Raw genomic sequence first — 45,670 nt, forward strand, 5'->3', positions numbered from 1 at the left:
AACTAAATTGACTACTTAATCTCAAATTCATATAAAATTTCTTTGGTGCTATTGTTCTAAGTTGACGACATTGAGCGGACGGTCTTTGCATTAAGATTTCAACAATCACTCCTGCTTGTCTACCTTTCATTACTATAGTGAAAATATAATCTAACACTTCTTTACTTAGTTTCTTATCTGTTGAATGTAAAAAAGCACTAAACTCATCAAATATCACTATAACTGGAGGTAGACCAAAGTCTGTATAGTCTTTCCCAAATGCTGACCTATCATTAAAGTAAGTCTTATATCTATCTTCCATTATTTCTACTACTTGTCTTAGCATTTTGGCTATTTGGTTAGCTTCAGTGGCAACTCTATCTTCTAAATTTTCCAAAAACCTCAATAAGCTAAGATCTGCTTTTTTAGGGTCTATAATATATAATTCTGCTTGTGGTGTTAGACTTAAATAACTTACAATTTTTCCTAAAATGAAGAATGATTTACCCGAGCCTGTGCCCCCTACTATTAAACTATGTGGAGTTTTAGATAGCCTATAAGAAATGCTTCGACTAATCTGAATAAAATCTAATTTTTTATATTTATTATTAAGACTTTCTGACAAATCAATTCTTTTATCTCTATGCTTTAAAAATACATACTCGAAATAGTCTACTGTAGAATTAGTGGCATCTATTTCTAAGGATAATGTGCTTTCAAGATTTTCGCCTAATGTAGGTGCAATTTTAGTAAATCTATCTCCTAACTTATCAACTCTAACATATACCTTAGTTTCATCTTCTTTATAGTATAATTTAATGGCTCTTACTATCCTTTTTTCTATTTCTATTTTTCCATTTCTTTCTATCCTCAACGACTCTTCATCATAAAGCTTGTTCGTATGAATCAAATATCTTAGATTATTCTCTATATTACTTTCTTTTTCTTTATTGCTACGTACAAAGTTCTTATAATGAACAAACGTTTTAAATATTAGAAAAAGGTATGCGAATAGTAATAGAATTTGCAATATAGAACTAAAATAAAATAAATCACTAAACAACATAGTTAAATAAGTTTCAAACAATACAGTTATAATTAAAAGGTATACTCTTATAGGAATACCCCATAGCTTTAATTTTTTATGTGGTGGATAAATAACTTCCTTCCACTCTTCTTTTTCTCTGTTTCTATTAAATAATCTAAACATAAACATTCTTAACAACCCCTTTTTCCCAATAATATGTGGTATTGTCTAACTGAAAATATTTTGATTTGATATTGCCTGTTTTTATTTGATTTATATACTCTACTGTTTTTTCTTTTAGAAACATAAAAAAAGTATCATTATTTGTCGACGTAATGTTCTTTATAAAATCAAATGTTCTTGGAGCTTTTTCATATAGAATCTTATTCGTATCATTATTTGCAAAATACAAGGCAAAACATTCTGCGAAATATTCCCACCTAGAATTCAAATAATAATTTAGATAAGCAGTATTAGTATTTTTAAATGTGTATGAATTAAATAACTTACTGGCTTCTGCCTTATATATATCATCAAACTCCTTAATTCCTGAATATGCGTAACCCATTAAATTTAACTCATAATCATAGTCAAATGCATGTCCAATTTCATGCATAGTATTAATCTCATTTCTATATTTACAAAATACATTAGTGTTATCACTATCAACATAATTAACTAAAATAAGCTTATCTAATCCTCTGAATTCAGCAACAAAACCTTCAGCTGGCTCCCACGGTATATAATCTATCTTTATATTGTTCTCAATTAATTTATTTAATACCTTAGAAGGGAGCTTTTTAACTGTTTTTATACTGTTTAAAACACCAGCTTTATCTGAATAAACATTATCTACAAATAAATTACTTATGATCCTATCCGTCTTATACTCCTTATATAGTTCAAATCCAATACTAAAGCAGTTTATAGCAAATACTGTAATCATAATATATATATAGTATCTATAATTAATCTTTTTCTTCTTCCCCCTCTCAAATTCTTCACTGAACTGTGTCTTAAAAGGTTCTATTGCATTTTCCATATGTATCAACTCCATTTTAAATTTAATTATTTTAGTATTAGACATACACAATTCAAATACTGGATTAATGATGAATATTTTATTAATCTGATATAAAAGGGAGAAATACATCCCTTCTCTATCTAGTTTTTGGAATAATAGAATGATTTTAGATAAAATCTATAACTAGTATCACTCTGCAATAATTCATATAGTAACTTATCATTATCCCTACGTTTCAAATGCTTAGAAACTAATAAATTCCCTATTACCTTTTTTAATGTGGGCTCTGAAATGTTTTCAAAAGGTAATTCTTGTTTTAAGCTAATAAGTTGCTCATTAGCTATTGCAAACTCCTCTGACTGTTCAATTCTTCTAAGCGTTTGTATCCTTTTGCAAAAATCATAAGTTAAATTTTTTAAATAAATGTCTTCTCTTTGTAAAATATCTCTTATATTTTCCATCTTTTTAAATCTCCTTTATAATTCAATAATTTGTTATAAATATAACCGCTGATTCTTAATTTTCATAATAAAGCTAACTATCTCTTTTGGTGAAGCTCTCAATGAATCTGTCATCTTATTACCCCCTAAAACTATTTTATATCCACTAAAACCTCAATTATACCTCTATTTTTTCTTAAAATTCATTTAAATGAGGTTTTATTACACCTTATCATAGATTGGAATTTTATTCAATAGGCTATTCCCATATTTATTAAAAATATTGCTATAAATATTATTATTGTGGTATTCTTAATTAATAATAAGTGTAAATAGGAGGAGAAATAAGTATGGAAGAAGAAACTAGGCAAGAAAAATTTCGAAGAATAGCGGAAAGGCGTATGTCAAGAATTTTTAGTAATATGAATTTAATTGCTAATTTATCATCAAAAAAAAACTATATGTATAGTAATCAAGAGATTACTGAACTTTTTGAAGCTTATATGAAAAAAGGGGCAGAGATTCGAAAATATTTTGACTCACCAATTACTTTAAAAAATAATACAATCTCAAATTTCAAATTTTCAGAAGATAATAAAGAAAAGAGTGTCAAAGAAGATAAATTTAGAAGGGTAGCAGAAAATCGCATGTCTCGAGTTTTTTCTGATATGACTTTAATAGCTAATTTATCGAATAAAAAACACTATACCTACAGTGTTCAAGAAGTAGATGAACTTTTCCAAGCTTATGAAGAAAAAGGTCTAGAGATTCGAGCTTTTTTTGAACCACTGAAAGAAAAGTTTACTTTTTCAAAATAAGATTTTAATGTAAATGAGTTAAATTTTAGAAAGGAAATAGTTATAATGGATTCTACAATTGCATTTGCTTACCAACCTTCAATATCATTATTAACAATTGATACAATGGAGTTTGATTGGATAACTGATACTAAAGAAACTACTAAGATTTTTGAACAACTTTCTAAAGTTAATGATTTCGAATACTATTATATCAATCAGATACTAATAATACCTGACCCAATACCCTCACCTAGATTAAACTGGTCTAAAAAAGTTATAATAAATAATTTAGAGATAGACTGTAATGGAAGGTTCCTAGCATTTTTTCATTACAATAATAATGGGAATACTATTTTTGCTAACTCTTTAACGTTTCCCGAATATATATTTTTAAAAGATAATATTGATATTATTTAATGTCTCTTACTTACTTATTTTAGGGGGGCTTTAGCGGGGGGAACTATATAAAAATAAGCCTATTTTACAGTTTATTAATCACAATAAATACTGTAAAATAGGCTTTCTCATTTCATATTATCTATATTCTTTATTCAAACTCTATAGTAGCTGGTGGTTTTCCTGTGCAATCATAGAATACACGGTTAACGCCTTTTACTTCGTTTATTATTCTTGTAGTTACTTTTCCTAGTAGTTCCCATGGAAGATCAGCTGATTCTGCTGTCATGAAGTCACTAGTTGTTACTGCACGTAGTGCTACTGCATAGTCATAAGTTCTTTCGTCTCCCATAACTCCAACAGAGCGCATGTTAGTTAAAGCTGCGAAGTATTGATTTATTGATTTGTCTACTCCTGCTTTTACTATTTCTTCTCTGTATATATAGTCTGCTTCTTGAACTATTCTTACTTTTTCAGCAGTTACTTCTCCTATTATACGGATACCAAGTCCTGGTCCTGGGAAAGGTTGTCTGTATACTAGTTTTTCAGGAATGTTTAGTTCTAGTCCTGCTTTACGTACTTCATCTTTAAATAATGCTCTTAGTGGTTCGATTATTTCTTTAAAATCAACATAGTCAGGAAGTCCTCCAACGTTGTGGTGAGATTTTATAACAGCTGAATCTCCAAGTCCACTTTCTATAACGTCTGGATATATTGTACCTTGAACTAGGTAATCAACGGTTCCTATCTTTTTAGCTTCTTCTTCAAATACTCTTATGAATTCTTCGCCAATGATTTTTCTCTTTTGCTCTGGTTCTTCTACTCCTTTTAATTTTTCGTAGAATCTTTCTTGAGCATTTACACGGATAAAGTTTAAGTCATATTGTCCTTCTGGTCCAAATATTGCTTCAACTTCATCACCTTCATCTTTACGAAGTAAACCATGGTCAACGAATACGCAAGTTAGTTGTTTTCCTACTGCTTTTGATAGTAAAACTGCTGCAACAGATGAATCAACTCCACCTGATAAAGCACATAATACTTTACCATCTCCAACTTTTTCATGGATTTCTGTTATTGTTCTTTCAACAAAGGAATCCATTGTCCAATCTCCAGAACAGTTACAAACATTGTATACGAAGTTTGATAACATTTTAGTTCCTTCTTGTGTATGCATAACTTCTGGGTGGAATTGAACTGCATATAGATTTTTTTCTGCATTTTCCATAGCAGCTACTGGACAAACTGGAGTGTTTCCTACTATTTTAAAATTCTCTGGTGCATTTTCTATGTAGTCAGTGTGGCTCATCCAGCAGATTGTTGATGGTGATACCCCTTCAAATAGCTTAGATTCAACATTAACACTTACTTCTGTCTTTCCATATTCACTTACTGGAGCAGTTGCAACTTTTCCTCCAAGAACATGAGCCATAAGTTGTGATCCATAACATATACCAAGAACAGGAATTCCTAATTCAAATATAGCTTTATCACATAAAGGAGAATCTTCACCATATACACTGTTAGGTCCACCAGTGAAAATAATTCCCTTTGGATTCATTTCTCTTATTTCATCTACACTTAATTTGTATGGATGAACTTCACAATACACATTACATTCTCTAACTCTTCTTGCTATTAATTGATTATATTGACCACCAAAATCAAGTACTAAAACTAACTCTTTATTCATTATTTCTCCTCCAAGGTTTACTTATTGACTAACGCTGTAGTTAGGTGCTTCTTTAGTTATATTAACATCATGTGGATGACTTTCTTTAAGTCCTGCTGAAGTTTGAACAACAAATGTTGCTGTTTCATATAATTTATCAAGAGTGCTTGCTCCTAAATATCCCATACCAGATCTAATTCCACCTATAAGTTGGTAAATAGTTTCTGATAAATATCCTTTATAAGCAACTCTTCCTTCAACACCTTCTGGAACTAGTTTTTTATTTCCTTCTTGGAAATATCTATCCTTTGATCCTTTATTCATAGCTGCTAAAGATCCCATACCTCTATATACTTTATAATTTCTGCCTTGATATATTTCAATTTCTCCTGGTGCTTCATCACAACCAGCAAGTAAAGATCCCATCATAGCTGCTGATGCTCCTGCTGCTAATGCTTTAACTATATCTCCTGAGTATTTTATTCCTCCATCTGCAATTACAGGAACTCCATACTTTCTACCCTCTTCTGCACAATCCATAACTGCTGTTAACTGAGGAACTCCTACCCCTGCAACAACTCTAGTTGTACATATAGATCCAGGTCCTATACCAACCTTAACACAATCTGCTCCAGCTTCTATTAAATCTCTAGTAGCTTCTGCTGTAGCAACATTCCCTGCTATTATTTGAAGTTCTGGATATTTACTCTTTATAGTTTTTACAGCATTTAAAACTCCAAAGGAATGTCCATGAGCTGTATCTAAAGTTATTACATCAACATTAGCTTTAACTAAAGCCTCAACTCTCTCTTCCATGTCTCCAGTTACTCCAACAGCTGCTCCACAAAGAAGTCTTCCTGCAGAATCTTTAGCTGCATTAGGGAATGCTTTTACCTTTTCTATATCTTTAATAGTAATAAGTCCTTTTAAATATCCTTCACTATCTACTAAAGGAAGCTTTTCAATTTTATGTTTCTTTAATATTTCTTTAGCTTCTTCTAATGTAGTACCTTCTGATGCAGTTATAAGATTTTCCTTAGTCATAACATCATCTATTTTTCTATCAAAATTTGTTTCAAATACTACATCTCTATTTGTAATTATTCCTATAAGTTTTCCATCTGCTGAAGTTATAGGAACCCCTGATATTCTATATTGAGCCATTAAATCTAGAGCCTCTTGTACACTGTGATTAGCTGATAAGAATATAGGGTCTTTTATAACACCATTTTCTTGTCTCTTTACTCTATCAACTTCTCTTGCTTGTTCCTCTATAGTCATGTTCTTATGTATAATTCCTATGCCGCCTTCTCTTGCAATAGCTATAGCCATTTTTGATTCAGTTACGGTATCCATACCAGCACTCAATAGTGGTAAATTAAGTTTTATTTTTTTAGTAAGATTCGTTGCTAAAGTTACTTCCTTTGGTAATATTTCAGACTTGTTTGGTACTAAAAGAACATCATCAAATGTGTACGCTGTTTTAAGTATTCTTGCCATGAAAGACTCCTCCTCAAAATTTAAATTTTAAAAATAACCCAATGTTTTTCTTGCATTTTTCATTTCTCTTGCAAGTTATCTTGCATTTTAGAAATAAAAAAAGCATATTAACTCAAGTGAAGTTAATATGCTCAAAATAAGCCCTTCCATGGACTCTATAATAAATACACATTAATTCACTCATAGTCAGAAATTTAAGGTTTCTGGTAGATACTCCTAGCCATATCCTAGGTATATACGAGTAATCTGTTTTGAAATTATACTTATTATAGAATATAGTTATTAGCTTGTCAATAAAGAATGATTTCTTGCAAATAATATTATCCTAGGTGTATTGCCTTCATTTTATATATTGATAGCTAAAAGTGTAATGCTACTAATTAACTATTTTCATACTTAGGGTTACCTATTATTTTATAGTCATTAGATCCACCAGTATTTATTGGTGGATTAAAAATCATAGGTGAGTTACCTAATCCAATTTTAGTGTCACCTACCATTCTAATACTCTTACTTATAACTGCACCATTTATATATACGCTTCCAGATAAGTTTACTGCTGCATTCGGAGCATATATAATTTTTGATGCAGCCGTTGATCCTGAAATATTTACAAAATTACCGCCTGTAGCTACATCTCCTGTAATACTACCCGCATTAGCTAATGTTAAGCTGGCACTTCCCAAATATAAAGATCCATTTATTACTGTTTCATTATCTATTGATAGTTCACTAGGGTTATTGCAAAAAATAACCAAATTATCTTTTTTAGCAGTATTTTGCCAACTCCAATTTACGAATCCTTTAACTCTTATAATATTATCTATATAAAGATAGACTTTTCCAGATCCATTTATAACTATATTTCCTTGAGACATTTCAAAATTGCTTATCCTAATAACGGTATCTGTTCCATTTGTATTTATCTGCAAGGTTCTATTACTTGCTATACTAATAGAATCATAATATCCACTACCATTTAAAGAGAAATATGGGTTTGTCTCTCCTCCAGATAAGGATACATTTGATTTTTTTACTAAGGTTGATTGATCTGGAAATTTAGGTAATATCAATGGAGCAAAATTCATTTCTTTAGTATTCTTAACTATCATAGGTTTACTTTTATTCATGGCCCAATTAAGTATATTTGAACTACCACTTTTGGGTATTATGACGTTTCCTTGTATGTTAGAATTCCCAGTAGCTGTAATAGCTCCTGCATTTAAAGAACTTGTTTCAGCATCTCCATAAATAGCGCAACTTCCCTCTAGGTAAATTTTTTCTTTTGCATATGCAGCTGTCTTTATCTCAATACTACCACCGCTATTACCATCTCCTCCTGATGCTTTAGATGCTAATACCCAAACAGTCTTACTCTTCCCATTTATAGTTGCCTTGCTTATGATTTTATAATTACTTCCATCAGGTTCTACCTTAACATCATAAGTGCATCCGTTTGTAGGCGGAACAGATATAACTCCAGTGGTTTTATTTTTGTTAAACCAAGCTATACCATATTCTAAGCCTGATTCTGCCGAAAAAAGAACATCTTCTGACTTCTTTTCTTGAGCATTAGCTTTAGTAGTTTTTGAGATAGTTGTTAAAGTAACGCTAGAAAAAATCATAGCTACTGCTAACACCATTAGAACTATTATTAATGAAGCCCCCTTTTTCTTTTTTCTATGTTTCATCTATCCCAATCCCCCTTATATCATTCTTCTAGTTACTACTGTTTCAAAACTTGTTTCTATATCTTTACGATTGCTTTTTATATAAACTTTATAAGACTTAGTTCCTAAAGTACTTAATTGTACATCTACAACGTAATTAGCTAAAGTAGCCATTTTAGTTGATGTACTTCCTGAAACTTTATATTTAACTATTTTAGTTGCTTCTTTTGTATAAATATATTTTTCACTTGATGTATTAGTTATCTCCGTAAGTACTATAATAGAACTACCTAATCCATAATTCCCAGGTATTAAACTAGTTGTTTTTACATCGGAAGCTAACTTCATATCCTCTTCAAGTATAGAAGAAAAGTTCCTTGCTTCATCTAAAACTATACTTTCTTGTTCCTGTCTATTAAGTGTACTGTAGGCTTTATTAAAAAGAGTGTATGTTAACATTAATGTTATTGCTAAAATTGCTATAACCGCTATCATTTCTATTAAAGTGAATCCTTTTTTTCTTCCTTTATTCATAGCATCACCCTGCTAAATATATAGTTCTAGATATTTCACTAGTACTTATTTTATTTAAATTCCAAGATGTTATATCAAATTGTAAAATTCCTAAGGTTGAATCTTTCATTGTTACCTTCACTTTAATAGCATATTTTTTAGTACCACTTAATGTACTTACATCAAAACTATCTGCTTTAATTACAGAAGTTTTAGCTGGAATAAAGTCACTCGTAAAAATGCTTTGTAGCTCAGTTATATTATCAAAAGTTAAAATATACATGTTCCCAGACGTATTAACTTTGTATCCTGCACTTTTATCAGAGTTCACTAATTCCACAAAAGCCTTAGATACACTGTTTGAATCTAAATCCTTTTCGTTTCTTACATTTGTTTTAATTGCCAGTAGCATTAATGAAGCTATTACTGAAAATATAAGTACTAGCATAGCCATTGATGCAATCATCTCTATTAGAGTAAATCCTTTTTTCCTTTTCATCTAAATCACCTCAATCTTAGTGATTTTAATTAAACATATTGTCTTTTCCATAACTTCCACTATTAAAATCATAATTTTCTTCCATGTCTCCTGGCGCATAGTAGAAAGTTAAATCTATAGTTGAACTTTCTTTTGTTGACGTAATGGAATTAATTTCACATATTCTTGATCCATTTTCTAAATCATTAACTAGATTTAATATATTTGAAAAGTCACCTTTTAATGATAGTGTAACCTTCTGTGTACTTAATCCCCCTTTGTTGGAGGTTGAAGGAGTACTAGCATCCTTAGAAGTATCTCCCTGTTGATACACTTGTCCTTTCTCCATTGCTATACTTTGGAGTGTAACTGTGTTTTTATTTGCCAAGTCATTTAAATCCTTAGAAAGTTCTGGATATTTATCAATCTTAGGTAATGCTCTGGCAGATTCATTATATTTATCTTTTAATTCATTATACTCTTTTTCTTTTATAATTATTTTATTTTCTATATTTTCATAGTTTAAAGTTTTATTTCTTAAAGCTTCAACTTCGGTTTCTAGAGGTGCAAGTTTATCCATGGTCGGAATTATTAAATAATTATAATAAACAAAAAAGACTGACATTATAGCTACTATTAATAGTAGTATTTTTTCTTTATGACTTAACTTATTTAAACCTAAATCTATCTTTTTCATTAGCTTTGCCCTCCTTGAACAAGGATTTCTAAAGTAAAGCTACTTGATGCTTCCCCTTTAGTTATGCTTGCAATGTGAGAATCTTTAAATCTTGCATCTTCTCTAACATTAGCCCAAAACTCAGATATTTTATCATAATTACTACTAGCACCGCTTATAGATATATTGCTGCCTGTAATAGAAAAGCTACTTACTGTAACTTCTCCAGGTATAAGCTTTTGAATATCACGAATTAAGTCATCTGTCTTTTTATCCTTTTGCTCATTTAACACTTTTACCTTTTCTATGTGACTGTTGTATAGACTTATATCATTTTCAAGTGTGTTTAACTTATCAACATTCTCTTGATTGCTGTTAATCTTATTTATTAACTTATCTTTTGAGGAATTCAAATACATTTCTTTTCCTTTTAAATATCCGATTCCGCCTAAGAATACTACTAATGTAAAAATTATTGAAGCAACATAAACAGCTTTTTTCTTTCCTCGTAAATCATTTAACTTTAAGTTATAAGGTAGTAGATTAAGTTCCTTTTCACTATTATTTAGCATTAATCCATAGGAGTAAAAATAGTCACTTAAAGTTATACTTCTTGGAACTTTAACATTATACCTTAAGGTTTTAAAATCATCTATCTCTACTATTTCTGTATTAAAAATCTTTGAGAATTCTTCTTTAACCCCTTTTACTTTTGCTCCACTTCCTATTAGATATATTCTGTCTAAGTTCTTTTTTACTTTTCCAACAGAATAAAACTGAATTATGGAATTAAAATAGGAACTTATTGTGTTTATTATTCTTCTTACACTTGTGCTTTCTTCGTTAATATCTTCTTCAGTTAAATCTATTTTATATAAATACTCATTATAAGCTTCTATGCTGTCTATCTGATCTAAATTATTCCCTAATATCCCCATGTTTTGATACTTTTCTATTTCAAGCTTTCCAGAACTAGCTATATGAAAAGATGCTGTATCACTATTTAGTGTTATTAAACCTATAACATCCTCTTTATCCTTAAATACCTTAGAACTCCTTAGCATCCTTGCACCTATTGTTGCATAAGTGTCCAAGGCTACTAACTCTAAATTTAATCTTTCTGCAATCTCAACATAGGCATCTATTTTATTCATTTCTACGGCTGCTATTATTACATCTGCATTCTTTGCTTTACCTTCACCTAACTCCTGTAGAATCTCATAGTCATAATAATATTCGTCTACTCTATCATTAAGATATTGTCTAAGCTCCCAAGATACAGCTTCTCTCATAGGCTCTTCTCCTAAAAGGGGAAGTATGGTGTGCCTAGTTATTACATCCTGCCCTTTTACTGTAAAGGAAACATCTTTTACTCTTATTTTATCTTTCACTAAATAATCTTTAATTACCTTAGATAATAGCTCTGTATTTTCTATTCTATCTTGCAAATATGAACCTTTAGGTGTTTCTAGTATAGTTGCCTTTTTTATCTTTGTTTTAGTTCCAACAACTATAGCTATTCTGTCTCTAGAAATATCAATGGATATTTTGTCTTTTTCAAACATTCTTTCACCTCAAACCTTAAATAAACATTTTTAAGTACCAGTTTAATATTTCATTTCCATACATCAAGGTTATATATCCTGCTAAAGCTATATAAGGACCAAATGCCATATAATGTCCTCCTATAGACTTATATTTAATTAATAATAGCAGACCTCCTACTATCCCACCTAATACTATAGATATAAATAACATCAATAATGCATTAGGCCATCCTAAAAATAGTCCTATTATAAATACCAATTCCACATCTCCCCACCCCATAGCTTTAGTTGTTATAGCTATTAAAGCAAGAATTCCAGCTGCTATTACAGCTCCAAATATATAATTAAATGGTGATACTCCACCTGAATATTTTTCAACTCCAATATACAAAACCCCAAGCCCAACTCCAACATAAATAGTGTTGTCATAGATATCCTGAGTTTTATAATCAATTATTCCAATGACTAAAATCAATGATATAAATAAACATATCAATATAAACTTAACACCAAACCCAAACTTAAATAATAAACTTAAATATAAAAGTCCATTTACTAACTCAACTAATGGGTATTGGATAGAAATCTTCTCTCCACAATACCTACACTTTCCTTTTAAAAACAAAAAACTAAATACTGGAAATAAATCCTTCCATCCTAATTTATTATTACAATTACTGCAATGAGATGGAGGATATGCTATTGACTCCCCTTTAGGTATTCTATAAATACATACGTTTAAAAAACTTCCTATAATAATTCCATATAAAAAAACAAAAATACTTATAACTGTATTCATTTTACTTCTCCATTTTTATGGTATGGTAATACCTCCCGATATGGGAGGTATTGATTAAACTTTATTACTCTGTTTCTCCTGTAGTAGATGTTTTACCATCACTTAATGTAGTTACTCCATTACTTACAGATGTAACGGTTACATCACCATTTGTTATATCTTCACAAGTATCAATTGAAAAATCCTCTACTAGACTTACATCCCTTGGTTCAAGGTCTACATCCTTAGTAGTATCTGCTTGAACTTCACTTGCAGTATCAGTTTTATCTATTGAATTAGTATCATTTTTCGCATTATATGCTTCTACTGCCATTACTACATTTCTCGCTTGACCTACTACTTTAGTAATTCTAGCTTCATTAATATACTTAGAAACTCTTGGCACCAACACAGCTGCTAATATTCCTATAATCGCAATAACAGCTATAAGTTCGATTAGTGTAAAACCTTTTTTCTTTTTGTTTAATTTTTTCATCATCATTAAAATCCCTCCGTGTTATATAATTTATTTGTTAACGTTGAATATTATTGATTCCCTCCATCATACTTGTTAATGGTAGAATCATTGATAATACTATAATTAAAACAATTGCTGATAGTATTACTATCATCATTGGTTCTATAGATGAAACTAATCTGTTAGTGGCGTTTTCCACCTCCCCATCATAGAACTTGGAGGTTCTTTCTAAAACCTCTTCCAAGGTTCCAGTTTCTTCTCCCAAGTTTATCATCTGAGTGAGCATAAGAGGAAAAAGTTGCATATCCTCTAGGGTTTTGCCTATGGCATTTCCCTTTTTGATATCCTCTTTTGCAAGGTTTAATTTATTTTTTATATGAAGATTTCCTACAACCTTAGCCGATATTTCTAATGACTGGATTACCCCAAGCCCTGAAGATATAAGTATGGATAAGGTTTTTGCAAATCTTGCTGACACTATTTGTTTGTTTATTTCTCCAAAAACAGGTATCTTTAATCTATTAAAGTCCCTTTTTTCTATATAGGCTTCATCTCTATCTAACATGAATTTTTTAATGATATATATGGCTCCTGCTACTAGTAGCACTAATATCCAACTTCTAGTTAAGAATTTAGATAGACCCATAACAATTTTAGTTAAGGTCGGTATATCTCCACCTATATCTACTAAGTTCTCTACAAAACTTGGAACAACAAATATAAGTAAAAATGCAACTATAAGGATAGCAAAAGCTCCTACAAATTTAGGATAACTTAAAGCACTTTTAACTTTTTGCTCCTGTTTATAGAGACTATCATAATACTCTGCTAAGTCTTCTATGATTTTATCTAATTTTCCTGAAGCTTCTCCAGCTTCAATTAAGTTAATCATCATTTCTGGTATATCTTTTTCATACTTTAGACAATCTGATAAACTTCTTCCTCTTTGTATCTGTTCTTTAGACCTTATTAGAACCTCTCTCATTTTCTTATTGCTTGATTGCTCTATACATATTTCTAAACATCTTATAATAGGGGTTCCAGAACCTAATACAAAGGCAAATTGTCTACAAAATATTGATAAATCCTTTGTGGTTATCTTATTAAAAAGTTCTATATTTAAAGCACTTCTATCTACAAATTCTTCAACAGATATGGGATAATATTCTCTTCCTCTTAAGCTTTGAATAACATCCTCCCTGCTTATAGCCTCCATAGAACCTTTTATCTTATTTCCTTGTAAGTTTCTAGCCTCATAATTATAAATAGCCATTTACATCACCTTTTTTTCTATTCCTTTAAGAAGGTAACTCTAAGAAGTTCCTCGACTGTGGTAATCTTATTTAAAACATGCTCTGTGCAAGCCATTTTAAGAGTTTTCATTCCATTTTTTATAGCTATATCTCTAAGCTCATCTGTATTTTTTTTATTATTAACAGCTTCTCTTAACTCTCTTTTAATTTCCATAATTTCATATATACCTATTCTTCCTTTATAACCTATGTTCTGGCATAAAGGGCATCCTTTTGCTCGTACAAGAGAAAGCTTTTCATTTTTATCAACTTCCAACATCTCTTTTTCATATTGACTTGCCTCATATTCTTCAAAACAATGTGGACAAACTTTTCTAACTAGCCTTTGAGCTATTATTCCTGTGATAGATGTGGATATAAGGTATGGCTCAATGTTCATGTCCTCTAATCTAGCTATAGTTGATGGAGCATCGTTAGTATGGATTGTGCTTAATACTATATGTCCTGTTATCGCTGCTCTTATAGCTATTTCAGCGGTTTCATTATCTCTTATCTCTCCTACCATTACGATGTCAGGATCTTGTCTTAATATACTTCTAAGACCTGAAGCAAAGGTTAAACCTGCTTTTGTATTTACATTAACCTGACTTATTCCTTCCATTACATATTCCACTGGATCTTCAACTGTTATTATGTTTTTATCTAAAGTATTTAACTCATTTAATAAAGTGTAAAGTGTAGTGGATTTACCACTACCAGTTGGACCTGTTGCTAGTATTATTCCATATGGTTTATCCATAATACTTGACAATAATTTCATATTGTAACTTGAAAGGCCAAGTTCTTCTTTTTTTACTAGGAATGAACTTCTTGATAGTATTCTTATAACTACCTTCTCTCCATGAATTGTTGGTAGTACAGATACTCTTAAGTCCACTTCCTTATTATCTATCTTAGTTATTATTCTTCCATCTTGAGGAATTCTCTTTTCAGCTATATTAAGATTAGCTACTATTTTTATTCTTGTTATAAGAGATCCTTGAGTTTCTTTAGGTATATCAAGAACCTTTTGAAGATTTCCATCTACTCTGCATCTTACTCTAACCCCATTTTCTAAGGGTTCTATGTGAATATCAGAAGCTTTCATTCTTACTGCATTTTCAATTATGGTATCCACAAGCTTTACAGCTGGAGCATCTTTAACCTCATCAAAATCTACATTAACTTCTTCCTTTTTTTCTCTAGCTTCTCTATCAGCTAAATTTTTAGCTGTTCTTTCTGCTACTTGTCTTGAATAGTATCTTTTTATAGCTTCATTAATTGACTCTGAAGAATCCATAACTAATTCGGTATCTAAACCTGTAGCTATCTTTACATCTTCTATTGCTAATATATTAAATGGATCGCTAGTTACTAAGGTGATTTTATTTCCTCTTATCTTTATAGGAATAATTGTATGTTTTTTCGCTAAAGCCTCTGAAATCCTATAAACTGCATTTTCTTCAATAGGTGTAAAATCAAGGTGTATTCTTGGTATAGCCATTTGCATTTCTAATATAGTAAGAATATCATCCTCTGTTACTAGCCTTTTTTCTACTAATATCTGTCCTAATCTCTTGCCAGTAGTTGCCTGAAGTTTCAACGCCATAGCTAAATCTGCTTCATTAAGCTTTCCGCTATCTATAAGCAAATCTCCAAGCCTTTTTTTCTTTTCGCTCATTTAATCACCTACATATCTTATTACGATAATTTCATTATACAGTATATGTAAAACATTCAAAAGAAATATTTAGTGACTTTGCCAAAAAAAATATGGTATTTTTCTTCTTTATTCGACAATTTTCTTATTATTTCTTTTTTTATATTTTTAACGAATAATCTCACTCAACAACCCATTAAAGCTATCAATAATTATTGTACCCATAATAAAATATTTAGTTGCATTAATTTTAAACACAAAAAAAGAGACAGCTTTCGCTATCTCTTAATATCTCTATCTTAGTACATTCCGTCCATTCCCATTCCTGGTGCACCTGGCATTGGAGGATTTTTTTCTGGAATATCAACTACTGCTGCTTCTGTAGTTAAGAATGTTGATGCTACAGATGCTGCATTTTGAAGAGCACTTCTAGTAACCTTAGTTGGATCAACTATTCCATCTTTTATCATGTTTACGTATTGTTTAGATAAAACGTTGTATCCTACTCCAGCTTCACTGTTTTTAACTTTTTCTATTATAACAGAACCTTCAAGTCCAGCGTTTACAGCTATTTGTCTCATTGGCTCTTCTAAAGCTCTTACTATTATATTTATACCTACTTGTTCGTCAACTTCTTCTGATGTTAAAGTAGCTACTTTATTTATTACATTAACATAAGCAGTTCCGCCGCCTGGTACTATACCTTCTTCAACAGCTGCTTTAGTTGCTGCAAGAGCATCTTCTATTCTTAATTTTCTTTCTTTTAATTCTGCTTCTGAAGCTGCACCAACTTTAACTACAGCTACTCCACCAGCTAATTTAGCTAATCTTTCTTGAAGCTTTTCTTTGTCGAAATCTGAAGTAGTTTCTTCTATTTGAAGTTTTATTTGAGCTACTCTTGATTTAATTTCTTCTTTGCTTCCTCTTCCATTAACTATAACAGTGTTTTCTTTTGTTACTTTAATGCTTTCTGCTTGACCTAACATGTCTAAAGTAGTTTCTTTTAAATCTCTTCCAAGTTCATCAGAAACAACTTCTCCACCAGTTAGGATAGCTATATCTTGAAGCATGTCTTTTCTTCTATCTCCAAATCCAGGAGCTTTAACAGCTACACATGTAAATGTTCCTCTTAGTTTGTTTAAAACTAGAGTTGTCATAGCTTCTCCTTCTATGTCTTCAGCTATTATTAATAGCTTTCTTCCAGCTTGAACGATTTGCTCTAATATAGGAAGTATATCTTGTATGTTTGAGATCTTTTTATCTGTAATTAATATATATGGATTATCAAGATTTGCTTCCATCTTATCTGTGTCAGTTACCATGTAAGCTGAAACATATCCTCTATCAAATTGCATACCTTCAACTACATCTAATTCAGTTCCCATGGATTTAGATTCTTCAACAGTTATAACACCTTCGTTTCCAACCTTCTCCATAGCATCTGCTATTAATTGTCCTATAGTTTCATCAGCAGCTGAAACAGCAGCAACTCTTGCTATATCTTCTCTACCATTAACTGGTTTAGAGATTAATTGAATTTGTTCAACAGCTTTATCTACAGCTACTTTAATTCCATTTCTTATTTGCATTGGATTAGCACCAGCTGTAACATTTTTAAGTCCTTCTCTTATTATAGCTTGAGCTAAAAGTGTAGCAGTTGTTGTTCCATCTCCAGCTACGTCATTAGTTTTAGTTGCAACTTCTTTAACTAATTGAGCTCCCATGTTTTCATAAGCATCTTCTAGTTCTATTTCTCTAGCTATTGTAACACCATCGTTTGTTATTAAAGGTGTTCCGAATTTTTTATCTAAAACTACGTTTCTTCCTTTTGGTCCTAATGTAACTTTTACTGTATCAGCTAGCTTATCAACACCAGCTTGCATAGCTCTTCTTGCTTCTTCACCAAATACAATTGTCTTAGCCATTTATACATCCCTCCTATTATTCAACTACTGCTAAAATATCGTCTTGTTTTAATATTGTGTACTCTTCTCCATCAAGCTTAACTTCTGTGCCTGCATATTTAGAGTAAAGTACCTTATCTCCAATTTTAACTTCCATAGGAATTCTGCTACCATCAACAACTGCTCCAGGTCCTATTGCAACTACCTCAGCTTCTTGTGGTCTTTCTTTAGCAGCTCCAGTTAAAAGAATACCGCTTTTAGTTGTTTCTTCTGCTTCTAATCTTTTGATTACTACTCTGTCTCCAAGTGGTTTAATACTCATTTACAACCCCTCCTTAAATTTATAAAAATAATACTCTGCAAATTGTTAGCACTCATTTAAGTAGAGTGCTAATACTAATATTATAATAAATAATAAGCCTCATAAATTCAAATTAATTTATTCATTTTAAATCCCATTAAATCCTTATCTTCTTTAATTATCTTCCATTAATTAAGTTTTTCTTTAAAATGCTATTTTTTTCTATATATTTGTTGTGCATAACTATTTTAAAAAATTATGATACAATATCTTAAAAGCTTATTATAATTATTTACATGGGAAAACCATTTATTATTATTGACTAAAAGGAGAAACTTATTAATGAAAAAACTAAATTTTTCTACTATTTATAAGATATTTACAGAAATATGCCTATACTTTGTCTATTTTATCTTTTCTCTTACAGCAGCTTTTAAAATATTGATTAACTTTACACCTTTTTACGGATTTTTAATCGATATATTCAAAGTTACAGAAATAGTTAAAATCAGTAAAGAAAACATCTATTCTGATTTCACTAAGCTTATGGAGTACCTAAGAAGCTTTACTCCTATGAAGTTCCCCCTAGAATACTTTAAATATTCTCCATCTGGTGAATTTCATTTTATGGAGGTTAGACTTCTATTTTTAAAAATGGACATCTTGTTTTGGATTTCCGTAGTTCTTTTATTAATAATTCTCTTTATAAATAGAAAAAGTTTAAAATCTATTTTTAATAACTATAAAAAATTCCTTATTTGTGCCTCAGGGCTATTGATAGCTTTCTCTATACCAGTAGTTTCTAACTTTAGCTGGGCTTTTGAGAAGTTTCATAAGATAGTTTTTAGTAATGATGATTGGCTTTTTGATCCTAAAACAGATCCAATAATCAACGCTTTACCAGAAGGTGTTTTTTTCAGCTACCTAATAAGTATATTACTACTGTTCCTAATTATATTATTAATTCCTATAATTATTAAAAAGATTTTTCCTAAACTTAATAATAAAAGATAAATATAAAATAGCTGTGGACTAATTTTTTTAGCACCACAGCCTTTTAAATATCTAATCTATAAATTTTAAATACTCTTCGTAACCTTCTTCTTTCATTTTTTCTTTAGGAATAAACTTTAAAGATGCTGAGTTAATACAATATCTAAGTCCACCCTTTTCTTCTGGTCCATCGTTAAATACATGACCTAAATGTGAATCCCCTTCTTTACTTCTAACTTCCACTCTATGCATGCCATGAGTAAAATCTGCTTTTTCTTTAATTGTCTCTTTCTCTATAGGTTTTGAAAAAGCTGGCCATCCACAGCCTGAATTATATTTATCAGTTGAAGAAAATAAAGGTTCTCCTGTAACGATATCTACATAAATTCCTTCCTTAAACAAATCATCATATTCATTACTAAAAGGTCTTTCAGTAGCATTTTCCTGAGTAACTGCATACTGTATATCCGTTAACTTACTTTTTAACTCTTCCTTTGAAGGTTTAACATACTTCTTCATACTGCCCCTCCTTAGATTCAATAATTTTTTCAACTTTTTCTAGCACCTTAGAATTTTGAGCTAATCCTAGCCCCATCCAAAATAATGGTGCAACATTTATAACACTTATATTAAAAAAGCTTTGAATTAAATATCCAATAAAAGTTATGCTTATTATAAAGTTTATCTTACTTTTCCACATATTTTTTATATTATTCTTAAGGGATAAAAATATAAACACTAAATACACAATCAAGGCAGGTATCCCCATGGTAGCTGCTATTTGAAGAAATTCATTATGCGCCTTGTCTATTATAGCTCCATAAACATCTATATAATCTTGTCCATCTTCTGGGAAATATTTTTCAATACTATATCTAAAGGTGTCAGTTCCACTTCCAATCAAAGGATTCTTTTCTATAGTTTTTAGTGCAACCTTCCATATATACACTCTAGCTGATCCTAATGCTTCATTTGTTATTTTTCCATTCCTAAGAAGATCTCCGCTAGCAGATTTAGTATCATATATTAATTGATCGCTACGACTGCTTATTTTTTCTCCAGAGGTATAATCTAATATACCAAAAATGCTAATAAAAGCAATCATAAGTATAAGAGCTCTAGTTAAATACTTTTTATTAAAGTTAATTATTATATAAACTACCCCTAATAATGAATAAGCTATAAAGGCTATCCACCCGCTCCTTGTTAAGGTACATAATAAAGAAGCAAATAAAACCGCAGCTACCCCTATATACATTTTTTTACCCTTCAATATATATAAGACTATAGTGCAAGGTAAAAATAAGCTTATATAAGCTGACAAGAAATTTCTATGACCTTGAGTCCCTATAGAATTAAAAAGCATTCTAGCATGATAACTATCTTTAGGTATAGGATCTATGTTATAGAATTGAAAAATAGAATATATTGATATAATTACTGCCGGTATTAAAATAGCACGAATTACTTTTTTATCAATCTCTAAATAATTTTTCCCACAGTAATAAGTTAATCCATAAAATAATAGCATTATCACCCCTTCATACCTAATCTCCGTACCAAATATTGATACCATAGGTTTAATTGAAAAGATAGTACTCAATAAAGCTATCCCTAAATATATAATCAAAACTTTATCATTTTTATCTAATCTGATATTTTTTCTATCTTTTAATAAGATAAATATTAAAAGAAAATACATAATATATAGAAATACAGTCTTCGGTAAATAATAGCTGTCATCAGAGAATGGATGCATTATTAGAGGCATAACTCCAGCTATAATAGTTAATATTAATGTTATTTCTTTTTTGAACATATTATCCCGCCTTAATCGTCAATTGAGGAAATTATCTTTTTCCCTGTTATTATACTTATTACAATAACTATTACACTTATAATAGCTATTATAGCAAGTAATTTCCAATTATCAAAGGATAACTTATGTCCAAAAAAACTGGATACAAAAAGAGCTGGTATTCTAGCTATAGATGAATATATAATAAAATCTTTATACTTTATCTCTGAAACTCCACAGATATAGCCTAATATATCTTTAGGTATTCCTGGAATTAAATATGTAAAAAAAACTATTTTCTTAAGTTTTTTATCCTTCATAGGATGTTCTTTAAACTTTTCAAGCTTATGTATTATCCAAGTATCTTTTTCAGACACAAGTTTATTTACAAATGGTTTACCTAGTTTTCGTGATATAAAAAAGACAATAGATGTACCTAAACAAATCCCCAAAAAAGACAATAAAAATCCTCTTATAGGACCAAATATAAATCCTGCACTTATCTGCATTATATCTCCAGGTATAAAGAATATAACAATCTGAACTATCTGCAGTGCAATATAGATTATAAAGCTATAGTTTCCATATCCTAATATAATTCCTTTAATACTTTCAATATCTTTAAATACCAAAACTATTTTAGAATAATATTGAACCATTAGCACAATAGCAGCAATAATTAGTGGAATTAAAAGCAATTTAATTTTTTGTTTTTTAATAAATTCTTTCATATATATCATCCCTTAAAACCTTATTTAGATAATTATATAAATAAATAATCTATAAAGAAAGAGCCTGTTTATTACAAGCTCCTTAATTATTTCTTAATTATTATTCTATCCAAATATTTGTGATTTTATCTCTCTAAATTAATATTATGAAATTCTTCTATCTTCTCATTAGATAATACTGTTTTTTTGCTTCCTTGTGTATTTAACTTATTAAATACAGTTTTAGCTCTCATTGGAGCTACCATTCTAGCCGCTCCATTTATACAGCCACCTTCACACATCATTCCTTCTATGAAGTTACCATCTAATCTTCCTACTTTTGCTAGAGTCATAGCTTTTTTAATTTCAGCTTCTCCACTAACCTTTACAGGTTTAAACTCTATTTCTATTCCTTTTTCTGAAACGAAGTTTTCAATAGCTGAAGTTAATCCACCATGTATTCCAAAACCTCTTCCAAATATAGATGCATCCTCTACAACCTCAGCTTCACAATTAGCTGGATCTACATCAAAGGCTTCTAAAAGTGCAAATAACTCTTCAAAGGTTAAAACATAATCAACTGCATCAGCTACAGATTCTCTTACAGCCTCACTCTTTTTAGCTGTACAAGGTCCTATAAATACCACCTTAGCTTCTGGATCTTTTTCCTTTATATATCTTCCTGTTGCAACCATTGGAGAAACTGTTCCAGATATTCTTTCAACTTGATCTGGGAATTTCTTTTCTATATAACTTAAGAATCCTGGACAACAGGAGTTAGTCATATATTTATCTCCATTTTCCATTCTCTCAACAAATTCATTAGATTCATGAACAGTAACAGCATCAGCTCCACATGCAGCTTCAACCATATCCTCAAAACCTAATTTCTTTATAGCATTTTTGATTTGACCATAAGAAACCTTCATTCCAAATTGACCTGATATTGCTGGTGCTACAACAGCATACATCTTTCTTCCTTTACCTAATCTTTTAGCAACTGGTGCAATTAAACTCTTATCAGAAATAGCTCCAAATGGGCATGCAGATACACAAGCTCCACAGTTAATACAATCTTCTTCTTTTATTATGGCTCTTCTATCTTCAGTGTTTACTGCTAAAGCTCCTGTTGGGCATGATACCTTGCACGGTCTCATAACTTCTGAAATAGCATTATAAGGACACGCTGACTTACATCTTCCACATTCTTTACAAGTTTCTTGATTTATATAAGCTCGTCCTCCTACCATAGAAATAGCATTAACTGCACAAGATTCTAAACATCTATGTGCCAAACAATTTCTACATTGATCAGTTACTGTATATCTATTAATTGGGCATCTATCACAAGCCGCCTCTATAACATAAATTATCTGTTCATTTGGTCGTATGTCTATTAATTCACAATTTATCTTATCTCCATCTGCTAAATATCCTGCTGCAAGCTTTGCTCTTTCAGCAACTATAGCTCTTTCCTTATATACACAACATCTGTATCTGGGCGTTTCATCTGTTATTATTTCATAAGGTATTTTTTCTAATTCTTCTTGATTTAGCCTATTTTCCTTAGCTAAAATTGCAACATTTTTTAATACTTCATGTTTCAATTTATTAAGTTGGGTTTCAAACTGGAACATTCTAACACTCTCCCATTTTTTAATATTACTTTATAATTATACCACATTTTATGTTAAAATAATAACAATCTTCGACTTATGGAAACTTTCTTAATGTGCCAAAATTACCTAAAGTTTATTATATTTTTACTACAGTTAATCCTTTTCATTTTCTATATTATTATCAAATTAAAGTTTTTAAGTAAAAGTTTACACTTCTAAGTTTTATTTATTTTGAAATAATATATAATATAAACTTATTTTATTGGAGGTTTTATGAACACTTTTATTTGCGCATTATGTGAAAGAGAAGTTTCAGAACTAACAGAACATCATTTAATTCCTAGAGAAGAGGGTGGAAGACATCTTGGAACTATAATGATATACAAACCCTGCCATGCTCAGATTCATGCTTTATATTCTAATAAAGAACTAGCACTACACCTATATAAACTATCATTACTTAAAGAAGATGAAAAAATTAAACGTTACTTAAAATTTATAAAAAAACACCCTGGTGACAGCCATATAAATATAAAGAAATCAAGAAATGTACGTAAAAAAAGATAAAAGAAAAGAGAGTACTCGACCCTCTTTTCAATGTATTACATATACATGTATTACAAATTTTGTATTACAATTTAATATTATTTTCTCTTGCATAATAGAATAGATACTGTTGGGCAAACCCAGAAAGTTCTTTAAATTTATCTCTCGCAAATATTCTTATTTTAGGTAATGACACATCTGGTGCTAAATAAAAATGTTGCATAGCTCTTTTTACCCATACATCAACTGGGAAAGATGAGTATTTTCTCATAGAAAAAAGCATTATACAATCTGCAACTTTTGCTCCAACCCCTTGAAACTTTTGAAGTTCAACATGACACTCATCATCACTTAAACTCTTTATTCTATCTAAACTAAATTCACTATCATTTCCCGCTTCAATAGCCACATTAACCTTTTCTACAGTATCAACTATGTATTTACTTCTAAAAGAAGCTCCAGTATCTCTAATTTCATCTAAGCTTGCTTTTCTAAGCTCACTAGGAGTAGGAAATGCGTAATAAGTATTCCCTTTATACTCTAATTCTTTTCCCCATCTTTCAGATATCTTTTTAATAGTTTTCATTATTACTGGAATAGAGTTTCTCGCAGATATTATAAAGCTCACTACCAATTCAAATGGATCTTGATTTAATAATCTTATTCCGTATCCATATTCAACAGCTTTATTTAAAAGTTCATCCTTAGATAACTCTTCCTTTATGCTGCCGTAGTCTCTTTCTAAATCAAAATAATCTATCCATATGTTCTCAAAATCTTCTTTGTTAGTATTATGAATTATTATAGTATCCTCTTTTTGCTCAAGCTCAATTACTTTGCCATAAACAACTCCGATGTAAGTGTTATCTTTAGTCTTTTCCCATCTAAAACATTGGCCACATTCAAAGGTCTGTTTTATATTAAAGTTTCTGCATTCTTTTAAAATTACTTTATCATCTAAAAACTCTACATTTTTAAAATCCATTCCTCAAACCTTACCTCTCTTAATTCTATATATATATTTAAAATTCTACCTATTTCTTTATTCTTACATGAAATCACATTAAGTATTCTACAATTTATTATATCATATTATAGCATATTTTGGCTTTTTTAATAAGCACAAAAATACTTGTTAATTTTTCGAAAGATATTTTTATAATTATTCTTTATAATAAAAATATGCACAGATTGCAATATAATAAATTTATGCACAAATTGCAGTACAATAAATATGTGCACAGATTGCAATGTAATAAAAATATACACTAATTGCAATAATAAATAGAATGGGGAGAAACATATGATCACTTCAGAGGATAAAAAGAAAGAATTTTATAAGGCCTTGGTAGATAAAAACCCTGCATATGACGGGACTTTTTTTGCTGGCATTAAAACAACAGGAATATTCTGTCACGCAACATGTACAGCTAGAAAGCCAAAGTTTGAGAACTGCGAATTTTATTTAACTGCTGAAGAAGCATTGTTATCTGGATTTCGTCCATGCAAAATATGTAATCCACTCTCCTATCCCAATAACATCCCTGAAGAAGTAACACTATTAGTTAAGGAAGTTGAAAAAAATCCTGAAAAGAAATGGAAGGAATCAGATTTCCATGAACTTGGAATTCATTCTGCTACAGCAAGAAGAAAATTTAAGGATGTTTACGATATGACTTTTATTCAATATGCTCGTTCTAGGAGAATGGGATTAGCCTTTAAACAAATATTGGCTGGAGATAAAGTTATAGATCAGCAATTGTCATTAGGATATGAATCCTCAAGTGGCTTCAACGACGCCTTTACAAAGATTATGGGAAACCCTCCAAAGAAAACTAATGCTACACTTATAAATGCAAATATAATCTCAACACCTATTGGACGAATGATAAGTTTATCTGATGCAAATTATCTATATTTACTAGAGTTTATGGATAGAAGAGGCTTAGAGAAAGAAATTGAGAAATTACGCAATAAACACAATGCTAGAATAATACCTGGACAAACTGAAATCAACAGTAATCTTGAAGAACAATTGAAATTATACTTCCAAAGGAAACTACAAACTTTTTCAATTCCCTTATTTAAAGATGGATCTCCATTTCAAAAACAAGTGTGGGAAATCCTTGAGACAATACCTTCCGGAACAACTTGCACCTATCAAGATATTGCTAATAAATTAGGAAACAAAAACTTCGTCAGAGCAGTAGGTAATGCAAATGGTGCAAATCAGCTAGCTATTATCATTCCTTGCCATAGAGTAATAAAAACTAATGGCAATTTAGGAGGTTACGCTGGTGGAATTGAACGAAAAAAATACCTATTAGAACTAGAAAAGGATTCCTTTTAAGAGTATTTTTCGACTCATTTTACGCTATACTTATATACTATTAAATTTACTCTTGAAAGGATACTAATTTAATGAAATTCCTTTTAGTCTCAACATAATACAATATAATTACTATATTATGATATAGCGTTATTACGACATTAGGATATAGCGCTATTGTGACATTAAGACATTGCGATATTGTGACATTAGGACATTGCTACATTACGACATTCAACCATAGGGTAGTCTACTTTTTCTGCCTTTTTATTATTCAATATTTCACAAAAAAGTTGATTTATTTTAATTTTTATTAACAAAAACTTTAATTACTGAATATTTTATATATTAGGTGTAGTATTTAAAAAGACTGTAAAACCAACCTTTTAAGTTAGCTCTACAGTCTTATCTTTATTTGTTGCTTAAATATTCATGGATTCCATTAGCAGCTCTTTTTCCTGCTCCCATTGCTAGGATTACTGTTGCGGCTCCTGTTACTGCGTCTCCGCCTGCGTATACTCCGTCTTTTGTTGTTTTTCCTGTTTCTTCTTCAACTACTAGGCATCTTCTTTTATTTATTTCTAGTCCTTTTGTTGTTGAGGATATTAGTGGGTTTGGTGATGTTCCTAAAGACATTATTACTGTGTCTAGTGGCATTACAAATTCTGAACCTTCTACTTCTACTGGTTTTCTTCTGCCTGAGGCATCAGGTTCGCCTAGTTCCATTCTTATACACTTCATGCCTGTAACCCAACCTTTTTCGTCTTGTTGTATTTCTACTGGGTTTGTTAGAAGGTCAAAGATTATTCCTTCTTCTTTTGCATGATGTACTTCTTCTACTCTTGCTGGAAGCTCTGCTTCGCTTCTTCTATATACTATATGAACTTCTGCTCCTAGTCTTAAAGCTGTTCTTGCTGCATCCATTGCAACATTTCCACCACCAACTACAGCTACTCTATCCCCTACTCTTATAGGCGTGTCGTAACCTTCTTTGAAGGCTTTCATTAGATTGCTTCTTGTTAAGAATTCATTTGCTGATAGTACTCCGTTTGCGTTTTCTCCTGGTATTCCCATGAACTTTGGAAGTCCTGCTCCGGAGCCTACGAATACTGCTTCAAATCCTTCTTCTTCAAATAGTTGATCTATTGTTATTGTTCTTCCTACGATAACGTTAGTTTCTATTTCTACTCCAAGTTTCTTTACATTTTCTATTTCTGTTTTTACTACTGTTTCCTTTGGTAGTCTAAACTCTGGTATTCCATATACTAATACTCCACCTGGTTCATGTAATGCTTCAAATATCTTAACTTCATAACCTAGTCTTGCTAAATCTCCCGCACAGGTTAATCCTGCTGGACCTGCCCCTACTACTGCTACTTTTTTGCCGTTTGGTTCAGCTTTTTTAGAGATATCTACATTGTTTTCTCTAGTCCAGTCAGCTACGAATCTTTCTAGCTTTCCTATAGCTACGGCTTCACCTTTTACTCCTAGTACACATTGTCCCTCACATTGGCTTTCTTGAGGACATACTCTTCCGCATACTGCCGGAAGTGAGGATGCTTCTGCTATTACTTCTGCTGCTGCTTTTATGTCTCCATCTTTCACCTTTTGTATAAAGGCAGGTATGTTAATGGATACTGGACATTTATCTACACATCTAGGTTTTTTACAGTTTAAACATCTTGAGGCCTCTAGGTTAGCTTCTTCATCTGTGTAACCTAAACATACTTCTTCAAAGTTTTTTGCTCTTACGTCAGGTGCTTGTTCAGCTATAGGTATTCTTTTCATTCTATCCATTATTCTTCACCTCCGCAGCCACAGTTTTTTGCATGATGGGTATCCCCTTCGACTTTTTTAAGTTCTACTCTTCCTTCTTGAGTCTTGTACATAGCTTGTCTTCTCATTGCTTCATCGAAGTTTACTAAATGTCCATCAAATTCTGGCCCATCTACACAGGCAAACTTAACTTCGTTTCCGACAGTTACTCTGCAAGCTCCACACATTCCTGTTCCGTCTACCATGATTGGGTTTAAACTTACTATTGTATTTATATCTAATTCCTTAGTTAGTAAACATACGAACTTCATCATTATCATAGGTCCTATGGCTACTACTAAATCATATTCTTTTCCTTGATTTTGTACTAAGTCTTTAAGTACTTCTGTTACTAATCCTTTATGTCCATAGGAGCCGTCATCTGTTGCTATATATAGGTTTCCTGCTACTTCTCTCATTTCTTCTTCTAATATTAATATCTCTTTACTTTTTGCCCCTACTATAACATCTACATTAATTCCTTTTGAATTTAGCCACTTAACTTGTGGATATACTGGAGCTGTTCCTACTCCACCTGCTATAAATACTATTTTCTTTTTCTTTAACTCCTCTAAATCTTCATGTACCATTTCTGAAGGTACTCCAAGTGGGCCTACAAAATCATGGAAGTAATCTCCTTCATTATAAGTAGCCATTTTTTGTGTTGAGCCACCTAAGGTTTGGAACACTATTGTTACGGTTCCAGCTTCAGCATCATAATCGCATATGGTTAATGGAATTCTTTCACCTTTTTCATCCATTTTCACTATGATAAATTGTCCTGGATTTGATGATTTTGCTACTCTTGGTGCTTCTATATCCATTAGATAGATATTTTCGTTTAGTTGTCTTTTTTTAACTATCTTGTACACACATATCCCCCCAGATTATCTATTAATAAAACTTTTGCCATGATAATATATTAACATATTTTTCGTTATTCTTTAATTAATTTATTAATGTTTTTCTTATTTTAGTATCAATCATTAAATTATATAGAGAAATTAGCTTAAGAGAATCTATTCCCCTAAGCTAATTAATTATTAGAAATCTACTTTAGTTCCGTAGTAAGCACATTCATATACTTTTTGCATTTGTTCTTTATCTATTGTTCTTGGATTAGATCCAGTACAAGCATCAGCTACAGCTCTTTCAGCCATTAGTGCTGCTTTTTCTTTAAATAAATTTTCATCAATTCCATACTCTTGTAATGAAAGTGGAATATCCATTTTTCTATTTAATTCTCTAATGGATTCTGTTAAAGAATCTACTAATTCTTCATCAGTTTCACCCTTTAAGCCTACACATTTAGCTATATGAGCGTATCTATCCATACATGCCTTTTTATTAAAATCTATAACATATGGAAGGTATATTGCATTAGCGCAACCATGAGGTATATGGAATACTGCTCCTGATTTATGTGCCATAGAATGAGTTATTCCAAGTAGTGCATTTGTAAACGCCATTCCTGCTAAACATTGAGCATAATGCATTTGTTCTCTTGAGGACTTGTCCTCATTATAAGAATCAAATAGATGCTCATAAACCATTTGTATAGCTTTTATTGCTAAAGGATCTGAGAAAGGTGAATTTAAAGTTGCTACATATGCTTCTATAGCATGAGTTAAAGCATCCATTCCTGTATGAGCTGTTAACTTTTTAGGCATAGTTTCAGCAAGGTCTGGATCAACTATAGCAACATCTGGTGTTATATTATAATCCGCTAATGGGTATTTTATTTCTGTCTTATAGTCTGTTATTACAGAGAAAGCAGTTACTTCTGTAGCTGTTCCTGAAGTGGAAGGTATTGCTAAGAATCTAGCTTTGTTTCTTAGTTCTGGAATAGTGAAAGGATCTTTTATATCATCAAAAGTTTTTTCTGGATGTTCGTAGAATACCCACATAGCCTTGGCAGCATCAATTGGTGAGCCACCACCCATAGCTATAATCCAATCTGGTTCAAACTCTCTCATAAGTTCTGCACCTTTAAATACTGTTTCTACTGATGGATCTGGTTCTATTCCTTCAATAAGTTTGGTTTCTATTCCCGCTTCTTCTAAATAGCTTATAGCCTTATCTAAGAATCCAAATTTCTTCATGGATCCTCCACCTACGGCAATAACTGCTTTTTTACCTTTTAAAGTTTTTAAGTACTCCATTGAGCCTGCTCCAAAATACAAGTCTCTTGGCAAAGTAAATCTGTTCATATACATCCTCCTCAAAATAAATATCCTCAATTTTACCTACATTTCCCACAATATATATTATATACCTCTGTGATAATCTTAACAATATGTCTTATAATATTTAATAAATTGTTGAAATAATATACTCTTAATTATGTAATAATTTCTTTCTTATATGTGCTATAATATTCTACAGTAACTTATTCATAAGGGGGCAAAAAAATGTATTTGGACAAAATAAAAGAGGCTAGAAATACAATAAAGGATGTAGTTATAAAGACTCCCATAATGTATAGCGATATTTTTTCTAAAGAAACTAATAACAAGGTTTATATGAAGTGCGAAAATCTTCAATTAACTGGAGCCTATAAATTAAGAGGAGCTTTAAACAAACTTCGTTCCTTAACTGAAGAGCAAAAATCTAAGGGTGTTGTGTGCTCATCTGCAGGTAATCATGCTCAAGGGGTGGCTTATGCTGCAACACTTGAAGGTGTTAAGTCAAAAATAGTTATGCCTAAAACTACTCCACTTATAAAAATTCAATCCACTAAAAATTTTGGTGGAGAGGTAGTTCTTCATGGAAACGTGTATGACGATGCCTACGCTGAGGCTAGAAGAATTGAGGAAGAAGATGGCTTATACTTTCTTCATCCTTTTAACGACATAGATGTAATATTAGGACAGGGAACCCTTGCTCTAGAAATTTTTGAAGAGATAGACGATATAGATGTAATAGTTTGTCCAATAGGTGGAGGGGGACTCATTAGTGGTATTGCTTTAGCTGCAAAAGAACTAAAGCCTTCTATTAAAGTAATAGGTGTTCAGGCAGAGGGAGCTAATGCTATGGAACTATCCTTTAAAAAAGGTTCTTTAATAAGCCTCGATACGGTTAGCACAATAGCAGATGGTATAGCTGTTAAGGTGCCTGGTGATTTAACCTATGAATTTATAAAAACCTATGTTGACGATATAGTAACAGTATCTGATGCAGATATAGCAGAAAGTTTCATTCTTCTTACAGAAAAACATAAACTTTTGGCTGAAGCTTCTGGTGTAGCTTCATTAGCTGCTTTGAAGAAATTAAATCTAGAAAATAAAAAGATTGTTTCTATTATAAGTGGTGGAAATATAGATATGGTTACTATCTCAGCACTTATTAATTCTGGTCTAGTATCTAGAGGAAGACTTTTCTGTTTTTCAGTTGAACTTCCTGATACTCCTGGACAGCTTTTAGAAATATCAAGAATACTTACTTCAGTTAGAGCTAATGTAATCCAACTTGAACATAATCAATTTAAGGCTATAGACAGACTTAAAAATGTACTTCTAGAAGTTACAGTTGAAACCAATGGACACTCACATATAGAAACAATTAAAAACGAGTTATCTAAAAATGGATATGTAATAAATCATGTTTATTAATATAAAAGAGAGCAGTCACTTTTAAAGCTGCTCTCTTTTATATATCCATGTATTTAATTTAACTTTAATAACTTTTTATAAAATTTATTACATCATAAACTAATTTCTCACCCTCACCCTTATCAAGTGGTGAAAGCATAACTTCAAAACAGCCTTTTTCATAAGCCTCTTCATCTGGAATATATCCTATATAACCGTTACTATAAGTTACTATAATAACCTTTTTATCGGAAAATTCATTTTTAATCTTATCACCTAATGATGAAAATAATTCCCCGGGAATATAAACCATGTAAACATCATTAGCTTTTAGGAAACTCACTTTTAGATCTATTGTTTTAATATCTTCAAAACTTCCTAATAAGTCTAGATTTCTTCTTGCACCCTCTAGCTCAAAATAGTAAGGTTTCATACTGTTTTTATCTAAACCCTTATCTAAAGCTTCCTTTATTTTTACTTCTATCTGAGACATTTTAGCTCTTATGCTTTCCTCAGTACCGATTTTTTTAACTTTTAATGAAATGGTTTTTGATTTAATTGTTATTTTAGATAATTCTAACTCTTCCTTATTATCCTCAATTAGTTTTAGGACTTCATCGCCTAAAGTCCCTCCAATTCTCTTAACTTCATTAAAAGATGATTCTTTTTTAGTAAATCTAGTACTTATGTTTCCACAAGCACCATTATAAAACATAGCTACATCTACTCCCCCATCTTCTAAAACTTTTGAGGTTTCTCCTACAAAATCAGCAGTTATATATTTATTTGCGCCTTCCATAACTGTAGGATGACAAGCATAGTTATATATTACTGCCTTTCTTTTACTTTCAGTTTCTATGTTTATAGTCTGTAATAAATTATCTATATAATTTGAAGGATTGTTTCTATCTGTACATATTCCTTCTACTGTTTTTCTATTATAATATATTTTAAACTTCTCCATAGAGTTTTGAGATTTTTCTATGGAAGTTATTATTTTCTCTATGATTTTATTAGCTAAATCTTCGTTAAATTTATCAAAGGTTCCTAAATATCTTTTATTTATATTTAAATCAGTATTAACAACTCCTGCAATACCTGAGTGAGTATGTGAGCAGTTAATCATTATATTTTCTTTTTTTATAGCTAATTTTTCTTCTATATTTTTCTTTATTAAATCAGAAAAATAATAGTCTATAGCTAAAAGATCTAATTGTATTAGGGTATAAAATTCTCCATCTTCTTTAAAAACTATTACTCTTGCTTTTAAGTCATCATTTACACCACAAGCTACTCTTCCACCATAGCCAGCTATTTTCATTCCTGCCTTTAAATCAAATTTTTCCTGTGAAAATGAAATCTCCATATAATCGCTCCTATCTTTCTTAATAAAGACGAGTTCCCCTCTTTTATTGTTTTTAAAAGAAGGGACTGTCTATATATTTTAAGCTTCTAAAGTTGCTGCTTCTTCTTGTTCTTTTTTCAATAATTCTTTATCATAAATTTTAAAGAATGGATAAAATGTTATAAATGATATAGCTAAAAGTACAAGCCACAATATAATTGCTTTATAGTCAACAGTTGCAAGGAAGGCATATAGAGGACCTGGAGTAGTAAATGGTGGCTCTATAATTGCTTTTCCAACTAATCCTGTACTTACTGCAAAGTATGCTAGTGATATGTTTATAACAGGTGTAACTAAAAATGGTATTGCTAATATTGGATTTAATACATAAGGTAATCCAAATACTAATGGTTCCCCTATATTAAATATTGCTGGTAATATTGCTACTTTACCTATAGCTTTTAAGTGAGCACTTTTACTTCTCATAGAAAGTACTGCTGGTGCTATATTATTAATAGCATAACAAGACATAAATACACTTGTAAATATCTTAACTGGGCTTTCTCCACCAGCAGATAATGCTGCATTTGTCATAAGGTTTGCAGTCATTATTGGTGTAACTAAACCACTCATTATACTTGCTCCATGAATTCCTAAAAGCCAGAATAATTTCATCATTAATATAGCAAATAGTATAAATGGAAGTGAATCTGAAGCATTTAATGCTGGAGTTAATAGCTTATTGATAACTTGTGGTACTGATAATCCAAAGTTTGCTTGTAATATAACGCTTATTCCGTAGAATACAATTATTGATACTGCTAATGGTATAATTGAGTCAAATGATGCCGATACTGCTGGTGGTACTCCGTCTGGCATTTTAATAGTAATTTTCTTAACTTTTAAGAATCTTATTATTTCTACAACGCCTATTGCAATTATTATTCCTGTAAATAGTCCTTTAGCATCTAAATATGTAGCTGCTAAAACTGACATGCCTTTTTCAGCTCCTGTTGGTATTATTGTTTGAGCTGGTGCACAAAGTAATAAAAATACAATTCCTGTTATTATACTAGAATTTAATTTGTTTAAATTATATTGTTCTGCCAAACTATACGCTATAGCCATTGTTGCAAATATAGACATTATAGCCATTGTCATTGTGTAAGGTAACAAAAGCATTCCTTGAACCTTTGGGCTCCATGCAAATACATCTGCACTTACTGGTGGCGCTGCAACAACTAAAAATAATCCACCTATGATTGTAAGAGGAACTATTGCCATCATACCATCTCTTACTGCTTTTAAATGTTTTTGCCCACTGATTTTATCTCCTATAGGCATTAAATATTTTTCTAAGAATCCACTGAACTTTTCCATTAAATTTTGACCGTTCATTAATTTCCCTCCTGATAATTGTATTTTTTAACCGATTTCATTTAAGTTATTATTTTGCTTTCTAGATTTTTAATTTTTTCTTCCATTTCTATCATCTTTTCTATAAGATCTTTTGCTAATATTGAGGTCATTAGATGATCTTGAGCATGTACTAAAAGTAAATTTACTTCTGTCTTATCTCCACCAGCTTCTCTTTGTATTAAGTTGGTTTGTATTTTATGAGAGTTTAATAACTCTTTTCTTGCTTCTTCCATCAATTCTTTAGATTTTTCAAAGTCTCCTTTAGATGCTGCACTCATCGCTTCAAAAACTGAACTTCTTGCTGCTCCTGAATATGTTATTAATTGAAAAATTATTTCTTCCATGTCATTCATTTTCTATTTCTCCTTATAATCTGCATATAGTATTCTAATTATTTATTCCCTAATTTTCTTGCTTGTTCTAATACTTTATCGCCTCTGCACATACCATAATCAGTCATGTTTATAATATCTACAGGAACGTTGTATTGTTTTGCAACTGCTTCAAATTCTGCCTTTTTAAATCTTATTTGAGGTCCTAAAAGTACCACATCATATTCTTTAACTAAATCGTTAAATTCCTCTGCTGGTTTTGCTTCAATCACCCAGTCCTGTTCATTTTCCTTTAAATTCTTTTGCATTTTTTGTACAACTAAACTTGTAGACATTCCTGCCGCACAAACTAATAAAATTTTCATCTCTATCTCTCCTTTGTTATAATGATTTATAATTAACTAAATTAATATTGCTTTTATTTATAAAATCTTTTATTTCACTGCTTGTTAAAACCTTTAATTCTTCTTCACGATGTATATTGTAACTTGATATCTTCATTATCTCTTCATCTACGAAACCTGGATGTGTCATCATCTCTAAAGTTCCTTCAAACTCTCTATACTTAAGTAAGTTTTCTTTTAGCTTTTCTATAGTTACATTATCACCATAGAAATCTTTTATAAAATAATCAGGTCTTTTAACTGCCTTATCTACTAGCTCTTTAAATTCCTCAGTATTTTTTCTTAAAGGCACCTTATACTCTTTTGCTAAATTCATTACTAAAGTAAAGAGCTTTTCTTCCATTGCATTAAACCCATGATGTACATCTAAATGATCTAAGACTAGTCCTGTGTTTAAGAATTTTTCTATCTGTGCTCTAAGCTCTCTTTCTATTTCTTCATAGCTGTAACCCTTAGGTATTAAGCTAGGATTTTTATAGAAATTACCTTCTGAATCTATTATTGTTTTTACATACTGAGACTTACTTATAGGTCTTAAAGCAGTTATATTTAAATGAACTCCCATAGATTTAATTCCAGCTGCTTTAGCTAAGTCTAAACTTTCTTCAAAATACTTTGAGTTAACCATAGCTGATGTATCAGTTATTATTCCATTTTTTAATCCTTCGATTATACCTTTAGATATTCCTAAGGTTAATCCAAAATCATCTGCATTAATAATTAATCTCATTTTTTCCTCCTTAAACATATAAATTTAAGAATTTATAAAGTAATTATTTTAAGGTCTTTAGCTATATTAAACTTTGCTTGTGTCAATCTTTTTAAATCTTCTACGGATAATCCTTCTGCTATTTCTCTTAGTACTAAACCTTCACCTTTAACTACATCAATTACTGAAAGGTCAGTTATTATTTTATTTACTTGCTTTGCTGCTGTCAGTGGAAGTACACATTTTTCTAATATTTTTGCTTTCCCATCTCTATTTACATGTTCCATTGCAATTATTGTTTTCTTGGCACCTACAACTAAATCCATAGCTCCACCCATACCTGGAACTTTTTTGTTAGGTATCATCCAGTTTGACAGGTTTCCTTCTTCATCAACTTCAAGAGCGCCTAAAACTGTTATATCAACATGTCCACCTCTTATTAGCGAAAATGAGAATGCACTATCAAAAAATGCTCCGCCTTGAACTATAGTCTTCGGCTTTCCTCCTGCATCAACAATGCTTTCGTCAATATTATCTTCATTACTCTCTGGACCTAATCCTAATATTCCATTTTCTGATTGGAGTACAACTTGAATATCATTTGTTATGTAGTTTGCTGCTAAAGTTGGTATTCCTATGCCTAAGTTTACTACATTTCCATCTCTAAACTCTTGAGCTACTCTTCTGGCGATAAGTTCTCTTTTATCCATGTTACACTTCACCCACCTTTACAATAGCATCTATAAGTATTCCTGGTACCACAACATTATTGGGATCTATTTCATCAACATATTCTTCTACCTCTACTGCAACATAATCTGCTGCCATAGCCATTATTACATTAAAGTTTCTAGTTGAACCTTTAAAACTAAGATTACCATGTTTATCTGCTTTGTGTGCTCTAATAAGTGCAACATCAGCTTTTAAAGGTAGTTCTAATAAATACTCTACTTCATTAAGTTTAAGTTTCTCTTTTCCCTCTTCAACTATTGTTCCTACTCCTACTGGTGTTAGAAATCCTCCCAATCCAGCTCCCCCTGCTCTTATCTTTTCTGCAAGGGTTCCTTGAGGAAATAGTTGAACATCAGCTTCTCCATTCATTAATAGCTTGCCCGTCTCTGGATTAGCACCTATATAGGATGCTATTATTCTAGATGCCTGCCTATTTGCTATTACTTTATATAAGGCACATTCAGTTGTTCCTGTATCATTAGATATGATGGTTAAATTTTTTACTTCTGAATCAGATAAAGCATTAACTAATACTTCTGGATGTCCATTTTTTAAAAATCCTCCAACCATAATTGAATTGCCATCTTTAATCTTTTTTATAACTTCATTAACTGATGTTAGCTTATTCATTAAAAAATCTCCTATTTATAAATCAAATTTCCATCTCTAAAAGTGCAGAACTCAATGTTTTCCCATGCATATCAATGGCTAAAGATTTAGTAACTCCACCACCTAAAGCTTTTTCAAGTACAAAGTTAAGTGCTCCAAGTTTTGGGAGTTCATATCTTCTTACTTCACCTTTTACAATGTCATGAAACCATGCTTTTACTTTTTCCTCTGTAACATAGGCTTTTATTTTTTCGTAGTCATCCATGTCATAAACAATTAATGAGATATTAGATATATTTCCTTTATCACCAGTTCTTGAATGGGCTATCTCCCTTAATTTCATAATTATACCTCCCTATAAACAACTTCAGTTTTTATGGACTCTTCTGGTATTAATATTGAGGCTATTGATATTATTTCTCTGACATATTTTCTAACTCCGCCACCAGCTGCTGGTCCATTTGTATATAAGGCTTCAACTTCATTTCCTATTATTTTTGCATCTTCTTTTGTTTTAGTTCTAGCCGCTACTCTTAATCTAACCTCTGTATAATCACTTCTAAAGTTACTTATGCTATCACTTATTTTATCTTTAAATAAAGAATTAACTCCAATAAAATCTATTCTTAATTCTTCAATAGGAAGATTTATATATTCTAGTCTCTTCCTTATTACATCTCCAGCTAGCTTTGCTCTTTCATATGCTCCTGCGCCACCGTAGCTTATTTCACCTTCACCAATGTAACAATCTTTATACCCTACACTGGTTTTTAGTAAACCGGTCTTCTTTTTACCTTTGGCTCCTTTTATTGAAACTCTATCTTTTCCTATATCTTCAACACTTATTTCTGAAAAATCTGCTATAACATCAGGTGTAAGGTAATTTTCAGGATCATGAATCTCATATATCAATTGTTCTTTACAAGTTTCTGTAGAAATTACTCCTCCAGACTTTTCAAGTTTTGATAGATTAATTTCTCCATCTTCATAAATATCAGCTATAGGAAATCCTATATTCCATAAGTCTGGTACATCCTTATATCCTGGATCAGCATAATATCCTCCGCATACTTGAGCACCACATTCTAGTAAATGTCCTGCCACTATACCTTTTGCAAGTTTATCATACTCATCTTCTTTCCACCCAAACTCATAAATTAATGGAGCTAATACTAATGCAGGATCTGCTACTCTTCCTGTAATTATGATGTCTGCATTATTTTCTAAAGCTTCTATTATTCCTTTAACTCCTATATAGGCATTAGCAGAAATTATCTTATCTTTAATGGATTCAATTTTTTCACCTGTTTCAATAATCTCATAATCCATATATCCATTTATTTCACTAAATACATCGTCTCCAAGTACTGCAGCTATTTTTAGATTTTTAATGTTCTTTTCTTCTGCTATTCTTTTTATAACTTCTGCTGCTGCTAATGGATTTGCTGCACCCATATTAGTAATTACTTTGACCTTTTTTTCTACACATAAAGGTATTATTTTTTCCATTCTATATTCTAATAGTTCATTATACCCTTTATTTTTATCTTTTAATTTTTCTAGCTGTGCTAAAGATATAGTTCTTTCAGCTAAGCATTCAAAAATTATATAGTCTAGATTTCCATAAGTCATAATATCTACAGCTGGCTCTATTCTATCTCCACCATATCCTGCTCCAGATCCTACTCTAACTTTTTTCAAAACTAACCCTCCTTTACTGCAATCACATATATCTATATACGCAAGTATTATGCCAAAGTTTTCAACTGCTAAACTGCACTATTTCTCTAATTTTTATTTCTATACTGTTTATGAATTTCTAAAATTTTAGAAACTTATTATCATAACTTTATGAAATCCTTTTACAAGCCCTGTAAATATATACAATAAACCTCTTTCTAAAATATTAGAAATCATTTCTTAAAGTTTCTAATATTTTAGAAAGAGGTCGCACTCTCTCATTATTTAATTTTATTGTATAAAGATGCTAAAGAAATTCCTAAAGCTTTTGCAGCTGATTTTTTTCCTTCAACAGTATCTCCATACAGTTTTATAGCTTTTTCAATTTCATTTTTTTCAGTTTCTTTTATTATATCCTCTAAAGTTTTAATAGGAATTAGATTATGTATAAACCCTTCCTCCTGAATCTTTTTGGGAAGATCACTGATTTTTATTTCATTATCCTCAGTCATCATTGCCGCAAATTCTATTGAATTTTTTAACTCTCTCACATTACCTGACCACTTAAAACTTTCTAGTAACTTCAACACTTCTTCATTTAGAGATAAATCTTTTCTGAATTTCTTTTCAATTCTTTTTAAAAAATTCTTTGATAGAGGTATTATATCTTTTCTTCTTTCTCTTAAAGGAAGCAAGTTTACTGTAAATATAGCTATTCTATAGTATAAATCTCTTCTAAATTCATTATTTTCTATCATTGTTTCTAAATTTCTGTTGGTCGCAGCTATTATTCTGACATCAATAGGAATTTCCGCTACTCCTCCTATAGGTCTAATAATATTTTCTTGAAGAGTTCTTAATAGTTTTGCTTGAAGTTTATAATCCATCTCTGATAACTCATCTAAAAATAGAGTTCCACCACTGGCTTCTAAAAACAGTCCTCTTTTGCCCCCTTTTTTTGCTCCAGTGAATGCACCTTCAGAATATCCAAATAACTCACTCTCTAGAAAGTTACTTTCTAAAGTTGCACAGTTTATAGCTACAAAGGGCTTATTCCTTCTTTCACTTTCATTATGTATTGCCTGAGCAATAAGCTCTTTTCCAGTTCCGCTTTCTCCAGTTATTAAAACATTTAAATCTTTTTTTGCTATCTTAATCGCAAGTGCTTTTGTTTCAATTGTCTTAGGATCTTCTCCAACTATATCGTCAAAAACATATCTAGCTTGATTTCCTATATTTTTAACTTTATCTTTTAAATCCTTTATTATATCATTTGACTTTCTTAATTCCTCAACCAATTTATATATATCGTTAATTTCATTCAATATAGAAATGCCACCGACTATATCATTATTCTCTATTATAGGAACTATATTAACTATATACTCTATACCGGAAACCTTTCTTTTAATTCCTATTAGTTTCTTTCCACTTGAGATTACCTCTGGGAGTTTACTTCCTAATCTAACTTCACTTATTTCTTTTCCTATTATATCTTCATAATTTACATTTGTAATTCTAGTATATGCTGGATTTATATATACAACCCTGAACTCTCTATCTGCTATAAGTACTCCATCATACAAAGAGTCAAATATATTCATTTGCCATTCATTAATTTTCATATTTTTCTCCTGTTTTTTATATTCTTAATATAAATTATACCCTAAAATTTATTCAACTTTAATAAAAAATCCCCCTGCAATAAATTGCAAGGGGATTCTTTGGATTTATATAGTGGTAAAATGTAAGCTAAATTAAGCGTTATAGTTGTGGAATCCTCTTCCACTCTTTCTTCCTAACCATCCAGCTCTAACATACTTTCTTAGAAGTGAGTGAGCTCTGTACTTAGTGTCACCTGTTTCAGTGTAAAGTACATCCATGATAGCTAGACAAACATCTAGACCTATAAGGTCTCCTAATGCTAAAGGTCCCATTGGGTGATTAGCACCAAGTTTCATAGCTGTATCTATGTCTTCTGCAGAAGCGATATCTTCTGCAAGTATTCCTACTGCTTCATTAATCATAGGGATAAGGATTCTGTTAACAACAAATCCTGGAGCTTCTGCTACTTCTACTGGTTCTTTACCAATAGCTACAGAAACTTCTTTAACTGCTTCAAATGTTTCATTTGAAGTAGCCATTCCTCTGATTACTTCAACCAATTTCATTATAGGTGCTGGGTTGAAGAAATGCATTCCTATAACTTTATCTGGTCTTTTTGTAGCTGCTGCTACTTCTGTTATTGAAAGAGATGAAGTATTTGAAGCTAAAATAGTTTCTGGCTTACAAATTTCATCTAATTGAGCGAATATTTCTCTTTTAATTTTCATGTTTTCTACTGCTGCTTCAACAACTAAATCACAATCAGCTGCTAAATTTAAATCAGTAGTTCCTGAAATTCTTGAAAGGATTGCATCCTTATCTTCTTCAGTTATTTTACCTTTAGCTGCTAACTTTTCAACATTCTTTTGAATTCCAGCAAGTCCTCTATCTACAAATTCATCTTTAATATCTCTTACTATTACTTCAAAACCTTTTTGTGCAAACGCTTGAACAATACCTGCTCCCATAGTACCTGCACCAAGAACAAAAATCTTTTCCATATTACAAACCTCCATTATTTTAAGGTGTTTTCTAAGGGGGGGATTTCTCCCCCTATATTATTGTAACCTAAATTTAGGTAATTAACAATTATGCATTTTCTTTTAATGCTTTTACTTGAGCTGTTAATTCTGGAACAACTTTTGTTAAATCTCCAACTATAGCATAGTCAGCTAATTTCATTATTGGTGCATTAGCATCCTTGTTTATTGCTATAATTAAATCTGAATCTTGCATACCAGCAACGTGTTGTATAGCTCCTGATATACCACATGCTATATATATATTAGGTCTAACTGTTTTTCCTGTTTGACCTACTTGATAGTTTTTGTCTATCCATTCTTTTTCTATAGCTGCTCTAGAACCACCAACTGTTCCACCTAAAGCTTCTGCTAAATCTGCTAATAGTTTGAAGTTTTCTTTAGATCCAACTCCTCTACCACCAGAAACTATGAAATTAGCTTCACTTATATCAACTACGTCTTTTTTCTCTTTAACTATTTCTATAACTTTTGTTCTTACATCTTCTTGTGCAAGTTTAACTTCAACTTTAATTACTTCAGCGTTATTTTCAACTTTATCTGATTTAGTGAAAACTCCTGGTCTTATTGTAGCCATTTGTGGTCTGTGATCTTGACAAGCTATAGTAGCCATTAAGTTACCACCAAAAGCAGGTCTAGTAGCTAATAAGAACTTTCCATTTTCATCTATATCTAATGAAGTACAGTCAGCAGTTAATCCAGTTGTTAATCTAGCTGCTACTCTAGGACCTAAATCTCTTCCTACAAATGTAGCTCCTATAAATAATATTTCTGGTTTTCTATCATTTGCAAGGTCACAAATAACCTTTGTATATCCGTCAGTTGTATAATGAGTTAGTAATTCATGTTCAGCTACTAAAACTTCGTCTGCTCCATGAGTAGCTAATTCTTCTACTAAATTTGATACATTATTTCCAAGAAGTAAAGCCGTAAGTTTTACTCCTAATTTATCTGCAATTTTTCTACCTTCGCCTAATAATTCAAGAGAAACCTTTTGAAGTTCTCCTTCTCTTTGCTCAGCGAAAACCCAAACTCCTTTGTAATCTGCTATATTACTCATTACTCTTACCTCCTAATATTAGATGTAGTGTTTTTCTTTTAATTTTTCTAAAACGTAACTAGCTGCTTCTTTTGCTGGTTTTTCAACTAATTCTCCAGCTCCCTTAGTTTCCTTAGTCATAGATTTCTTAACCTTAGTTGGAGAACCTGGCAATCCAAGCTCAGCTTTATCTACATCAATATCATTCACTGACCAAACTTTAATTTCAGCATCTTTAGTATCAAATATACTTGCGATGTTCATGTATCTTGGGTTATTTAATTCTTTTATTGCTGTTAATAATACTGGTGTTTTTACTTCAACTAATTCATATCCATCTTCTAATGCTCTGTTTATAGTTAATAAGTCACCATTTACTTTTACTTCTTGAACGTAAGTTACTTGTGGAATATCTAAATGTTCAGCTATTTCTGGTCCAACTTGTGCAGTATCTCCATCAATTGCTTGTCTTCCAGCAAATATTATATCGTATTCTAATTTCTTTAAAACTCCTGCTAATGCTTTTGAAGTTGCAAGAGTATCTGATCCTGCAAATGCTCTATCAGTTATTAATATAGCTTCATCTGCTCCCATAGATAATGCTTCTCTTAAAGCATCTTTTGCTTGTGGAGGTCCCATACTTACTATTGTAACTGTTGCTCCGTAAGTTTCTTTAAGAACTAATGCTTCTTCTAATGCGTGTTTATCTTCTGGATTTATAATTGATGGAACTCCATCTCTTATAAGTGTTCCTGTTTTTGGATCTATTCTTACAGCTGTTGTATCTGGAACTTGCTTTAAACAAACTACTATTTTCATATTATTAAGCCTCCCTTAATTACTTTATAACATTTGCAGCGATAACCATTCTTTGAACTTCTGAAGTTCCTTCATAGATTTCAGTTATCTTAGCATCTCTCATTAATCTTTCTACTGGATATTCTTTAGTATATCCGTATCCACCAAATATTTGAACTGCTTTAGTTGTTACTTCCATAGCTACTTCTGACGCAAATAATTTTGCTCTTGCAGCATCTAATGAATATGGAAGTCCTTGATCTTTAAGCCATGCAGCTTTATAAACAAGTTGTCTTGCAGCTTCTACTTTAACATCCATATCAGCTATCATCCATTGTAATCCTTGGAATGCTGAAAGTGGTCTACCAAATTGTTTTCTTTCTTGCATGTAAGCAATTGCTTCTTCTAAAGCTCCTGCAGCAAGTCCTAATGCTTGAGCAGCTATACCAATTCTTCCTCCATCAAGAGTTTTCATTGCTATACCAAAGCCTTTTCCTTCAGCTCCTAATAAGTTTTCTTTTGGAACTATACAGTTTTCCATGATAAGTTCTGTAGTTGAAGATGCTCTTATACCCATCTTGTTTTCTAATTTACCTATTGAGAATCCTGGGAAGCTTTTTTCTACTATGAAAGCAGATATTCCTTTTGTTCCTTTGCTTCTATCTGTCATAGCAAATATTATGAAAGTTTCTGCAACTCCACCATTTGTTATGAATATTTTTGATCCGTTTAATATATAATTATCTCCATCTAAAACAGCAGTAGTTTGTTGTCCTGATGCATCTGTACCAGCACCTGGTTCAGTTAATCCGAAAGCACCAAGTTTTTCACCTTTAGCTAATGCTGGAAGATATTTTTCTTTTTGTGCTGCATTACCAAATGCGTCAACTACACATGCACATAATGAAGTATGAGCTGAAACTATAACTCCGTGAGTTCCACATACCTTTGATAATTCTTCTACTGTCATTATATATGATAAGGTGTCTCCACCAGCTCCACCATATTCTTTTTTAAATGGAATACCTAACATTCCAAGTTTAGCCATCTTTTTAGTGTTTTCCATTGGAAACTCTTCTGTTTCATCAATTTCACCTGCTATAGGCTTTACTTCATTTAATGCAAATTCTCTAACCATTTGTCTTACTAATTGTTGTTCTTTTGTCAATGCGAAATTCATATTTTTACCTCCTTAATTCGTACCTTAATTATTTGTTTTGGAAGCTTTTAGCTCTTCTTTCGATAAAAGCATTCATTCCTTCTTTTTGATCTTCTGTTGAGAAACATTTTCCGAAATCTTGTGCTTCTATTGCTATTGCTTCATCTATATTAACTTGCATTCCTCTGTTTATTGCATCTTTGCATAGCTTAACTGCTATAGGTGCATTTTCTGCTATTTTATTAGCCATAGCAAAAGCTTCTTCCATAAGATTTTCTAGAGGAACAACTTTATTAACTAATCCTATTCTTAATGCTTCGTCAGCTTTAATAATGTCACATGTATAAATTAATTCTTTAGCTTTTCCTAAGCCAACTAATCTTGGTAATCTTTGAGTTCCACCAAAACCTGGAGTTATTCCTAGACCAACTTCTGGTTGTGCGAATTTTGCTTTTTCAGATGCTATTCTTATATCACATGACATTGCAAGTTCACAACCTCCACCTAGAGCAAAACCTGATATAGCAGCTATTACTGGCTTGTCTAAATTCTCTAATCTTCTAAAAACTTTATTGCCTAAAATACCGAATTCTTCACCTTGTGCTTCGTTTAAATCTTTCATTTCTGAAATATCTGCGCCTGCAACAAATGACTTTTCACCAGCACCTGTTAAAATAACTACATAGCAATCTTTATCATTTTCTAATTCGTTAATAACTACGTCTAAATCCTTTAATGTTTCTGAGTTTAAAGCATTTAAAGCTTTTGGTCTATTGATAGTCACTACCGCAACTCTTTCTTTCTTTTCAAGAGTAACATTTTTTAATTCCATGGTGGTAATCCTCCTTAAAATATAAAGCTAAATTTTTAGTAGGTTTCATAATACAATTTTAGACAAATTATTGGTTTTTTGTTAAATTATATAACTGTTTTATTAACTCTTTGTTAATATTATAACAATTAATTTCAAAAAAAATGACCAACTCTTTGACTTCAATATGATTATAATATGTATAAAAGTTATTTGCAAGGCTTTTATGGCATTTTTCTCTATTAAATAAATTAATATCAAAGCTGTTTTATCTCTTATCAGGATAAAATTGTATTGAATATAAAATTTATCCTATCTATATTGATAATACTCTGTCAAATAAATTCACAGTTTTTTTAATGAAAAAAGAGAGGTTTCCCTAAAATGATACCTATAGACTGGACACATGAAAAAAAGTGTTTAGTCTGTAGGTATTTTTTATATAATAGAAAT

The 45,670-nt window shown here is 31.0% G+C and carries 45 protein-coding genes and 1 riboswitch; of the genes, 6 read left to right on the forward strand and 39 right to left on the reverse strand.

All coding sequences use genetic code 11. The features are described from left to right. The 3 genes from L1S49_RS20275 to L1S49_RS20285 all read right to left on the reverse strand — a co-directional run. On the reverse strand, positions 1-1,195 hold a 1,195-nt coding region (locus tag L1S49_RS20275), incomplete at its 3' end, for an FtsK/SpoIIIE domain-containing protein (RefSeq protein WP_238907162.1). Continuing rightward, on the reverse strand, positions 1,182-2,048 hold the full coding sequence (locus L1S49_RS20280) for a hypothetical protein (protein ID WP_238907163.1): 867 nt from the start codon (positions 2,046-2,048) through the stop codon (positions 1,182-1,184). The genes L1S49_RS20280 and L1S49_RS20275, both read right to left, overlap by 14 nt. 122 nt (positions 2,049-2,170) lie before the next feature. Then, entirely contained in the window at positions 2,171-2,491 is a 321-nt protein-coding gene (locus L1S49_RS20285) for a hypothetical protein (protein WP_238907164.1), read from the reverse strand. A 329-nt stretch (positions 2,492-2,820) separates the two neighbouring features. Between L1S49_RS20285 and L1S49_RS20290 the strand changes: the two genes are divergently transcribed. Together L1S49_RS20290 and L1S49_RS20295 are read left to right on the forward strand one after the other, a co-directional pair. Further along, positions 2,821-3,288, forward strand: a complete 468-nt coding sequence (locus L1S49_RS20290) for a hypothetical protein (RefSeq protein WP_238907165.1) — start codon at positions 2,821-2,823, stop codon at positions 3,286-3,288. A gap of 45 nt (positions 3,289-3,333) precedes the next feature. Then, positions 3,334-3,687 carry a hypothetical protein gene (locus tag L1S49_RS20295; protein ID WP_238907166.1) on the forward strand — a complete coding sequence of 118 codons (354 nt, stop codon included), beginning with the start codon at positions 3,334-3,336 and terminating at the stop codon, positions 3,685-3,687. A gap of 130 nt (positions 3,688-3,817) precedes the next feature. Here the strand turns inward: L1S49_RS20295 and guaA are convergent, their stop codons facing one another. The 13 genes from guaA to groES all read right to left on the reverse strand — a co-directional run bounded on the left by guaA (position 3,818) and on the right by groES (position 18,156). Further along, positions 3,818-5,359 carry a glutamine-hydrolyzing GMP synthase gene (gene guaA, locus L1S49_RS20300; protein ID WP_238907167.1) on the reverse strand — a complete coding sequence of 514 codons (1,542 nt, stop codon included), beginning with the start codon at positions 5,357-5,359 and terminating at the stop codon, positions 3,818-3,820. Positions 5,360-5,380: 21 nt separating this feature from the next. Next, the gene (guaB, locus tag L1S49_RS20305) at positions 5,381-6,838 is read right to left on the reverse strand and encodes an IMP dehydrogenase (protein ID WP_238907168.1); all 1,458 of its coding nucleotides are present in this window, start codon (positions 6,836-6,838) and stop codon (positions 5,381-5,383) included. Between the two features lie 163 nt (positions 6,839-7,001). Continuing rightward, a riboswitch (purine riboswitch) is annotated at positions 7,002-7,099 on the reverse strand. A gap of 119 nt (positions 7,100-7,218) precedes the next feature. Continuing rightward, positions 7,219-8,529, reverse strand: coding sequence for a hypothetical protein (locus L1S49_RS20310; protein ID WP_238907169.1), 1,311 nt, complete (start codon positions 8,527-8,529; stop codon positions 7,219-7,221). A gap of 15 nt (positions 8,530-8,544) precedes the next feature. Further along, positions 8,545-9,042: a type II secretion system protein gene (locus L1S49_RS20315; protein WP_238907170.1), complete on the reverse strand. Its 498-nt coding sequence runs from the start codon at positions 9,040-9,042 to the stop codon at positions 8,545-8,547. Between the two features lie 4 nt (positions 9,043-9,046). Beyond that, positions 9,047-9,520 (reverse strand): type II secretion system protein, encoded by a 474-nt coding sequence (locus L1S49_RS20320; protein ID WP_238907171.1) that lies wholly within the window; start codon positions 9,518-9,520, stop codon positions 9,047-9,049. Positions 9,521-9,545: 25 nt separating this feature from the next. Further along, the gene (gene pilO, locus L1S49_RS20325; RefSeq protein WP_238907172.1) at positions 9,546-10,196 is read right to left on the reverse strand and encodes a type 4a pilus biogenesis protein PilO; all 651 of its coding nucleotides are present in this window, start codon (positions 10,194-10,196) and stop codon (positions 9,546-9,548) included. Next, positions 10,196-11,740 carry a pilus assembly protein PilM gene (gene pilM / locus L1S49_RS20330; RefSeq protein ID WP_238907173.1) on the reverse strand — a complete coding sequence of 515 codons (1,545 nt, stop codon included), beginning with the start codon at positions 11,738-11,740 and terminating at the stop codon, positions 10,196-10,198. The genes pilO and pilM overlap by 1 nt, the downstream gene beginning before the upstream one ends. A 16-nt stretch (positions 11,741-11,756) precedes the next feature. Further along, positions 11,757-12,521, reverse strand: a complete 765-nt coding sequence (locus tag L1S49_RS20335; RefSeq protein ID WP_238907174.1) for an A24 family peptidase — start codon at positions 12,519-12,521, stop codon at positions 11,757-11,759. A gap of 64 nt (positions 12,522-12,585) precedes the next feature. Further along, on the reverse strand, positions 12,586-13,002 hold the full coding sequence (locus tag L1S49_RS23320; RefSeq protein ID WP_275299648.1) for a type II secretion system protein: 417 nt from the start codon (positions 13,000-13,002) through the stop codon (positions 12,586-12,588). 31 nt (positions 13,003-13,033) lie between these two features. Then, positions 13,034-14,251 (reverse strand): type II secretion system F family protein, encoded by a 1,218-nt coding sequence (locus L1S49_RS20345; RefSeq protein ID WP_238907175.1) that lies wholly within the window; start codon positions 14,249-14,251, stop codon positions 13,034-13,036. 17 nt (positions 14,252-14,268) lie between these two features. Then, positions 14,269-15,951 (reverse strand): type II/IV secretion system protein, encoded by a 1,683-nt coding sequence (locus L1S49_RS20350; protein WP_238907176.1) that lies wholly within the window; start codon positions 15,949-15,951, stop codon positions 14,269-14,271. Between the two features lie 278 nt (positions 15,952-16,229). Then, complete coding sequence (gene groL, locus L1S49_RS20355) at positions 16,230-17,855, reverse strand: chaperonin GroEL (protein ID WP_238907177.1); 1,626 nt, start codon at positions 17,853-17,855, stop codon at positions 16,230-16,232. Positions 17,856-17,871: 16 nt separating this feature from the next. Then, on the reverse strand, positions 17,872-18,156 hold the full coding sequence (groES, locus tag L1S49_RS20360; protein WP_021800347.1) for a co-chaperone GroES: 285 nt from the start codon (positions 18,154-18,156) through the stop codon (positions 17,872-17,874). A 321-nt stretch (positions 18,157-18,477) separates the two neighbouring features. On the opposite strand from groES, the gene L1S49_RS20365 reads away from it, so the two are divergent. Then, a complete protein-coding gene (locus tag L1S49_RS20365) occupies positions 18,478-19,149 on the forward strand; it encodes a TIGR01906 family membrane protein (RefSeq protein ID WP_238907178.1) in 672 nt (223 codons plus the stop codon). A gap of 51 nt (positions 19,150-19,200) precedes the next feature. On the opposite strand, the gene msrB is transcribed toward L1S49_RS20365, so the two are convergent. From msrB to L1S49_RS20385, 4 genes are all read right to left on the reverse strand, one after another. Continuing rightward, on the reverse strand, positions 19,201-19,647 hold the full coding sequence (gene msrB, locus L1S49_RS20370) for a peptide-methionine (R)-S-oxide reductase MsrB (RefSeq protein ID WP_238907179.1): 447 nt from the start codon (positions 19,645-19,647) through the stop codon (positions 19,201-19,203). Then, entirely contained in the window at positions 19,631-20,947 is a 1,317-nt protein-coding gene (locus L1S49_RS20375) for an O-antigen ligase family protein (RefSeq protein WP_238907180.1), read from the reverse strand. The genes msrB and L1S49_RS20375 overlap by 17 nt, the downstream gene beginning before the upstream one ends. A gap of 11 nt (positions 20,948-20,958) precedes the next feature. After that, entirely contained in the window at positions 20,959-21,657 is a 699-nt protein-coding gene (locus L1S49_RS20380; RefSeq protein WP_238907181.1) for a TVP38/TMEM64 family protein, read from the reverse strand. 125 nt (positions 21,658-21,782) lie between these two features. Beyond that, a complete protein-coding gene (locus tag L1S49_RS20385; protein ID WP_238907182.1) occupies positions 21,783-23,273 on the reverse strand; it encodes a 4Fe-4S dicluster domain-containing protein in 1,491 nt (496 codons plus the stop codon). 255 nt (positions 23,274-23,528) lie between these two features. On the opposite strand from L1S49_RS20385, the gene L1S49_RS20390 reads away from it, so the two are divergent. Beyond that, complete coding sequence (locus tag L1S49_RS20390; protein ID WP_238907183.1) at positions 23,529-23,822, forward strand: HNH endonuclease; 294 nt, start codon at positions 23,529-23,531, stop codon at positions 23,820-23,822. A gap of 64 nt (positions 23,823-23,886) precedes the next feature. Here the strand turns inward: L1S49_RS20390 and L1S49_RS20395 are convergent, their stop codons facing one another. Then, positions 23,887-24,786, reverse strand: a complete 900-nt coding sequence (locus tag L1S49_RS20395; RefSeq protein WP_073022821.1) for a DNA glycosylase — start codon at positions 24,784-24,786, stop codon at positions 23,887-23,889. Positions 24,787-25,104: 318 nt separating this feature from the next. On the opposite strand from L1S49_RS20395, the gene L1S49_RS20400 reads away from it, so the two are divergent. Further along, a complete protein-coding gene (locus tag L1S49_RS20400; protein ID WP_238907184.1) occupies positions 25,105-26,151 on the forward strand; it encodes a trifunctional transcriptional activator/DNA repair protein Ada/methylated-DNA--[protein]-cysteine S-methyltransferase in 1,047 nt (348 codons plus the stop codon). A 390-nt stretch (positions 26,152-26,541) separates the two neighbouring features. Here the strand turns inward: L1S49_RS20400 and gltA are convergent, their stop codons facing one another. From gltA to L1S49_RS20415, 3 genes are all read right to left on the reverse strand, one after another. Beyond that, positions 26,542-27,927 carry an NADPH-dependent glutamate synthase gene (gene gltA / locus L1S49_RS20405; RefSeq protein WP_238907185.1) on the reverse strand — a complete coding sequence of 462 codons (1,386 nt, stop codon included), beginning with the start codon at positions 27,925-27,927 and terminating at the stop codon, positions 26,542-26,544. Next, on the reverse strand, positions 27,927-28,817 hold the full coding sequence (locus L1S49_RS20410) for a sulfide/dihydroorotate dehydrogenase-like FAD/NAD-binding protein (protein ID WP_238907186.1): 891 nt from the start codon (positions 28,815-28,817) through the stop codon (positions 27,927-27,929). The genes gltA and L1S49_RS20410 overlap by 1 nt, the downstream gene beginning before the upstream one ends. A 171-nt stretch (positions 28,818-28,988) precedes the next feature. Further along, the gene (locus L1S49_RS20415; RefSeq protein ID WP_238907187.1) at positions 28,989-30,155 is read right to left on the reverse strand and encodes an iron-containing alcohol dehydrogenase; all 1,167 of its coding nucleotides are present in this window, start codon (positions 30,153-30,155) and stop codon (positions 28,989-28,991) included. 201 nt (positions 30,156-30,356) lie between these two features. Here L1S49_RS20415 and ilvA point away from each other — a divergent pair, with 201 nt between their 5' ends. Continuing rightward, positions 30,357-31,556, forward strand: a complete 1,200-nt coding sequence (gene ilvA / locus L1S49_RS20420) for a threonine ammonia-lyase (protein WP_238907188.1) — start codon at positions 30,357-30,359, stop codon at positions 31,554-31,556. 64 nt (positions 31,557-31,620) lie between these two features. On the opposite strand, the gene L1S49_RS20425 is transcribed toward ilvA, so the two are convergent. From L1S49_RS20425 to L1S49_RS20495, 15 genes are all read right to left on the reverse strand, one after another. Further along, the gene (locus L1S49_RS20425; protein WP_238907189.1) at positions 31,621-32,901 is read right to left on the reverse strand and encodes a neutral/alkaline non-lysosomal ceramidase N-terminal domain-containing protein; all 1,281 of its coding nucleotides are present in this window, start codon (positions 32,899-32,901) and stop codon (positions 31,621-31,623) included. Between the two features lie 78 nt (positions 32,902-32,979). Then, a complete protein-coding gene (locus tag L1S49_RS20430; RefSeq protein WP_238907190.1) occupies positions 32,980-34,278 on the reverse strand; it encodes a PTS transporter subunit EIIC in 1,299 nt (432 codons plus the stop codon). Between the two features lie 41 nt (positions 34,279-34,319). Next, positions 34,320-34,643 (reverse strand): PTS lactose/cellobiose transporter subunit IIA, encoded by a 324-nt coding sequence (locus tag L1S49_RS20435; protein WP_275299649.1) that lies wholly within the window; start codon positions 34,641-34,643, stop codon positions 34,320-34,322. A gap of 47 nt (positions 34,644-34,690) precedes the next feature. After that, positions 34,691-34,996, reverse strand: a complete 306-nt coding sequence (locus L1S49_RS20440; RefSeq protein WP_238907192.1) for a PTS sugar transporter subunit IIB — start codon at positions 34,994-34,996, stop codon at positions 34,691-34,693. A 16-nt stretch (positions 34,997-35,012) separates the two neighbouring features. Continuing rightward, positions 35,013-35,765 (reverse strand): carbohydrate deacetylase, encoded by a 753-nt coding sequence (locus L1S49_RS20445; RefSeq protein WP_238907193.1) that lies wholly within the window; start codon positions 35,763-35,765, stop codon positions 35,013-35,015. A gap of 32 nt (positions 35,766-35,797) precedes the next feature. After that, positions 35,798-36,454: a 3-oxoacid CoA-transferase subunit B gene (locus L1S49_RS20450; protein ID WP_238907194.1), complete on the reverse strand. Its 657-nt coding sequence runs from the start codon at positions 36,452-36,454 to the stop codon at positions 35,798-35,800. A 1-nt stretch (position 36,455) separates the two neighbouring features. Continuing rightward, complete coding sequence (locus L1S49_RS20455) at positions 36,456-37,106, reverse strand: 3-oxoacid CoA-transferase subunit A (RefSeq protein ID WP_238907195.1); 651 nt, start codon at positions 37,104-37,106, stop codon at positions 36,456-36,458. A gap of 22 nt (positions 37,107-37,128) precedes the next feature. Next, positions 37,129-37,428 carry a hypothetical protein gene (locus tag L1S49_RS20460; protein ID WP_238907196.1) on the reverse strand — a complete coding sequence of 100 codons (300 nt, stop codon included), beginning with the start codon at positions 37,426-37,428 and terminating at the stop codon, positions 37,129-37,131. A gap of 2 nt (positions 37,429-37,430) precedes the next feature. Continuing rightward, entirely contained in the window at positions 37,431-38,786 is a 1,356-nt protein-coding gene (locus tag L1S49_RS20465) for an acyclic terpene utilization AtuA family protein (protein WP_238907197.1), read from the reverse strand. A 260-nt stretch (positions 38,787-39,046) separates the two neighbouring features. Next, the gene (locus L1S49_RS20470) at positions 39,047-40,390 is read right to left on the reverse strand and encodes a sigma 54-interacting transcriptional regulator (RefSeq protein ID WP_238907198.1); all 1,344 of its coding nucleotides are present in this window, start codon (positions 40,388-40,390) and stop codon (positions 39,047-39,049) included. A 132-nt stretch (positions 40,391-40,522) separates the two neighbouring features. Further along, positions 40,523-41,371: a 3-hydroxybutyryl-CoA dehydrogenase gene (locus tag L1S49_RS20475; RefSeq protein WP_021800324.1), complete on the reverse strand. Its 849-nt coding sequence runs from the start codon at positions 41,369-41,371 to the stop codon at positions 40,523-40,525. An 88-nt stretch (positions 41,372-41,459) separates the two neighbouring features. Next, entirely contained in the window at positions 41,460-42,470 is a 1,011-nt protein-coding gene (locus tag L1S49_RS20480) for an electron transfer flavoprotein subunit alpha/FixB family protein (protein WP_238907199.1), read from the reverse strand. 18 nt (positions 42,471-42,488) lie between these two features. Beyond that, complete coding sequence (locus L1S49_RS20485) at positions 42,489-43,268, reverse strand: electron transfer flavoprotein subunit beta/FixA family protein (protein WP_021800322.1); 780 nt, start codon at positions 43,266-43,268, stop codon at positions 42,489-42,491. Positions 43,269-43,287: 19 nt separating this feature from the next. Continuing rightward, on the reverse strand, positions 43,288-44,427 hold the full coding sequence (locus L1S49_RS20490; protein WP_021800321.1) for an acyl-CoA dehydrogenase: 1,140 nt from the start codon (positions 44,425-44,427) through the stop codon (positions 43,288-43,290). Between the two features lie 28 nt (positions 44,428-44,455). Next, positions 44,456-45,238 carry a short-chain-enoyl-CoA hydratase gene (locus L1S49_RS20495; protein ID WP_073021565.1) on the reverse strand — a complete coding sequence of 261 codons (783 nt, stop codon included), beginning with the start codon at positions 45,236-45,238 and terminating at the stop codon, positions 44,456-44,458. Positions 45,239-45,670 lie beyond the last annotated feature (432 nt).

Origin of the sequence: Clostridium sp. YIM B02506 (assembly GCF_022324845.1) — a bacterium.
Classification (GTDB): Bacteria; Bacillota; Clostridia; order Clostridiales; family Clostridiaceae; genus Clostridium_T; species Clostridium_T intestinale.

Excerpts from the sequence above, each read along its gene's own strand:
- L1S49_RS20415 (WP_238907187.1), bottom strand. The coding sequence starts at position 30,155 with ATGAACAGATTTACTTTGCCAAGAGACTTGTATTTTGGAGCAGGCTCA.
- groL (WP_238907177.1), bottom strand. The coding sequence starts at position 17,855 with ATGGCTAAGACAATTGTATTTGGTGAAGAAGCAAGAAGAGCTATGCAA.
- L1S49_RS20320 (WP_238907171.1), bottom strand. The coding sequence starts at position 9,520 with ATGAAAAGGAAAAAAGGATTTACTCTAATAGAGATGATTGCATCAATG.
- L1S49_RS20295 (WP_238907166.1), top strand. The coding sequence starts at position 3,334 with ATGGATTCTACAATTGCATTTGCTTACCAACCTTCAATATCATTATTA.
- L1S49_RS20365 (WP_238907178.1), top strand. The coding sequence starts at position 18,478 with ATGAAAAAACTAAATTTTTCTACTATTTATAAGATATTTACAGAAATA.
- L1S49_RS20400 (WP_238907184.1), top strand. The coding sequence starts at position 25,105 with ATGATCACTTCAGAGGATAAAAAGAAAGAATTTTATAAGGCCTTGGTA.
- L1S49_RS20445 (WP_238907193.1), bottom strand. The coding sequence starts at position 35,765 with ATGAGATTAATTATTAATGCAGATGATTTTGGATTAACCTTAGGAATA.
- L1S49_RS20455 (WP_238907195.1), bottom strand. The coding sequence starts at position 37,106 with ATGAATAAGCTAACATCAGTTAATGAAGTTATAAAAAAGATTAAAGAT.
- L1S49_RS20285 (WP_238907164.1), bottom strand. The coding sequence starts at position 2,491 with ATGGAAAATATAAGAGATATTTTACAAAGAGAAGACATTTATTTAAAA.
- guaB (WP_238907168.1), bottom strand. The coding sequence starts at position 6,838 with ATGGCAAGAATACTTAAAACAGCGTACACATTTGATGATGTTCTTTTA.
- L1S49_RS20310 (WP_238907169.1), bottom strand. The coding sequence starts at position 8,529 with ATGAAACATAGAAAAAAGAAAAAGGGGGCTTCATTAATAATAGTTCTA.
- L1S49_RS20395 (WP_073022821.1), bottom strand. The coding sequence starts at position 24,786 with ATGGATTTTAAAAATGTAGAGTTTTTAGATGATAAAGTAATTTTAAAA.
- L1S49_RS20390 (WP_238907183.1), top strand. The coding sequence starts at position 23,529 with ATGAACACTTTTATTTGCGCATTATGTGAAAGAGAAGTTTCAGAACTA.
- gltA (WP_238907185.1), bottom strand. The coding sequence starts at position 27,927 with ATGGATAGAATGAAAAGAATACCTATAGCTGAACAAGCACCTGACGTA.
- pilM (WP_238907173.1), bottom strand. The coding sequence starts at position 11,740 with ATGTTTGAAAAAGACAAAATATCCATTGATATTTCTAGAGACAGAATA.
- L1S49_RS20490 (WP_021800321.1), bottom strand. The coding sequence starts at position 44,427 with ATGAATTTCGCATTGACAAAAGAACAACAATTAGTAAGACAAATGGTT.
- L1S49_RS20475 (WP_021800324.1), bottom strand. The coding sequence starts at position 41,371 with ATGGAAAAGATTTTTGTTCTTGGTGCAGGTACTATGGGAGCAGGTATT.
- L1S49_RS20480 (WP_238907199.1), bottom strand. The coding sequence starts at position 42,470 with ATGAGTAATATAGCAGATTACAAAGGAGTTTGGGTTTTCGCTGAGCAA.
- L1S49_RS20460 (WP_238907196.1), bottom strand. The coding sequence starts at position 37,428 with ATGAAATTAAGGGAGATAGCCCATTCAAGAACTGGTGATAAAGGAAAT.
- L1S49_RS20440 (WP_238907192.1), bottom strand. The coding sequence starts at position 34,996 with ATGAAAATTTTATTAGTTTGTGCGGCAGGAATGTCTACAAGTTTAGTT.
- L1S49_RS20380 (WP_238907181.1), bottom strand. The coding sequence starts at position 21,657 with ATGAAAGAATTTATTAAAAAACAAAAAATTAAATTGCTTTTAATTCCA.
- L1S49_RS20345 (WP_238907175.1), bottom strand. The coding sequence starts at position 14,251 with ATGGCTATTTATAATTATGAGGCTAGAAACTTACAAGGAAATAAGATA.
- L1S49_RS20280 (WP_238907163.1), bottom strand. The coding sequence starts at position 2,048 with ATGGAAAATGCAATAGAACCTTTTAAGACACAGTTCAGTGAAGAATTT.
- L1S49_RS20485 (WP_021800322.1), bottom strand. The coding sequence starts at position 43,268 with ATGAAAATAGTAGTTTGTTTAAAGCAAGTTCCAGATACAACAGCTGTA.
- msrB (WP_238907179.1), bottom strand. The coding sequence starts at position 19,647 with ATGAAGAAGTATGTTAAACCTTCAAAGGAAGAGTTAAAAAGTAAGTTA.
- guaA (WP_238907167.1), bottom strand. The coding sequence starts at position 5,359 with ATGAATAAAGAGTTAGTTTTAGTACTTGATTTTGGTGGTCAATATAAT.
- L1S49_RS20290 (WP_238907165.1), top strand. The coding sequence starts at position 2,821 with ATGGAAGAAGAAACTAGGCAAGAAAAATTTCGAAGAATAGCGGAAAGG.
- L1S49_RS20430 (WP_238907190.1), bottom strand. The coding sequence starts at position 34,278 with ATGAACGGTCAAAATTTAATGGAAAAGTTCAGTGGATTCTTAGAAAAA.
- L1S49_RS20470 (WP_238907198.1), bottom strand. The coding sequence starts at position 40,390 with ATGAAAATTAATGAATGGCAAATGAATATATTTGACTCTTTGTATGAT.
- L1S49_RS20435 (WP_275299649.1), bottom strand. The coding sequence starts at position 34,643 with ATGGAAGAAATAATTTTTCAATTAATAACATATTCAGGAGCAGCAAGA.
- L1S49_RS20375 (WP_238907180.1), bottom strand. The coding sequence starts at position 20,947 with ATGTTCAAAAAAGAAATAACATTAATATTAACTATTATAGCTGGAGTT.
- L1S49_RS23320 (WP_275299648.1), bottom strand. The coding sequence starts at position 13,002 with ATGATGATGAAAAAATTAAACAAAAAGAAAAAAGGTTTTACACTAATC.
- L1S49_RS20425 (WP_238907189.1), bottom strand. The coding sequence starts at position 32,901 with ATGGAGATTTCATTTTCACAGGAAAAATTTGATTTAAAGGCAGGAATG.
- L1S49_RS20335 (WP_238907174.1), bottom strand. The coding sequence starts at position 12,521 with ATGAATACAGTTATAAGTATTTTTGTTTTTTTATATGGAATTATTATA.
- L1S49_RS20385 (WP_238907182.1), bottom strand. The coding sequence starts at position 23,273 with ATGTTCCAGTTTGAAACCCAACTTAATAAATTGAAACATGAAGTATTA.
- ilvA (WP_238907188.1), top strand. The coding sequence starts at position 30,357 with ATGTATTTGGACAAAATAAAAGAGGCTAGAAATACAATAAAGGATGTA.
- pilO (WP_238907172.1), bottom strand. The coding sequence starts at position 10,196 with ATGAAAAAGATAGATTTAGGTTTAAATAAGTTAAGTCATAAAGAAAAA.
- L1S49_RS20350 (WP_238907176.1), bottom strand. The coding sequence starts at position 15,951 with ATGAGCGAAAAGAAAAAAAGGCTTGGAGATTTGCTTATAGATAGCGGA.
- L1S49_RS20450 (WP_238907194.1), bottom strand. The coding sequence starts at position 36,454 with ATGGATAAAAGAGAACTTATCGCCAGAAGAGTAGCTCAAGAGTTTAGA.
- groES (WP_021800347.1), bottom strand. The coding sequence starts at position 18,156 with ATGAGTATTAAACCACTTGGAGACAGAGTAGTAATCAAAAGATTAGAA.
- L1S49_RS20495 (WP_073021565.1), bottom strand. The coding sequence starts at position 45,238 with ATGGAATTAAAAAATGTTACTCTTGAAAAGAAAGAAAGAGTTGCGGTA.
- L1S49_RS20315 (WP_238907170.1), bottom strand. The coding sequence starts at position 9,042 with ATGAATAAAGGAAGAAAAAAAGGATTCACTTTAATAGAAATGATAGCG.